This window comes from Planktothricoides sp. SR001, assembly GCF_001276715.1.
In the GTDB taxonomy this organism is placed as follows: domain Bacteria; phylum Cyanobacteriota; class Cyanobacteriia; order Cyanobacteriales; family Laspinemataceae; genus Planktothricoides; species Planktothricoides raciborskii.
On the sequence record NZ_LIUQ01000001.1, the window covers coordinates 172,172 to 229,842 of the forward strand.

At 43.6% G+C, this 57,671-nt stretch carries 56 protein-coding genes, 1 other RNA gene, 2 pseudogenes and 1 riboswitch (2 of these 60 running past the window's edge); of the genes and pseudogenes, 39 read left to right on the forward strand and 20 right to left on the reverse strand.

Features of this window, described 5'->3' with window-relative positions; all coding sequences use genetic code 11:
* The 3 genes from mgtE to AM228_RS00645 all read right to left on the reverse strand — a co-directional run.
* Nucleotides 1-455 carry the 5' portion of a magnesium transporter gene (gene mgtE, locus AM228_RS00635; RefSeq protein ID WP_054464274.1) on the reverse strand. It extends 946 nt beyond the left edge of the window, so the window shows 455 of its 1,401 coding nt (coding positions 1-455); its start codon is at nt 453-455; its stop codon lies beyond the left edge, outside the window.
* A gap of 288 nt (nt 456-743) precedes the next feature.
* On the reverse strand, nt 744-2,102 hold the full coding sequence (locus tag AM228_RS00640) for a hypothetical protein (RefSeq protein WP_054464146.1): 1,359 nt from the start codon (nt 2,100-2,102) through the stop codon (nt 744-746).
* Nucleotides 2,103-2,266: 164 nt separating this feature from the next.
* Nucleotides 2,267-3,706 carry a WGR domain-containing protein gene (locus tag AM228_RS00645; RefSeq protein ID WP_054464148.1) on the reverse strand — a complete coding sequence of 480 codons (1,440 nt, stop codon included), beginning with the start codon at nt 3,704-3,706 and terminating at the stop codon, nt 2,267-2,269.
* A 434-nt stretch (nt 3,707-4,140) separates the two neighbouring features.
* Here AM228_RS00645 and AM228_RS00650 point away from each other — a divergent pair, with 434 nt between their 5' ends.
* Nucleotides 4,141-4,581, forward strand: a complete 441-nt coding sequence (locus tag AM228_RS00650) for a CAAD domain-containing protein (RefSeq protein WP_197285182.1) — start codon at nt 4,141-4,143, stop codon at nt 4,579-4,581.
* 103 nt (nt 4,582-4,684) lie between these two features.
* Here the strand turns inward: AM228_RS00650 and aroA are convergent, their stop codons facing one another.
* Nucleotides 4,685-6,013: a 3-phosphoshikimate 1-carboxyvinyltransferase gene (gene aroA, locus AM228_RS00655; protein WP_054464150.1), complete on the reverse strand. Its 1,329-nt coding sequence runs from the start codon at nt 6,011-6,013 to the stop codon at nt 4,685-4,687.
* Between the two features lie 255 nt (nt 6,014-6,268).
* On the opposite strand from aroA, the gene AM228_RS00660 reads away from it, so the two are divergent.
* A complete protein-coding gene (locus tag AM228_RS00660; protein WP_054464152.1) occupies nt 6,269-6,760 on the forward strand; it encodes a hypothetical protein in 492 nt (163 codons plus the stop codon).
* Between the two features lie 145 nt (nt 6,761-6,905).
* On the opposite strand, the gene AM228_RS00665 is transcribed toward AM228_RS00660, so the two are convergent.
* The 3 genes from AM228_RS00665 to AM228_RS00675 form a co-directional block, all read right to left on the reverse strand.
* On the reverse strand, nt 6,906-7,382 hold the full coding sequence (locus AM228_RS00665; protein WP_054464153.1) for a hypothetical protein: 477 nt from the start codon (nt 7,380-7,382) through the stop codon (nt 6,906-6,908).
* A 358-nt stretch (nt 7,383-7,740) separates the two neighbouring features.
* The gene (locus AM228_RS00670; protein ID WP_054464155.1) at nt 7,741-8,823 is read right to left on the reverse strand and encodes a M23 family metallopeptidase; all 1,083 of its coding nucleotides are present in this window, start codon (nt 8,821-8,823) and stop codon (nt 7,741-7,743) included.
* A gap of 914 nt (nt 8,824-9,737) precedes the next feature.
* Nucleotides 9,738-10,688: an alpha/beta fold hydrolase gene (locus AM228_RS00675; RefSeq protein WP_054464157.1), complete on the reverse strand. Its 951-nt coding sequence runs from the start codon at nt 10,686-10,688 to the stop codon at nt 9,738-9,740.
* 414 nt (nt 10,689-11,102) lie between these two features.
* Here AM228_RS00675 and AM228_RS00680 point away from each other — a divergent pair, with 414 nt between their 5' ends.
* Nucleotides 11,103-12,521 carry a hypothetical protein gene (locus AM228_RS00680; protein WP_054464159.1) on the forward strand — a complete coding sequence of 473 codons (1,419 nt, stop codon included), beginning with the start codon at nt 11,103-11,105 and terminating at the stop codon, nt 12,519-12,521.
* 162 nt (nt 12,522-12,683) lie between these two features.
* Here AM228_RS00680 and AM228_RS34765 read toward each other — a convergent pair whose 3' ends face one another.
* Both AM228_RS34765 and AM228_RS34770 read right to left on the reverse strand, forming a co-directional pair.
* Entirely contained in the window at nt 12,684-13,151 is a 468-nt protein-coding gene (locus AM228_RS34765) for a hypothetical protein (RefSeq protein ID WP_231636516.1), read from the reverse strand.
* 202 nt (nt 13,152-13,353) lie between these two features.
* Nucleotides 13,354-13,908 (reverse strand): NB-ARC domain-containing protein, encoded by a 555-nt coding sequence (locus AM228_RS34770; RefSeq protein ID WP_231636517.1) that lies wholly within the window; start codon nt 13,906-13,908, stop codon nt 13,354-13,356.
* Between the two features lie 975 nt (nt 13,909-14,883).
* Here AM228_RS34770 and AM228_RS00690 point away from each other — a divergent pair.
* The 13 genes from AM228_RS00690 to AM228_RS00745 all read left to right on the forward strand — a co-directional run bounded on the left by AM228_RS00690 (nt 14,884) and on the right by AM228_RS00745 (nt 26,250).
* Nucleotides 14,884-15,654: a hypothetical protein gene (locus AM228_RS00690; protein WP_054464161.1), complete on the forward strand. Its 771-nt coding sequence runs from the start codon at nt 14,884-14,886 to the stop codon at nt 15,652-15,654.
* A gap of 216 nt (nt 15,655-15,870) precedes the next feature.
* Nucleotides 15,871-16,359, forward strand: coding sequence for a hypothetical protein (locus tag AM228_RS31520; RefSeq protein WP_054464162.1), 489 nt, complete (start codon nt 15,871-15,873; stop codon nt 16,357-16,359).
* A 265-nt stretch (nt 16,360-16,624) separates the two neighbouring features.
* Nucleotides 16,625-16,804 carry a hypothetical protein gene (locus AM228_RS00700; protein WP_054464163.1) on the forward strand — a complete coding sequence of 60 codons (180 nt, stop codon included), beginning with the start codon at nt 16,625-16,627 and terminating at the stop codon, nt 16,802-16,804.
* 75 nt (nt 16,805-16,879) lie between these two features.
* The gene (locus tag AM228_RS31525) at nt 16,880-17,998 is read left to right on the forward strand and encodes a hypothetical protein (RefSeq protein ID WP_156331439.1); all 1,119 of its coding nucleotides are present in this window, start codon (nt 16,880-16,882) and stop codon (nt 17,996-17,998) included.
* Nucleotides 17,983-18,942, forward strand: coding sequence for a MoxR family ATPase (locus AM228_RS00705; RefSeq protein WP_054464166.1), 960 nt, complete (start codon nt 17,983-17,985; stop codon nt 18,940-18,942). The genes AM228_RS31525 and AM228_RS00705 overlap by 16 nt, the downstream gene beginning before the upstream one ends.
* Nucleotides 18,943-20,202 (forward strand): hypothetical protein, encoded by a 1,260-nt coding sequence (locus AM228_RS00710; RefSeq protein ID WP_054464167.1) that lies wholly within the window; start codon nt 18,943-18,945, stop codon nt 20,200-20,202.
* An 82-nt stretch (nt 20,203-20,284) separates the two neighbouring features.
* Nucleotides 20,285-20,494, forward strand: coding sequence for a hypothetical protein (locus AM228_RS00715; protein WP_054464276.1), 210 nt, complete (start codon nt 20,285-20,287; stop codon nt 20,492-20,494).
* Entirely contained in the window at nt 20,491-20,733 is a 243-nt protein-coding gene (locus tag AM228_RS00720) for a type II toxin-antitoxin system HicA family toxin (RefSeq protein WP_054464170.1), read from the forward strand. The genes AM228_RS00715 and AM228_RS00720 overlap by 4 nt, the downstream gene beginning before the upstream one ends.
* Before the next feature lie 101 nt (nt 20,734-20,834).
* Nucleotides 20,835-21,260 carry a hypothetical protein gene (locus AM228_RS00725; RefSeq protein WP_199317400.1) on the forward strand — a complete coding sequence of 142 codons (426 nt, stop codon included), beginning with the start codon at nt 20,835-20,837 and terminating at the stop codon, nt 21,258-21,260.
* 31 nt (nt 21,261-21,291) lie between these two features.
* Entirely contained in the window at nt 21,292-21,786 is a 495-nt protein-coding gene (locus AM228_RS00730) for a hypothetical protein (protein ID WP_054464171.1), read from the forward strand.
* A gap of 298 nt (nt 21,787-22,084) precedes the next feature.
* Nucleotides 22,085-24,163: a HEAT repeat domain-containing protein gene (locus AM228_RS00735; protein WP_054464173.1), complete on the forward strand. Its 2,079-nt coding sequence runs from the start codon at nt 22,085-22,087 to the stop codon at nt 24,161-24,163.
* 494 nt (nt 24,164-24,657) lie between these two features.
* Complete coding sequence (locus AM228_RS31530; RefSeq protein WP_156331440.1) at nt 24,658-24,969, forward strand: hypothetical protein; 312 nt, start codon at nt 24,658-24,660, stop codon at nt 24,967-24,969.
* Nucleotides 24,970-25,014: 45 nt separating this feature from the next.
* Nucleotides 25,015-26,250 (forward strand): DUF58 domain-containing protein, encoded by a 1,236-nt coding sequence (locus AM228_RS00745; RefSeq protein WP_054464278.1) that lies wholly within the window; start codon nt 25,015-25,017, stop codon nt 26,248-26,250.
* Between the two features lie 344 nt (nt 26,251-26,594).
* Here the strand turns inward: AM228_RS00745 and AM228_RS31535 are convergent, their stop codons facing one another.
* Nucleotides 26,595-26,789, reverse strand: a complete 195-nt coding sequence (locus AM228_RS31535) for a hypothetical protein (protein WP_156331441.1) — start codon at nt 26,787-26,789, stop codon at nt 26,595-26,597.
* Between the two features lie 91 nt (nt 26,790-26,880).
* On the opposite strand from AM228_RS31535, the gene AM228_RS35885 reads away from it, so the two are divergent.
* The 6 genes and pseudogenes from AM228_RS35885 to AM228_RS36620 all read left to right on the forward strand — a co-directional run bounded on the left by AM228_RS35885 (nt 26,881) and on the right by AM228_RS36620 (nt 29,449).
* Complete coding sequence (locus tag AM228_RS35885) at nt 26,881-27,015, forward strand: hypothetical protein (protein WP_255353123.1); 135 nt, start codon at nt 26,881-26,883, stop codon at nt 27,013-27,015.
* Nucleotides 27,016-27,400: 385 nt separating this feature from the next.
* Complete coding sequence (locus AM228_RS00755; protein WP_197285183.1) at nt 27,401-27,577, forward strand: PIN domain-containing protein; 177 nt, start codon at nt 27,401-27,403, stop codon at nt 27,575-27,577.
* A gap of 199 nt (nt 27,578-27,776) precedes the next feature.
* Nucleotides 27,777-28,073, forward strand: coding sequence for a hypothetical protein (locus AM228_RS00760; RefSeq protein ID WP_054464178.1), 297 nt, complete (start codon nt 27,777-27,779; stop codon nt 28,071-28,073).
* 2 nt (nt 28,074-28,075) lie between these two features.
* On the forward strand, nt 28,076-28,480 hold the full coding sequence (locus tag AM228_RS00765) for a type II toxin-antitoxin system VapC family toxin (RefSeq protein WP_054464179.1): 405 nt from the start codon (nt 28,076-28,078) through the stop codon (nt 28,478-28,480).
* Between the two features lie 216 nt (nt 28,481-28,696).
* Nucleotides 28,697-28,993 (forward strand): hypothetical protein, encoded by a 297-nt coding sequence (locus AM228_RS00770; protein ID WP_054464180.1) that lies wholly within the window; start codon nt 28,697-28,699, stop codon nt 28,991-28,993.
* A 6-nt stretch (nt 28,994-28,999) separates the two neighbouring features.
* Nucleotides 29,000-29,449: pseudogene (locus AM228_RS36620) on the forward strand (type II toxin-antitoxin system VapC family toxin).
* Between the two features lie 286 nt (nt 29,450-29,735).
* Here the strand turns inward: AM228_RS36620 and AM228_RS00780 are convergent.
* From AM228_RS00780 to AM228_RS00790, 3 genes are all read right to left on the reverse strand, one after another.
* On the reverse strand, nt 29,736-30,716 hold the full coding sequence (locus AM228_RS00780; protein WP_054464181.1) for an MvdC/MvdD family ATP grasp protein: 981 nt from the start codon (nt 30,714-30,716) through the stop codon (nt 29,736-29,738).
* A gap of 8 nt (nt 30,717-30,724) precedes the next feature.
* Nucleotides 30,725-31,291, reverse strand: coding sequence for a GNAT family N-acetyltransferase (locus tag AM228_RS00785; RefSeq protein WP_054464182.1), 567 nt, complete (start codon nt 31,289-31,291; stop codon nt 30,725-30,727).
* A 78-nt stretch (nt 31,292-31,369) separates the two neighbouring features.
* Nucleotides 31,370-31,600 carry a hypothetical protein gene (locus AM228_RS00790; RefSeq protein ID WP_156331442.1) on the reverse strand — a complete coding sequence of 77 codons (231 nt, stop codon included), beginning with the start codon at nt 31,598-31,600 and terminating at the stop codon, nt 31,370-31,372.
* Nucleotides 31,601-31,805: 205 nt separating this feature from the next.
* Between AM228_RS00790 and AM228_RS00795 the strand changes: the two genes are divergently transcribed.
* Entirely contained in the window at nt 31,806-33,176 is a 1,371-nt protein-coding gene (locus AM228_RS00795) for an ATP-binding protein (RefSeq protein ID WP_054464279.1), read from the forward strand.
* 115 nt (nt 33,177-33,291) lie between these two features.
* Here AM228_RS00795 and AM228_RS00800 read toward each other — a convergent pair whose 3' ends face one another.
* The 3 genes from AM228_RS00800 to AM228_RS00810 form a co-directional block, all read right to left on the reverse strand.
* A complete protein-coding gene (locus tag AM228_RS00800; protein ID WP_054464184.1) occupies nt 33,292-33,531 on the reverse strand; it encodes a type II toxin-antitoxin system HicA family toxin in 240 nt (79 codons plus the stop codon).
* Nucleotides 33,524-33,790, reverse strand: coding sequence for a type II toxin-antitoxin system HicB family antitoxin (locus AM228_RS00805; protein WP_054464185.1), 267 nt, complete (start codon nt 33,788-33,790; stop codon nt 33,524-33,526). The genes AM228_RS00800 and AM228_RS00805 overlap by 8 nt, the downstream gene beginning before the upstream one ends.
* Nucleotides 33,791-33,983: 193 nt before the next feature.
* The gene (locus AM228_RS00810; protein WP_054464186.1) at nt 33,984-35,135 is read right to left on the reverse strand and encodes a putative sulfate/molybdate transporter; all 1,152 of its coding nucleotides are present in this window, start codon (nt 35,133-35,135) and stop codon (nt 33,984-33,986) included.
* A gap of 313 nt (nt 35,136-35,448) precedes the next feature.
* Here AM228_RS00810 and AM228_RS00815 point away from each other — a divergent pair, with 313 nt between their 5' ends.
* A complete protein-coding gene (locus AM228_RS00815; RefSeq protein WP_054464187.1) occupies nt 35,449-37,881 on the forward strand; it encodes a GH116 family glycosyl hydrolase in 2,433 nt (810 codons plus the stop codon).
* A gap of 258 nt (nt 37,882-38,139) precedes the next feature.
* Here the strand turns inward: AM228_RS00815 and AM228_RS00820 are convergent, their stop codons facing one another.
* A complete protein-coding gene (locus AM228_RS00820; protein WP_054464280.1) occupies nt 38,140-38,937 on the reverse strand; it encodes an MlaE family lipid ABC transporter permease subunit in 798 nt (265 codons plus the stop codon).
* Between the two features lie 189 nt (nt 38,938-39,126).
* Between AM228_RS00820 and AM228_RS00825 the strand changes: the two genes are divergently transcribed.
* From AM228_RS00825 to AM228_RS36625, 5 genes and pseudogenes are all read left to right on the forward strand, one after another.
* Nucleotides 39,127-39,423, forward strand: a complete 297-nt coding sequence (locus AM228_RS00825; protein ID WP_054464188.1) for a hypothetical protein — start codon at nt 39,127-39,129, stop codon at nt 39,421-39,423.
* A 358-nt stretch (nt 39,424-39,781) separates the two neighbouring features.
* An RNA gene (ffs, locus tag AM228_RS28995) (signal recognition particle sRNA small type) lies at nt 39,782-39,878 on the forward strand.
* A gap of 117 nt (nt 39,879-39,995) precedes the next feature.
* Complete coding sequence (locus tag AM228_RS00830) at nt 39,996-40,373, forward strand: phasin family protein (protein ID WP_054464189.1); 378 nt, start codon at nt 39,996-39,998, stop codon at nt 40,371-40,373.
* Between the two features lie 57 nt (nt 40,374-40,430).
* Complete coding sequence (locus AM228_RS00835; protein WP_054464190.1) at nt 40,431-40,871, forward strand: hypothetical protein; 441 nt, start codon at nt 40,431-40,433, stop codon at nt 40,869-40,871.
* Nucleotides 40,872-41,558: 687 nt separating this feature from the next.
* Nucleotides 41,559-41,639 (forward strand): annotated as a pseudogene (locus AM228_RS36625) (transposase); the annotation flags it as partial.
* A 232-nt stretch (nt 41,640-41,871) separates the two neighbouring features.
* Here AM228_RS36625 and AM228_RS35890 read toward each other — a convergent pair.
* Entirely contained in the window at nt 41,872-42,003 is a 132-nt protein-coding gene (locus tag AM228_RS35890) for a hypothetical protein (protein ID WP_255353124.1), read from the reverse strand.
* A gap of 765 nt (nt 42,004-42,768) precedes the next feature.
* Between AM228_RS35890 and AM228_RS00845 the strand changes: the two genes are divergently transcribed.
* From AM228_RS00845 to AM228_RS00865, 5 genes are all read left to right on the forward strand, one after another.
* On the forward strand, nt 42,769-44,097 hold the full coding sequence (locus AM228_RS00845; protein WP_054464192.1) for an ABC transporter substrate-binding protein: 1,329 nt from the start codon (nt 42,769-42,771) through the stop codon (nt 44,095-44,097).
* Between the two features lie 99 nt (nt 44,098-44,196).
* A complete protein-coding gene (gene ntrB / locus AM228_RS00850; protein WP_082348687.1) occupies nt 44,197-45,048 on the forward strand; it encodes a nitrate ABC transporter permease in 852 nt (283 codons plus the stop codon).
* Between the two features lie 119 nt (nt 45,049-45,167).
* On the forward strand, nt 45,168-47,261 hold the full coding sequence (locus AM228_RS00855) for a nitrate ABC transporter ATP-binding protein (protein ID WP_054464194.1): 2,094 nt from the start codon (nt 45,168-45,170) through the stop codon (nt 47,259-47,261).
* A 134-nt stretch (nt 47,262-47,395) separates the two neighbouring features.
* Nucleotides 47,396-48,949: an ABC transporter ATP-binding protein gene (locus tag AM228_RS00860; RefSeq protein WP_054464195.1), complete on the forward strand. Its 1,554-nt coding sequence runs from the start codon at nt 47,396-47,398 to the stop codon at nt 48,947-48,949.
* 160 nt (nt 48,950-49,109) lie between these two features.
* Nucleotides 49,110-49,943, forward strand: a complete 834-nt coding sequence (locus tag AM228_RS00865; protein ID WP_231636519.1) for a cobalt-precorrin-6A reductase — start codon at nt 49,110-49,112, stop codon at nt 49,941-49,943.
* 33 nt (nt 49,944-49,976) lie between these two features.
* Here the strand turns inward: AM228_RS00865 and AM228_RS00870 are convergent, their stop codons facing one another.
* Nucleotides 49,977-51,212 carry a bifunctional cobalt-precorrin-7 (C(5))-methyltransferase/cobalt-precorrin-6B (C(15))-methyltransferase gene (locus AM228_RS00870; protein WP_054464196.1) on the reverse strand — a complete coding sequence of 412 codons (1,236 nt, stop codon included), beginning with the start codon at nt 51,210-51,212 and terminating at the stop codon, nt 49,977-49,979.
* Nucleotides 51,213-51,251: 39 nt separating this feature from the next.
* A riboswitch (cobalamin riboswitch) is annotated at nt 51,252-51,469 on the forward strand.
* Nucleotides 51,470-51,525: 56 nt separating this feature from the next.
* On the opposite strand from AM228_RS00870, the gene cobG reads away from it, so the two are divergent.
* The 5 genes from cobG (at nt 51,526) to cobJ (ending at nt 56,804) form a co-directional block, all read left to right on the forward strand.
* A complete protein-coding gene (gene cobG, locus AM228_RS00875; protein ID WP_054464282.1) occupies nt 51,526-53,013 on the forward strand; it encodes a precorrin-3B synthase in 1,488 nt (495 codons plus the stop codon).
* A 162-nt stretch (nt 53,014-53,175) separates the two neighbouring features.
* Entirely contained in the window at nt 53,176-53,805 is a 630-nt protein-coding gene (locus tag AM228_RS00880) for a precorrin-8X methylmutase (RefSeq protein ID WP_054464197.1), read from the forward strand.
* Nucleotides 53,802-54,515, forward strand: coding sequence for a precorrin-2 C(20)-methyltransferase (cobI, locus tag AM228_RS00885; RefSeq protein WP_054464198.1), 714 nt, complete (start codon nt 53,802-53,804; stop codon nt 54,513-54,515). Before AM228_RS00880 ends, cobI begins: the two co-directional genes overlap by 4 nt.
* Nucleotides 54,516-54,603: 88 nt before the next feature.
* Nucleotides 54,604-55,362, forward strand: a complete 759-nt coding sequence (locus AM228_RS00890; RefSeq protein ID WP_054464199.1) for a Uma2 family endonuclease — start codon at nt 54,604-54,606, stop codon at nt 55,360-55,362.
* A gap of 2 nt (nt 55,363-55,364) precedes the next feature.
* Nucleotides 55,365-56,804: a precorrin-3B C(17)-methyltransferase gene (gene cobJ, locus AM228_RS00895; RefSeq protein ID WP_054464200.1), complete on the forward strand. Its 1,440-nt coding sequence runs from the start codon at nt 55,365-55,367 to the stop codon at nt 56,802-56,804.
* Between the two features lie 8 nt (nt 56,805-56,812).
* Here cobJ and cbiD read toward each other — a convergent pair whose 3' ends face one another.
* Nucleotides 56,813-57,671 carry the 3' portion of a cobalt-precorrin-5B (C(1))-methyltransferase CbiD gene (cbiD, locus tag AM228_RS00900; protein WP_054464201.1) on the reverse strand. It continues 233 nt past the right edge of the window, so 859 of the gene's 1,092 nt are visible here — the last part of the coding sequence; its start codon lies beyond the right edge, outside the window — the gene reads right to left on this strand; it ends in the stop codon at nt 56,813-56,815.

Here is a 57,671-nt window from a genome sequence, read left to right on the forward strand (position 1 = left end):
CGCCCTGCTCTCCCCGCTTCATAACCTAATAGCAGGGCAGTGACTTGCCATTCCGCTGGGGACAGTTGGGCTCGCAGACGCCGAACGACTTTGGCGGGTAACTCATCAAATAGACGAGCGCGGTCATCCGGGGACATATTTTCTACAATGTCGAGGACTTCCTGGCGCCGGAAATCTTCGAGCAGATTTTGCTGCACGGTTGAGTCAAGATGTTCATAGACTTCCGTGGCTTCATTTTTGGATAGCAAGCGAAAGGCGATCGCCTGCATTGCTTCTGGTAATCCTTCGATCGCTTCCGCCACATCAGCGGGCTGTACTGGCACCAAAATCGCTTTAGCACCTTTGAGGTCATTGACATCTAAAAGCGCCTTTAGCTGCGATCGCACTAAATCCCGTATTTCTCTCCGCGAAATGGTTGTCGGAAGGGGAGAGATTACATTGTTATTATCAGTCAAAGCTGGCCTCCCTGGTTCCATTCCGATTAAATGGGGTGGTTAGTTTTATCTAGCAGATAATTTCTTTAGAATAGCAATGATGAGATATTTCTTAAATCCCTTGTCTGGGATTTTGATTGGGCAAGGGAGGAGTGATGGGTGAAAATTTTACCCGGTAATTTTCACCCCACTTCAGACAGATAACACAGAGGGTAATCTATCCTTGTATTTTCGGTCTGAAGTGGTGAATTAGCAACAGCAAAAACCCTTGAATTACCTCAGATATTACCGAAAAAATTAGGGTTTTTTCTAGGGTTTTTTCTGAAGCCAAACTTTCATGCCTTCAATTCTTAATCCTTGCCCCCTTGTCCCACAGTAATCACCGTTGAAACAGACTGAAGAATCACCAATATTCTGAATATGGGCGACATAATAGACATTATATTGATGGGCTTTTTCTCCAGTTAGTCGGATGGCAAAACCTTCCATGCGTTTTCCGCTGCCACGAGTCCCTAAAAATTGACCTTGGGGCGTCCAAGGAGTATCCCCAATCCCTTCCAGGTGCCCCATGTATTCCAAACTTAAACCAGGAATGGGCGGTTCAATATTAATGGCAAACCCTTCGATCCGCAGTGCTTTGCCCCGGGTTCCGGCAAATTCATCGTGACCAAATAGGCGATCGCCCAACCGTTCTATGTAAACCAGGACTTTTAATCCTTGAGACTCGCCGACAGTGGGTGGGCTAGGGTTCTTTTGCTCGGATAAAGGCATCGACCCAAAGACCAAAGGTTCTGCCACTTTTGCCGGTTGGCTTGTCCCCGGTTGCTTTGGCGGTTCTTCATAACTGGGCAAAATAATCACATCCGGGGAATTGATCTGTGTTATGGGTGGTTTTAACACGGACTCTTCCGGCTGAGGCGCATTGCCCACGGTTCCCGCTTCGGAAAGAATCAGCACTTCGGGAAAGTTTTGCTTTGATGGCGCCGGGGGTGCAGGAGTGGCAGTGGTTGACTGATTCGCCACCGTTGACACCGAGGGAATGGTCATGTCTATAGTTAATTTTCCTCGTGCCGCTGCCACTGTCAGGGATTTGCTGAATGCACGAGTCACGATTTCCACTAAAATTCCCCAGCGATCGTCGCTTAAACCTGACGGTGGGTTAATTAAGGTTAGCAACCCAGCAAACGGATGATCTCCTGAGTTCAAAGTCTGTACGGGTTGCGGTAAAGCATCAGCGGGCGCTTGGGCAATTAGCCGCCGCAGTTCTCTGGCTTTGGCTTTGGCGTCTTCCAAGGGGGGAAACTTAGGATCGTCACTATGAGCGATCGCTAATACTTGGTCAAGAATTTTTAACGCCGTTTCCCGCTCGCCCACCGATGGCGCCCCTGAAGCCTCCAACGCTTCTAAGATATTCTCAATATCTTTCAGGGAGGTGATTTGCGGTGGCATCGGTGGTTTCGGCAAAGATTTAGCCAATTCCCTGGCTTGATCTCGCAAAGCCGCAAACTCTTGGCGATAGGCGCTTAACTGTTCTAATAGCAGTTCTGCCGGAGGGACTCCAGCATCTTTGAGTTCAATGGCAGCTTGAGCCATTCTTGCCCCTAATCCGGGCTTTCGTTCGGTTAGCTGTGTGAGTTTTTCGCGCAAGGCTTTATATTGTTGGTTCATCAATCATTTCTCGCAGACGTTCCCATCTTTAATTCTGCCTTGCTCGGTACACAGTTGAAACAGTTGAGGCAATTATAACCAATTACCAACCAGTACATAAGCAGCCCAAACCGCACCATCAAAGCCGCAGAAGAGCGATCGTCGTTTACTACGAACCCCATCGGTTAATCTACTAATTTTTTAATTTCACCATAGGCACGATAAAATTGACCTCTATCCGATTCGCGAAGTTCGGCCACAAGATACCGCGCTCCTTCTTCGCGGATATTACGAGGAAACTGAACGTTCCAGTCAGGATTGTAACCGGAAGAAATGGCGCGAACTCGCAATTTTTCGCCCTCACGAATACAGCGAACCACAACTCCTTCGGTTGCCTCGGAGATATGTTCAAGAGCAATAGTTTCAAGAGCATTGGAAACCGTCGTTCCCGGCTGTTTTGGCGCTTGCAGTTTCGCGGTTTGGGGTAAGTTTCCTTCTCGTGCCGATTGAATGGCGGTTTCACTAACATCAATACAGGCGAGATAGCCGCTAGTTGTCACCAGGTAGAGTCGCTGATTTCGCCATTGCATTGATAGGGCAGAACCGCATCCCGTCGCCAGTTTCCACAGTCGTTTTCCGGAGCGATCAAAACAATAGATAGACGAACAGTTGTCTCCGGCAAAAATATAGTTGCCCTGGAAATCTGTCGCACAAGAATATACTGCTGCATCGCATTTACATTGGGCGCGATTCTCTCCTTGTTTGCTAAATTCGTAAACAAAATGTCTTGCCGTTCCCCCATAGACGCTTTCGGCTTCTTGCCAGCCAAATAATACGCTACCTTCGGTATTTTGATGCCATTGCACTCGTCCGGCTTCTAAGTCATAGCAAGTGACACCTTGGCTATGTCCGTGATAAACACCATTGCGATCGCAGCGCACCATCCAACCATATTTTCCTTGGGATAATCGCGTCCAGTGAAACTCATCTTCAGGATGGAACAATGCCACTTGTCCTTGTGCGTCGGAAACCGCTAACAACCCATCGTAAATATCCAGCCAGAAAATATCGACATTTTCCTCAATTTCATAAGCCAAACGGGGAATTTTGCCCGACAAATCGTAAACGTTCCCATCATCGCATCCAGCGTAAAACCAGACATCATCAGCGACGAGACATTTCACCCCGTCCGGTAGTTGAAACTGATTGATCACCTGCCCTTGGAAATCGAGGGCAAAGACTCGTCCTTCTTGGTTTCCTACCCAACAGGCAAATTCACTAATAAAAATGCCGAAGGCTACTGCCCCTGAATCGAACTTCCATAATACGGGGGCAGAACGGGCGGTAGACTGGCTGCTGGTGGTTTCGCGCCGCGTGACGGAGCGTTTCTGGCGAACTCCCTTCACCGCACGTTCGTAGCCTTTGCTTAGTTTTTCTTTGATTTTCTTATCGGCAGCGGCTTTGGCTTTTTCTGGGGTGGGATAATCGCTAGTTTGGATGCGTCCCTGATCGCCGATCCGTCCGTAGCGAATAATGACTTGGGTTTCTTTGATTGTTATTTCATAAAACTTGTGCGAAACCCCTTGTTCTTCGGACAATTCCAGGTAAGTGATCTCTTCGGTCATAATTTTTTTCTCCGGTAGTTAATCGGGCGATCGACACACTAAGGTCTAAAATTCCAGGATACTCCGTTATTTATTCTCTCGTTACCCTCGTGACTTAGCAGACACCGGACGCATTAATGGATTGTGTTCGCACCTAGACCGTCTCTTGAGTCGCGCTGCCCTATCCAAACGGGGCACAAGTATTAGAGTAGTAACATTACTAAATCCCCTGCCCAGTAAGGTTTCAGGGCTCGGCAAAAATTCCCCTTGAGGAGGCGATCGCTTTTTCCCCAAAAAACCAAATTATCTGTTAAAAATCTTCAGAATTCGCCAATTTTTGAGAAACTAAGTCAGAACAATCCTGTCTGACAGCTTCTCTGCTTAGTGCTATGGTTCAAAGGCAGGGGAAGAGACCCCTGGAGGATTGTACAAATCATCATTGGTGAGGTGTGATTATGGATCCTGAAATGAAGCCAACATCAGAAATGGCCGATGTGGAAACGATGGATATGGATGTGAATACGGACGACTCCGGTTCACTCAGTACCGTTGCCTCTAAAGAAGAATCGGGGCAACAATGGGACAATATCAAGAATACGGTGGTCGATATCTTATCTGAACTGCCGGATTATGTGGGTGGTTTTTTCAACCAATACCAGAAACCCATTGTCACTGTGACCCTTTTGATCGCCGTTTTAGTCACCATTAAAGTGACCTTTGCGGTGGTGGATGCAGTGAACGAGATTCCCCTGTTGTCGCCAATTTTTGAGTTAGTTGGGATGGGCTACTCGATCTGGTTTATTTACCGTTATATGCTGCGGGCTTCTACTCGTCAGGAGTTGTGGCAAGAAATTAATGGGATTAAAAGCCAGTATCTCGGAGCAAAAGACGAGTAGTCTTTGCCGAACTTGACTTAATTTCTGCCCCCAAATCAGTAAAGGGCGGATGATTAGATCCGCCCTTGTTGAATTGAAAGAAAACGGCGATCGCCCTTGTTGGTTATCCGCCGATCGCCTCTTGTAAGGTGCTGGTAAATTCCGGGTAAGAAATGGCAGCGGCTTCGGCCCGATGAATGGTGGTGGTGTCTTTGGCGCATAAAGCCGCGATCGCCAAACTCATGGCCACCCGATGATCGTCGTGACTATCCACCTCGGTGCCAGTTAACGGGGTGCCGCCGGTAATTTCTAAGCCATCGGGCAATTCGGTGACGCGGGCACCCAGGCGGTTTAACTGGGTGGCCATCACTTGCAGGCGATCGCTTTCTTTCACCCGTAACTCCGCAGCATCGCGAATCACCGTTGTCCCCCGCGCAAAAATAGCGGCTACGGCCAAAATCGGAATTTCATCAATTAAACGGGGAATAATATCACCCGCGATCGTACAAGCTTTAAGCTGACTGTGGCGCACTCGTAAGTCCGCCACCGGCTCACCAGCCACCACTCGCTGATTAATCAATTCAATGTCTGCATCCATCATCGCCAAGGCTTCCAGGATGCCGGTGCGCGTGGGATTTACGCCCACATTTTCCACGATTAATTCTGACCCAGGCGCGATCGCCGCCCCCACCAGCCAAAATGCTGCCGAACTGATATCCCCAGGAACGACCACCGGCTGACCCTGTAACTGTGCTTGACCTGTCACCGTGACACTATGGGTTTCCGGATCCACCTGAATCTCCGCGCCAAACGCTTTGAGCATTCGTTCACTGTGATCCCGAGACAGGGCTGGTTCTGTCACCGTAGTTTGACCTTCGGCCATTAACCCAGCTAACAGGATGCAGGATTTAACTTGGGCTGAGGCAATGGGCGAATGATAATGAATCCCTTGGAGTCGCTGACCTTGGATTGCCAGAGGCGCCAAAGCATTACCCTGCCGTCCCCAAATTTGCGCCCCCATTTGTTGCAACGGCTTGACCACACGAGACATAGGGCGCGATCGCAACGAATGATCCCCCGTCATGGTAAAAAACTTATCAGGATGGCTGGCAAGAATCCCCAACATTAAACGCATAGTTGTGCCAGAGTTGCCACAGTCTAAAATATCCGTGGGTTCTTGCAAATTCCCTAAGCCTACCCCGCGTACCCGCACCAGTTGGGTATTCAGTTCAGAAATTTCCGCGCCGAGGCGGCGAAAACATTGGGCGGTACTGCGGGGATCTTCTCCCAGGAGAAGTCCTTCAATGGTGGTTTCTCCAGTGGCGATCGCTCCTAACATCAAAGCGCGATGAGAGATCGATTTATCTCCCGGCACTCTGATATTTCCGTGCAAGCAGCGATCGGCACTCGGTCGAATACTCAAATCTTTTTGATTGGCTGTGATGTCCGTCATAACGATAAAAAGCGGGATTGGGCTAAACTGATCAATAAGAGCCCTAGACATCGTACCACTGCAACTCCCCGGATCGCCTGACTAATTAATTGTTTATAAATTATGGTGATTTCCACAAATCACCCTGGGAAAATCAAAACTGAAATCAAAACTAATTATGTCCAACTCTGAATAAATTAATCCCCAAATCCTGTTAACAACTTGATATTAAAGCTTCCCTCATCTCTGTCACCTAAAAACCAAACCATGAATTTTATGCTCACTCATCGTCGCAAACCTGTCTCCCTATCGCTGATTTCTACCGACCTGCCCGTTTGGTCTGCGGTAGACACTGCCGCCACCCTCTATCAAAAAGATCAAGATCGCTTTCATCTGCTCTTGACAGAACCGGCAATTTATGATAAAATATATAGCCTAAATTCTACCGAAGTGGCCACCCTCCCCGCTCCACCGAAATCTCGTCTCCTGTGGTTAGAATTTTCCCCTTATCGAGCGACGATGACCATGCAAGGCAACGGAGAATATAGTTACCGTCATCTTTGGGAACGAGGAATGTACGGGATTAGCCGCTACTGGATCCAAAATAAAACCGACGGGGCTACAGACCAGATGCGCTTGCGAAACTATACTCGCAGCCTGACCCTGACCGGACGCCCCATCCCGGACTATCTCCGTTTAGAATATGAACTCTGGTCAGGTAAAGTCCAGTTAGGTCGCTATATTCTTAACTTGGAAATTCATCATTAACCGCCGCGATCGCCTATTTTTTCTGTTACTGGTTATTGGTTATTAGTTATTGGTTACTCGTTAGGTGATTCTCCTAAAGAGTAACCGCCCCCAGTCGATGGCGGGTTCTCCCCGCGATCGCGGCATCTCCGCACCCCCGCATTCCCTACGGTGATGGCACCTTACAATAGCGATTGATTTGCTTAGAGAGTGACTCAGCTTCTTGGGAGGCTTGACTAATGGACAACCGAGCTTGAGTCACCTTGAGTCTTGCTTGTTTGACTTGCGGCAAGGTGACTTCTAGGGTCGATTTATTCACTATGGCGATCGCCGCACTGGTCTGAGCAAAGGCATCGCCATAGATTTGATAAATCTGCACAAATTGGGAGCGAAACTCTTGCAGTTTTTCGTCTGTCACCGCCAACTTTTCTAATTCTTGCCTAAGAAGCTTTAAACTATTCGCTTTTTGGGAAATCGCCTTGCCATCATTGAGAGCAACATTCGTCAACAGGTCGTTCCCTTGGTTGAGCATCGTCATCAGTGGACGACATTCGGCCAAAGGTCTGTGAGTACAACTGGACAAGACCACAGTCAGCAAAACGCTAACGGGAATAATTTTTTCAAGTGGGGCAAGAAGCGGCATGGAAGATTTACCAAAAATTAAGAAGTAATTAATTTACCTAGTATTCTGATGGAATCTATGAAGCCGAGGGACAGAATAATCTGTCTCTCGGCTTCTTTATTTTCTTTAATGTTCGGTCAAGGTTACAGCGGTTTTTAGATTAATAAACCACAGCCGGCGGGGATAGAAATCCCCGCCTAATGTCGCGCAAGTCGGATAAATCCGACTAGGAAGTTTATATTAAAAGAATTTCAGTCGGTTTTAACCGCCTGTAGGGGTCAACGGCCGTTGACCCCTACAGGCGGGAATTCATTCCCCGGCGGTTAATGTGGTTTACTCAGTAGAAAACCGCTGTAAGGGCTTATTGGCGATCGCATCATTACCAATGCTGGTGAGCAACGGAATTACTCGAAGGCAAATAAACCATCGGGTTGACAGTGCCTTGTCCAGGCAGATGTAACTCGAAATGTAAATGAGGCCCGGTACTGTATCCGGTAGAACCCATAAATGCAATCAGTTCGCCTTGTTTCACCACCTGGCCAACCTCAACTCGATTCTCAGAATTATGAGCATAGAGGGTTATACTGCCATCGGGATGTTCTATTTCCACCAAATTGCCATAGCCGCCACTATGCCATTCAGAGGTAATCACCACCCCATCGGCAGCGGCCACAATTGGTGTCCCAATGAGGCCGGCAATATCGATGCCATGATGCATTCTGCCCCATCGCCAACCATAGCCTGATGTCATAATTCCTTGGGCTGGCCAATTATAGCCATTAAAAACTGGGCGTTCTGGTTGCAATTCTGGCAAGTAAGCCGTAGCGGACGCAAGGGGGGGAATTGCTGGGGTATGAACGGAGTCAGGGAATAAGAGTGCTACCTCTAGGGCTGTGGTGGACGTACTCAAAGGGTAGTTGGAGTCGTAGTTGGGGTCTAGGTTTCTTTGGGGATGGGCGACTGATTCTTGACGGTTGCGATCGGAATAATTTCTGGTAGCAGTACGGGAACGATTTTCTTGTCCCACGGAAGCAGTTGGCGGCTTGCCTGTAGGGGTAGCGGTGCGAGGCGGTACATGGGGGCGGAATTGGTTCGACCGATTCAGAAAATTCTTTGGGTCCAGACTATTTTCGGTTGGTTTGGTGCGAAAATCTGTCAACATCAGATTTGATGCTTCGGTGACAGGGGATAGGGGTTCGAGATCCTCTGTGGCTGTGATTGTAGAGGCGATCGCGGCTGATGGGAAGTCAAAGCCGGTTTGCCAAGCTAATTGCCCAGCTAAATTTACCGATGCATCGTTGTTCCCTGCGACCATTGTGGGGATAAAAGCATCCGCAGACGGCTCGGCAAATTCGGTTACATCAGACTCAAAGTCTTCATCGGTGTTAACTTGAGCTTGCACCTGCTCCACAGCACCAAGGATGACCAAGAGAGTGGTAGTAGCTAAAATTCCTGATTTCATGTTTTTTACCTCAGAGGTATCCTCAAGACAATCAACTGTCTTGATTAATAAAGATTGAATTGGTTGGCGACTATCCTTCCAATCAAAATGCACTCAAACCCTGAATTTGAATCTGTGGGAGATCAAATGAATGATTCAACCCACGGGAAATCGATGATAGTCGCAGCTTTTCGGTGATCTATCTTGGTTAATCAAAGTCTAATCCTGCTTGATTCGTTGTCATATACAAGAGATCAGGCAGATTTACCAAAAAGATCGCCAGATTTTCAGTAGATTCCTCTGATTGCCAGCAACATAGAATGAAGTTGCTATCTTTAACAGCGATAAAAATCCGTATTTTTACGGAGTGGTTAATCGATGTAGCCCTTAGATTGGCAGTTTTCTAGTAAATTCCCTGATATTTTTTAAGCTAATATTCTACTATACGTTTAATTATTCTCATCTTAAGCGATGAATATTCCTTTTGACAAGATATTTTTGTGAAGTTTTGACAAAGTTTGTTTAAAAGTATTGTAAATTACTGCCAGTAATTCCTGGGAGATTGACAAAACCGAAAAATTAGGTTAAGCCAGCGAGCTATTTTTGTCAAAAGGGACTCAGGGATCTGCGGTTCCACAAAAGCGGGTTGGCAACGCACCTTGATGTTGGATTTAAGTGGTAGCCAACAATCTTTTGATATTCTACCAGTTTGCTTATAGCATTGGCGATGAAGGCGACGACAAGTATTAAAAAGTTTGATGTAATTATGGGGATTTTCCAACAAGACTGACTGGTGCGATCGCTTTTCCGGCGATTCCGGATTCTTGCTACCGTCTTACCTCTTGATCCCCATTAATGACCCGGAAAAAGCCCACGGGTTAAAACCCGTGGGGAAATAAATAAATCAAGTCTGCATGGATGAAGGGAATAATCAATCAGGATCCGGTGTTGCTACGTCTAATCCAATCTAAGATTTCTTGATTGATTTGTTCGGGATACTCATCATAAGCACAATGACCCGCTTGGGCAATTTCCACTAAGTTTAACTGGGGATTTAAGCTGAGATAGCGCCGAAACCCTTGGAGGGGAACAATTTGATCTTGTTGACCCCAAATTGCCAAAATTGGGATGGCTACTTTTGAGAGTAAATCTTGGAGTGATTTGCTGCCATAGTCCGGGTCATTGCGCGATCGCGCCAAGCGACAAAATACGTCTAAAGCGCCGCGATCTTGGGGGGGAGTGGCAAACAAATCCACTAATTCTCGATCCACTAATTCGGGACGGCGATAAATTTTTTTCAGCACCGATCGCAGCACTGCCGGACGACGGATCAACCGAAATAACGGGGATAATAGCAAGGGATTTGCAAAGAGTTTTTCCAAATATCTCGCAAACGCGGGGGGTTGATTACTCTGGGTATCCGGGAGAGTCAGCAATACGAGATCCGAGGCCATTTCTGGATGATTGGCGACAGTATTTAAAGCCACAGATGCCCCCAAGGAATGCCCGATTGTCACCGCAGGCACTCCAATCATACAACGCCAGAAATCATAGACTAACTCACTCCAAAGGCTGACATTATAATGAGCCGGTGCTTTTTGCGATGCGCCAAAACCCAGAAAATCCAGGGCATAGACACAATGGTGTTGACTCAAAGGTTGCAGGTTATAGCGCCATTGCCCCAAGGCGGAACCAAATCCATGTAACAATAAGAGGGGCTTGGCGGTCAGACTGGTTTCGCCATTGGTCTGAAGGGAATTTCCCGCCGTGGCATTTGCCGACGCTGGTCTGATATAGGTGTAGCGGATTTGCCAACCACGCCAAATCCAATTTCTTTGTGAACCCAGATGGGTGGGAAATTTCGGGGTCAGGGTTGGGGATTGCATGGTCAATTTTATTTAATGTAATGTGATCTGAGGACACTGCATATATCTTGCCTGAAAAGGATCGGTGATTTTGCCTGGATTTTGCCTGAGCGTCGCATTTTCTGCCGTGTCCCCGACGGAGCAAATTACAGCTTAATAATTAAAGTTGCTTTCTGCTGTTGGCTGAATTTTCGCCCAATTTCCAAGAATCTAAAACATTTTCGCTGATTGATATTGAATCTTGGGAATATTTTGGCTTAAATCATCCTTAGATATAGTAGGGGCAAGATGATTTGCTATAAAACCGGCCTATGCTCTGATGGGGTTATGGGGACTCCGTGGGGCGAATCGCGATTTTCCAGATCGCCATAGGATTTTCTCTCTTGTTGGTATGATAAAGTATGATCCGGCTAAATTAAAGGTGCAGAGGTCGTGATGAATTTTGAACAGGAGTATCAAAAATGCCTGGATAAGCTAGTCTGGGCGACTAATCATCTACAATTTGAAGTCTCTGAAACGAAACTTGAGCAGATCGCTGAACTCATCGTCCAACCGATGACTGGTCCTTGGCGCTATTTCCATACTCCCGATCATATTTTTGAAGTCGGTGGTTCTACAGATCCGATAGAAGTTTTAGCCGCACTATTTCACGATCTCGTCTATGTCCAGGTAGATCAAAGTGTAAATTTTAATCTGGCTTACTATATTAGTGGGTTGATCAAAGAGGTCAAACCTTTGAAAGGTGGCGGCAAGGAACATTTAAAAATCCGCGATCGCTCAGAAATTGGTAAAGATGATATTTTTGATATTGTCCTGTCAGTATTTGGGTTTACTCCCGGTCAACAGTTGTCTCCCTTCGGGGGACAAAATGAGTTTTTAAGTGCTCTGGTAGCGGCAAAAGCGCTCCAAGAATTTGTCTCTAAAAAAATCTTAGTTCAAATTAGCGCTTGTATCGAGGCAACCATTCCTTTTCAGATGCCAAGTGCAGACGGCTTAACCGCAAGCGATCGCCTCTACAAACGGATACAAGAAACTAACAATCAGTTTAACCTCCAGTTTACGGACGAAGAAATCTTAAGCACGGTGAAAAGAGCAGTTCGGATGGCTAACCGAGACGTGGAAGGGTTTGCCACCCCCAGTGCCGCCAGTTTTCTAGATAATACCTGGAATCTGCTGCCAGAAACTAATCATAATTTAATCAATTCCAGCACTTATACGGTTCAGGAATATCGGGTTTCCTTACAAAAGATGGAAGGATTTATGAATTTCCTGAAACCGGAATCAGTCTTTCGTCAATTTGCCGGAGAACCGGACGAGGAAACCTACAATAATTTAGTCAATGGCTCCCGCAAAAATATTGAAGTAGCTCGACTGTATCTGGGCACCAAAGTGGTGACGATTGCTTTTATAGAAGCGATATCTTTACGGGTTGGCTTAGATATTCCTCTCTCCACCATGATGGGAGAACTACCGGAAAAGGGCACCACCAGCGCCAAAAAGTTAGAAGACTTTTTGCCGAATTTAAACGATCAAGCTTATCACCCGAAAGATGAGTTAGAAACCACGGTTTTGAACTTATTGGAAAAAGGACGGACGAAAAGTTCCGCCTACGATATCAAGCATTCGCCTTTAGCCACATTTTTTGTCAAAACAATGGGCTTTGATGAAATTAATCATCAATTAAACCATGCTAAAGAGTTTTTTAAACAACTAGATTCTGCTGGAGACTTACCCTCTAAGATTTCGGCGGCTAAAGTATTTATTGCTGGGTTTAATTCTACGGTGACGAATCAGGTGACGGATGGGATTTTAAAAGTCTTTGATAGTCGCCGAGAAGCCTTAAGCCGCTCTTAATTAGGCAATTCTGGCAAAATTCGTGCAAAGCCCCCGGATCCTCGGGGGGTTGGGGGGATCGAAACAGGTATTTTGCAAGAGATATATTAAAGAGGGATTTTGCTGAAATTTTTTCTCTAGCGCCATCATACCCCTAGGGACACGGCATTGCCGTGTCCTTATTTATGAGTAATTTTTCACATAATTTTTCACCAAAGCGGGAATATCGAAAAGGGACGATTCGTTATCTGTGGCTTTTTCGATTAAACCCCGTTTTCTTAAAGATTTGATGGCTTTGATGAAGTCAGCATCCGATAAAGGTAGGGGCGATTCGTGAATCGCCCCTACTCCTGGTTTTTGGGAAATATCTACTGCTTTTTGGTTGGCTAACCATTGGATGACTATTTTTTCAGGTTCAGATAACCGTTGATAATATTCTTCTAAGATGGGTTCTAAGTCTCCGAGAAATAAGGTAGGATAAGATAAGAAGCGATCGACGCTGCGGTTAAATAAGTCTTCGATGGTAGCGGCAACGATATTTAACCAGGACGGGTTGCCGCTATAAATTTGGATTAGTTTCCCCCATTTATCCTCATCCTTTAACCCTTTGTTGGTCAATATTTCGGTTGCTGCTGCTGCCAAACCACCCATTTGTAAGTTGCGGCAATGGCGGTTTTCTCCTTCTAAGGTGGCAATTTCTGTGGGCTTTTCCCAAGTCAGAATTAGGAAGAAACTTTTGTGAGGCGATTCGCTAAAGCGATAGCTACGCTTTACGCGCCATTTCTTTTAATAACTTACCATAACTTTCGGCTTCTGGGAGATAAGTGCCTGCGAATTTTTCAGGGGCAAAGAGTTATTGGAAGTCGTCGAGAATGATGAGACAACGATTTAAACGCAAATAGTCGATCGGGGATGATGATTTCGTTTCCTGATTTTGGGAAAAAAACTCGATTAAATTGGTTTGGAAAGATTTTAGGCTGAGAGTTTCGCTACAGTTGCGCCAAAGAATATAGTCAAAGTTATCTTTAATTTGTTCTACCAGTTCTCTAGGGAGGGTGGTTTTGCCCATTCCCGGCAAGCCAAAGATAGTGATAATGCGGATTTTTTCATCCAAAATCCACTTTTTTAGGGTGGTTATTTCTGCACGGCGGTTATTATGATGCTCCCATTCCGGGGCTTCGGTTAAATTGTGACTTTGTTCTGGTTGTTTGCTAGGGTAATTTGTGGAGGAATTGGCAGAGGGCGATCGCAATTTTCCTACTTTCTTTACTTTGGGATAAGGGCAATGTTCCTTACAGAAGTTAAAATTAGCAATTTGTACGCTGTCACCGAAACGAAAATTTAATATATTGGAATATTCTACCTGTTCTATAGAACGAAAATTAGATTGCCTAACATCTTCTCTCAATTATTTTGAGATTAATTGCCATAATTTCCTGGCCACTTTTTTGATGCGATCGTGGCCGCGATTACAGTTTTGAGCAATTTCGGGGTACTTCTTGCCTGCCCAAGTCTCTTCAAGCACGATTTTTTGCAGAAAGTCTGCTTTCCCGTTTTCTCGAATACCAGCCGGTCTGTCTAGTCTAAGACTTCTTGAACGTGCATAGATCAAAGTGGTTTTCTGTCTAAGATTACACTAACACTATCTTAGACCATTTTACTCTTTTTGCCACTAAATTAGCATTTTTTACCCACAATTAACTTGGTAAATAATTGTTATTTTACACTAAATTACTCCTAAGTATTACTCCTAAGTATAGTTGTCAACAGTAAGATTGCGTGCAAGCATAAAAAGAGGAAATCTTTCAGATTGTTATTCCCGGGCAGGGGGGAATCCATAGAGACTTTGTATTTCACAAAGATGCTCTCCGCCTATAGCCAATGTAATAGTAATCAAAGCCGAGGCATCTTAGGGCGATCGCGAATATTTTAGGGCGCAAGCCGAAGCGCCCCTACCGTCGCCAAAATTTTATGTAGGGGCGCTTCGGCTTGCGCCGATTAACTTTTGTTTGTCGTTCCCATTTGACTATTAACAGATTATGCCGCAATTGTCCAGTTCAGTTTTAGGGCGAAGCATTCGGATATGTTTTAGGGCGAAGCATTCGGAGATAAAATCTATGGTTTTATCTGAGAAATTGTCGCCCGGTAAGCGAAGCCATGCCCGCAGGGCTATATGCTTCGCCCCTACATTTGATCTAATTGCAGCAAAAAATGAGCGAAAGCTGACACAAAACCGAGAGAAAAATGAACTGAAAATATTCTGGTAAATTAGCGATATTGCAATTAAGAAAATTTTATTACTCGTTTCTATCCAGCAGCCCAGAAATGCCAAATTACACCGGGCTGCATATCAGGTCGGTTTCATGTTGATGAGGATTAAATTATGAGTGGGATAAAAGCATACGAGATCGTGGCTGGCGCTGCCGCAGCCCCTGCCAGCACTGGTGTTGCTGCACCCAGTATCTTCGGTGCGGCTTTGGCAACGGTTGCCCCCGCAGCAAGAGTGATACTGGCTACTGGGGCGGTTTTGGCGGCTGGAGTCGCGATCGCCAATTTGGGTTCTCAGGCTGTTCATGCTTACCAGGAAAGAGTGCGACGCCAAGAGGAAGCGGCCCGTCAACGGGAGCAAGCGGTTCAGCAGCGCATTGCTGACCTGCGATCGCGTGTTCGCGCTAATGCCAGTAAGTCTAAAGTTACGGTTAAGTCACCACCATCCCGTCCTACGGTAGAGCCAGAGGACAGGGATGCTCAACGCAAAATTCAAGATTTAAAATCGCGACTCCCCAATATTGAGTCTGAATATCAGGCTTTGGTAAATCAAGGACTTTTGGACGCTCAAACTGCCAACCAAGCGCTGCAAAAGACTCGACAGGCTGTGAATGATGGGAATTGGGCTGCGGCTAATGCTCATTTGCAGGCTTTGGACGATGCCAGAATGCAGGTGATTGAACAACTGCGCTCTCAGTGGGAAGTCCAAATTAATTATGTGCAAGAACGGCTCGATGGGTTGCGCGATCGCCTCCCAGCCGCAGTTACAGAGAACCTGAACTACGCTGCCCTAGCGCGGGCGAATTGGCAGCGTCTTTCTGACCAGGATTTACAAATTTTGCACCAGCAAAAATGTAACAATTCCGTAGAAATACGGAAAGCTTAACTTTCAGGAAATGAGGTTTGCATTTTCACGTGGCTGGTTCGATTGGGGAAACCCCCCTCACCCCTGGTTGACGGTTCAACAATGGCTAACCGAAATTTTGCCAGAATTGTCTAATGGACTGTCCAATAGACGGTTTCACCAATTGGAGAGTAGGGACATAGGCTTTCGCCGTGTGCTGATTCTGTGTATTAAACCGAACACCAGAAACCGGGTTTCTTGGAAAGCTATCAACAGTTATCTTTATTATTTATCAAAGAAACCCGGTTTCTCATCCCCACAGTTAACCCCAATTATCAGAAACCGGGTTTCTTGGAAAGCTCCCAAAAGTTATCTTTATTATGCACCAAAGAAACCCGGTTTCTCATCCCCACAGTCAACCCCAATTCTCAGAAACCGGGTTTCTTCTTTGCGATCGACAGTTATTTTTATTATGCACGAAAGAAACCCGGTTTCTCATCTCGGCAGAAACCGGGTTTCTTATTTGCTAACAACAGTTATCTTTATTATCCACCAAAGAAACCCGGTTTCTTTTTTAGCTTGAGGCGCGATCGCCGGGTTCTTGGTGGGGGTTATTTCCTTTGCCAACGCATCATCCGCACACAACACAAAAGCGTCAGCAGTAGCCATCCTGATGTAAAGCATAATCCAGAATATGATGTCACCGGAACATCCGGTAAAGACTGTGTATTCACTTCAATAAATTGATTAACGTAAGGTTCAACAAAATTGCTATAGCAATTTTCCAGGGCTTGCCGTTGTTTCCATTTGCTTTGTTGGCTATCCATAATTCACCTCTGGCTTTGATTTGTGCCTTTTAGGTGAATTGTTTCTTTGGGCTTTGCCCAATCCAAACTGCCCAAACAAATCGCGAACCTTATGGTAGGATTAGCTTTGAGGCTTGAATCAACCCAGTGCCTTTGGGCTGACTCACCCAGCCCCAGCAACCGCAAATTTTACTGAAAACGTCAGAATGTCACGAAAATACGGCAATCACGAAATTACCAGGGGCAATGTTTTAAAATTTGTTGAGGCAATACTTGCCCTGGCTTATGGGGAGATTAGTATTGCAGAAGATCGGCTGGAGAATACATTTAAAATTGAATGGCTACGAAAAGACGCAAATCAGTTGTTCATATCCGGTGAGACTTGAGTTGTCACCAGCAAAAGAACCGGACGTAAAGAAAAGCAAGAACCAGGCACCACCAAAAAGGATTTATGGATTTTAATGAAAGCGTATTGGCAGGATGAGAAAGCTTTAAGGCTACCGGAAAATCAAGATAATACTCCCATCAATTATCAAAAGTGGGATAATAATAAGCACGCACAAGCTTTTCAGGATATTTTTAGTTGCTTGACAGATTTAGGAATATTTACAGATAAAAGAAAACCTAAAGATATCGAGGGTCGGACTGGTTATTGGCGATTTTCTATAAAACTTAAGTATAATCAGGAGGCAGCTAATAAAAATCAACAATTAGCAGTGATTAAGGATTTAGTGGATCGAGAATTTGGTTTAACTGAGGAATCTTCGCTAATATATGGAAACAGTCAACCGGAACAAACCAGCGAACCCCCTGACCTAAAGTTATATAAAGCCTTACTAAAACTTGACTATACTAAACAACAATCGCTGTTTGAAGAATTTGTCACCCACCACCAAATTGGGGCTTGTTTAATTCATGGGTCGGCAGAGTGTGGCCCACGATGGCTGATGAATCGATTGATTCATCAGGTGCCCAATGGCGGCCCTGATAAGTATGTGAGAAAAATTAGCTTTTCTCGCACTACTCAAAACGGTTCTCTAGACAGTATTTGTAAAGAGATTAGCCGGAAAATTGGCATTTCATCAACGGCTATTTTAGATATTGCTCAAAAAATCTGTGAGTTATGGCGATCGCAAACGGTAATTTTAATTTTTGACAATACCCATAATCTTGACGAAGCTTATTTGGAAAAATTTCTAAAAGAAATTTGGCAACCCATAGCGGATTTAGCCTACAACAAAAAAAATAATCCAACCTGTTACAATTATCGGTTACTGTTATTTTTGCTGGACTTCGACGGATGTACGAATGACTGGAACATCCCCTGTACCCAAGAAATTACCGCAAAATGGCATCCTCGAACGCTGATTAAATTTAAGGAAATAGAACCGATTCCCCCGATGGAATTATCTTGTTGGCTAGAAAAACATCTCCGTGATGAAAATTTGCCCGCGCAACAAACGGTTGTAGATGAAATTTTAGCACAAAGTGAGGGAAATCATCAATATATTATCGAAGAAATTTGTCAACGTTGTAATATTACTTGGGAGGAACAAGAATCAAAATGGCTGAAATATTAGAACCAACCCTAACGCTAAACTATACCGGAAAAGTCCAACCCCCCCCAGGGCATGAGGATGAAAAAGGGCTGATTATTTATCCCTATTTACCCAGTGATGAACTGGTGGAAGCGGTTAATTTAGCTATTACCCTCCAGCGTCCTTTGTTATTGCAAGGTGAACCCGGTTCGGGCAAAACTAAATTAGCGCAAGCGGTAGCATTTGAGTTAAAGTTACCGTATCTTTCCTGGAATATTAAATCCACCAGCAAAGCCCAAGATGGACTCTATACTTATAATAATTTAGGCCGATTGCGGGATGCTCAATTACTAGCCCTAAATCGCGTCACCGACCCAGAAGAAATTCAGCGTCTAGATGACCCTAAAAGTTATCGATATTGGGGGCTGCTGGGTCAGGCATTTATGAATCAACAGCGAACCGTTTTATTAATTGATGAAATTGATAAAGCGGATATTGATTTTCCCAATGATTTGCTGTTGGAGTTAGACGAAAAGCGATTTACCATTCCCGAAACTAAGGAGGAAATCATCGCCAAGCATCCGCTAATTATTTTTATTACCAGTAATGCGGAACGGGATTTGCCGGATGCTTTTTTGCGTCGTTGCTTGTTTCATTATATTGAGTTTCCTCAGCGAGAACGTTTGATTGAGATTGTTCTGGCACATTTTAATATTTCTAAGGATAATCCTGTAATAGACTTAATAGAAACGGCGGTAGATAAGTTTTCCGATTTGCGGGAATTTTTGCAGGAAGAAAAAGGTCAAGGGGCTAAAAAGGTGAGTACCAGCGAGTTAATTGATTGGGTTGATATTCTGCGACGCTATCCCCAAGATGAGGTGAGGGGTAAATTAAATGGTCGGCTTCCTTATTTGGGAGTTTTGTTGAAACGCTGGGATGAGTATCGCCGTTATGTAAAGGGAGTTGAGGAGGGAAATAGCAAATAAATGATGATAATTAACCCGACGCAAGTTAATGATTTGCCTTTGCGAGATTTGTTCGATCGCCTCCGGGAGGTTGGCTTTGTTTTGGGCATTGATGACTATCAACTTTTGTTACAATCTTTGATGGCGGGTTTTGGTTTAGGTGACAAACAGGCTTTAGGGAGATTGTGCAAAAGTCTATGGGTTAAGTCTCAGAAAGAAAGCGAGATTTTTGACTATTATTTTGAGGCTTACTTTAAGAGTTATTTTATGGAGGGAATAGGAGAACCAATTCTTAAGGAAACGGTGACATTAGCCCCAATTGTCCCCCCAGATTTTCCGCAAAAAACTGAGGATAATTTAACTTCAGATACTTCAGATACTTCAAAGCCAGAACTACAACCAATAACCGATTCTAGTCCATTACCGAGTCCATCACCGAGTCCATCACCCAGTCCATCACCGAGTCCATTACCCAGTCCGTCATTGAAAAAAGATGAGCAATCTGTTACAGGATTGACTCAGGATTTTGTCGTAAATCACGATACGGATTTTGCGCCTGAAATTTCTTTAAAATTTCAGAATGAGGTACAGGTTGCCAAAAGCAAACAAAGGGAATTTAGTTATCTGTTGTTGGCGGATTATTTGCCGGTGACGGGTCGGGAAATGAAACAAAATTGGCGTTATTTACGCCGCACAATCCGCGAAAGCCCAAAGGTTGAAGTGGATGTGGCAGCGACGATCAAACAGATTTCTCAAGAGGGATTTTTCTTGAATCCCGTGTTAGTTCCCCGACGAGTTAATCGAGTGGAATTGGTTTTGTTGTTGGATATTGATGGTTCAATGGTGGCGTTTCATCGGTTGGGAGATAGAATTAAGGAAACGGCAATGCGAGGGGGACGGTTGGGTCGATCGCAGGTGTATTATTTCCACAATTGTCCGGTAAATTTTCTTTATCGCGATCGCGCCCGATTAGATTATTTAACGATTGATCAAGTCTTGGATAGATTATCGCCTATATATTCCTCTGTATTGATTTTTAGTGATGCCGGGGCAGCCCGGGGAGGTTATAGTGAAGAAAGAATAGAATTCACGGAAAAATTTATCCGGCAGTTGCGACAAAAGTTACGCTATATGGCGTGGTTGAACCCGGTTCCCCAAGACCGTTGGGCTGGGACAAGTGCGGGAGTAATTGCTCAGTTTATGCCTATGTTTGAGTGCGATAAAGTTGGTTTAAAAAATGCCATTAAAGTGTTACGGGGTAATTTGGTAATTACTGGTTAATTACTGGTGACTAGGTTTTTCCTGGGAACATGGATTAAGACGATCGATATATTGGAGGTTAATATTGGAGGTTATGTCAGCGATGAATGAAATTATTTTTTTGGTAGAACTTGATCTCGAATTTGGATATATTGCCAAAGCCCTAGGGGAATCGATTATTACCCAAGCTGATGATTTGGAAACTCTCAAGACAGAAATTAAAGATGCCGTTCGCTGTCATTTTCCTGATGAAGCATTACGACCTAAAATAATTAGGCTGCATATTGTCCAAGAGGAGGTGATTGCATCGTGAAATTACCTAGGGATCTATCCGGTCAAGATTTAGTCAAATATCTCAAAATATTTGGTTATGAGGTTAGCCATCAAACCGGGAGCCATATTCGATTAACTACACAGCAACAGGGAGAACATCACATTACTATTCCGGCTCATAATCCTTTAAAAATTGGTACATTAAATGCCATTTTAAAAGATGTAGCGAATCACTTGGGTTTAGATCGAGAAGAGTTACGAAATCAATTATTTAGTTAATCTAGATTTACTCCTGGTTCCCAGGCAGAGCCTAGGAACGAGGGATTCTTGATATAAACTTGATATAAAATTGAACAGTTAATCAAAGCGAGAAAACATCAGTGGCGATCGATAATAATATCAATGGTCAACCCATAGAACCTAAAGAGTCTGTTAATGGACTTAAGCAAGTTGTACTATCTACAACACTATACACATTTGGCAACAAACAGAGTCCTCGTACACCACGTCAGGGTAAAGATATTGCGGTTGAAAATAATCAGGTTCAACCAACCCAACCCCCAACAGGTGCATCAACTTTTGCAGATATTGACTCTGCACCTTTGACCGGACACTATCATAGACTAGAGAAAAATACTCTGTTGCCTGAAGGTCTTGACGTAATCGCTGATGGCCGAGATGTTGGCGGTCCTCATTCACCAACTCATCATACTATCTATCCTAACCGAAAAATGCTATTCACAGAATTTGTGGATAAATTTCTAAACAGTGGGTGGGTTTACGTTGGGAAGAAAGAACTAAAATAACTTAAAACCTAAAAAGTAAAAAAGGAGAATTATGCTAAGTCAACAATTAACTACTCAAAATATTGACTTGTGGCAATCCGTTGTCACCAGAGAATTAGGCTATATTCAGAGTCGTCAAGAATTTCTGAACAGTTGTACAGACCGAGTAGCCATGCTTCAACAAGGATTACAAAATCCCAGAGAAAGAGGTACGGCATTACGATTATTTTTTTCCCTAAATTTATCAGAACGTCAGCGTTTATTCAATGATTTAGTCTCTTTAGCCACTGTTGCTCATGCCGATATTGAACTATGCCGAGAAGCGATTCTTTCTCTGCCGAAAAATTGGTTATTAGCCAATATTGAAAACAGTGCAGAGGAGTGGTTGACTGATGGGACGGATGAAGAGTATCGGCGGTTATTAGAACTGTATATTAAGATTGACCATTGCCTGACTGAAAGGTTAGCGCAACGAGCGTTACAACATGAAGATCCAGATGTTAGAGAAGCCGGAGAAGATTTCCAAAACTATCTGAAAAAGAGATAATTTAGCATCAGCTTTATAACGTAGATTGGGCATTGGGTTCCTACATGAAATAAAGCAATGCTTAACAGAAAAATGTTGGGTTTCGTTCCTCAACCCAACCTACGAAGAGTTTACTCACAGATCAATGTTGGGTTTCGTTCCTCAACCCAACCTACGAGGAGTTTACTCACAGATCATATCAGAAGAAAAACTGTCATTCCCGCGAAGGCGGGAATCCAAGGATTTACGGCGCGGAACGAAAAGTGCAATTAATTATGTTCACCTACTTAAATAATCAGAATAATATTATTAATTAACTATGAAAATTGATGCTGCCCAACGGCGAATTGCTGCTTTTGAAAAAAGGTTTGGTTCTGCCCATCTTGATTTAGCTTGCCATGCGGCTTTACCCTTGGCTTTAACCCCAGATTTACTCTATTGTATCTGGGGAAATTTTCAAAGGGATATTGAACAAAAATTTCTGGGGATTCCTTGGATTGCGGTGTCGGATTTAATCCTTTCTAGTCTTTGTGATGAGGTGGGGGATGAACTTTATGAAATGGATCAAACCGTGCGCCAAGAGTTGCTGGAAAGGTTGAAGCAGAATCGCCGATTTGGGGAAGAACGCTTGCAAGAAGTGGCGGGGTTGTTGCTGGCTTATGTACGACGGGATTTAAATCATCCTGATTTTTATTATAAAGATTTTGCGGAGTCTCAAACTTGGGCGGCTTTAGCTTATATTAATCCACAAGAGTCGGTGAGAATGTTGGTGGCAGCTTTTGAATGGGCGCTTGGAGAGAATCAAGCGGATTTAATGCGCTTGGTTACTCTGACGGAAATGCTGCATCAACCGATTCCAGAGTTTGAAAAGTTACTGATTTTTGCCCGCGCAATGGGGCATTATCGCCGCAAGAAATATGAGGAGGCAAAAGGTGAAATTATTCAGTTAACGATTAAAGGCGATCGAGTTGATTTGGGGAATAATATCACTATCTCTATTCCTCCAGAGTTGTTAGAACTGATTGCCAGTCCCCCGGATACTCCCCAGGATGAAGAAACTCAGAATCAAATCACTGAGTTGCTTAAAGTTATCGAAACTACTAAGAGTGAAAATACCCGTAGGCAGGCAATTCGGAGTTTAGGGAAAATCGGACAAGGTAATCTTATTGCGATCGCGGGTTTGCTTAAAGTTATCGAAACTACTCAGTATGAATATACCCTTTTGCTGGCAATTCGGAGTTTAGAGAAAATCGGACAAAGTAATCCTATTGCGATCGCGGGTTTGCTTAAAGTTATTCAAACTACTCAGGATGAATATACCTGTATTCAGGCAGCAGTGGGTTTAGAGAAAATTGATCCAGGGAATTCAGCGGCGATCGCGGGTTTGCTTAAAGTTATCGAAACCACTCGAAATGAAAATACCCGTAGGGAGGCAATTGAGAGTTTAGGGAACATCGGACAAGGCAATCCGGAGGCGATCGCGGGTTTGGTTAAAGTTATCCAAACTACTCAGGATAAATATACCCGTTGGCAGGCAATTCGGAGTTTAGAGAAAATCGATCCAGCCAATCGAGAGGCGATCCCGGGTTTGGTTAAACTTATCGAAACTACTCGGAATGAATATACCCGTAGGGAGGCAGCAGAGAGTTTATGGAAAATCGATCCAGGCAATCCAGCGGCGATCGCGGGTTTGCTTAAAGTTATTCAAACTACTCAGGATGAATATACCTGTATTCAGGCAGCAGTGGGTTTAGAGAAAATTGATCCAGGGAATTCAGCGGCGATCGCGGGTTTGGTTAAAGTTATCGAAACCACTCGAAATGAAAATACCCGTAGGGAGGCAATTGAGAGTTTAGGGAACATCGGACAAGGCAATCCGGAGGCGATCGCGGGTTTGCTTAAAGTTATTCAAACTACTCAGGATGAATATACCTGTATTCAGGCAGCAGTGGGTTTAGAGAAAATTGATCCAGGGAATTCAGCGGCGATCGCGGGTTTGCTTAAAGTTATCGAAACCACTCGAAATGAAAATACCCGTAGGGAGGCAATTGAGAGTTTAGGGAACATCGGACAAGGCAATCCGGAGGCGATCGCGGGTTTGGTTAAAGTTATCGAAACTACTCAGGATGGATATACCCGTTGGTGGGCAGCAGAGAGTTTAGGGAAAATCGATTCAGGCAATCTAGAGGCGATCGCGGGTTTGGTTAAAGTTATCGAAACTACTCAGGATGAATTTACCCGTTGGCAGGCAATTGAGAGTTTAGGGAAAATCGGACAAGGCAATTCTGAGGCGATCGCGGGTTTGGTTAAAGTTATCCAAACTACTCGGAATGAAGATATCCGTAGGCAAGCGATTGCGAGTTTAAGGAAAATAGACCCTGGGAATCCTTATTTATAAACAATATCTTCAGCAACTTATAAGTAGGTGAACATAATTAATTGCACTTTTCGTTCTCCGCCGATAGGCTGTGGATTCCCGCCTTCGCGGGAATGACAGTTTTTCTTTTGATATGGTCTGTGGTGCATTTATTTCTGCCCACCTACTTAACAGGGTATTCCTGTGTCCGGTGGTTTATATGTCAATAAAATGGCCAAGCTATTGATAAATGAATGGGTTTTAATTGCGATCTGAATTTGGTGGGGCGACCCAAGTCGGACAGATAGGCGAATAGAAACCCATCCCCGGTTTGATTTTTTATTTTATTTATTTTATATATTTTATATAATTGTAGGGGCGAAGCATGACCGCAAATAATTTATCGGTTAAAACCAGAAATTTATTCCGGTCATGCTTCGCCCTGAACCCAATGTTTTTATACCCAGAAACCGGGTTTCTTCTGGGCTACCAACAGTTATCTTTGTCACCGAAAAAAGAAACCCGGTTTCTTAGACTTGAAAAGCGGAGATTTTCTGCGGGAATGCGATCGCCCCTACAGGCAGATATATTATTATGATTATCCCGGAGGGCGAAGCATTCCCGTATATAGGTTATTGGTGAAAAGCGGAGACTTTTTGCGGGAATGCTTCGCCCCTACTTGGCAGAAAAGCGATCGCATATACCCAGAAACCGGGTTTCTTCTGGGCTACCAACAGTTATCTTTATCACCCAAAAAAGAAACCCGGTTTCTTAGAGTTGGCAGAAAAGCGATCGCCCCTACAGGCAGATGGGAGTTTTCCGACCGCATAAAGTTAAGATTGTCCTAGAAAATCCCTTTATAGACGTAGCAACAAGGCCGAATAAACATGGATATGAATCACAGCGATCGCATCTCTACCAAAAAAGCCCGTGAGAAAATCCGCCACAAAATTGCCAACTGGCTGGAAACTCGGTGGGCCACACCCGCTTATGCCGGTTGGTTACTGTTGGCTTTGGCGATTTTCTTCTTTGGGGCGGCTACTAATACTATGTCCGGTTGGTTGTATGTGATTAGTGGGGTGACGATCGCACTTTTATCGATCGCTGCGGTGTTGCCCGTGCGATCGCTGCGTTCTTTGCAACTTCACCGTATTTCTACTCAACCCATTAGCGCGGGGGATGACCTCAGAATTGAAATAGAAATTACCAATCCTACGTCCCAACCGAAAACTCTATTACAAATCCAAGATATTTTACCTTGGGTCTTGGGCGAACCCGTAACCACCGCGATCGAAGAAATTCCCGCAAATCAGGTTTATCGCTGGGTTTATTATCAACCAACCCAACGACGGGGAGTTTACCATTGGCATGAAGTCCAACTGAGAACCGGAACTCCTTTGGGCTTATTTTGGTGTCGGCGATCGCGCCAAGTCCCGGCAACGGCGATCGTTTATCCCAAAGTTTTACCCTTAAACACCTGTCCCCTGATCGAAAATATCGGCGATCAAGAAACCAACCAAAATCAAAGCGATCGCCGATTCCATAACGCCAACGAAGGAATCACCCGGAACCTGAGACCCTACCGCTATGGCGATCCGATCCGCATGGTTCACTGGCGTAGTAGTGCGCGTTACGGAGAACTCCGCGTCCGAGAATTAGAAACTTCCACCGGGGGACAAGAAGTAGCGATCGCCCTTGATAGTGGCAGTCCGTGGAATTTTGACTACTTTGAACAAGCGGTCATTGCCGCTGCCTCGCTATATTTTTACGCCAGTCGAAATCAAATGAATGTCCGACTTTGGACTGCCACCACAGGTTTAGTTCATGGCAACCGCCGAGTTTTGGAAACTTTAGCCGCCACCAATGCCCAAGAACCGACCTCAGCAGAATTACCCAGTATTCCTGTAATTTGGCTCACCCAAAATCCAGAAAGTCTTAATAATTTACCTCCGGGCAGTCGTTGGGTATTCTGGCCGAACTTAGAGGCAAAGAAACCGGGTTTCTATAAGAATGTTGGTGGGGTGGCAGAGATTATACAAAGAAACCCGGTTTCTCATCAGACTTTCCCCGGCATCCAAATTGACCCAGAGCGATCGCTGCAACTGCAACTGCAATCGAGGAGCAAATAATTCCCGCTTACCAGCAGAAGGATCAAATAAAATTTCCCGCAAAAATTTCCCGCAAAAATTTCCCGCAAAAATTTCCCGCAAAAATTTCCCGCAAAATCTGTAATTTCTCCGATGATAGGTGAAACCCCTTATGTACTATGTTATAGTATGTATAATTGATACTCCCTCTTAGGAAAATTTTCCCTCGACTGCATCCACTAACGGAACCATTGAGTAATCCTTTGTCAGTGCCAGTCGAGAGATTGTTCAGTGTAGTTTAATATGATCTTTGTTTTCTGCACCCTCGTCCACCCTCGCCCACCCTCGCCCACCCAAGACCTGCGCCTCGTCCACTCAAATTCTAATCATTTTTGTGATTCAGGCATCAGTTTTGATGACTTCCAGTGGCGTAGACTGAGATTAATCTTATGACTTACCTCCTTTTTGCGAGAATGGCGATCGCTAGAGATGGTCTGAACGGGCAATAAAAAAAGAATATTTTCCCCGGTAGCCCGGTTTGAGGGAGTGTCATTACCGTTAGCCACTTGAAACAGTGGCACATAACGGGGTCTGAAACTTATGAGTATTTTCTACATTCTATTTATATAGAGTTTCTGGCTGATACTGCTCTGATATGGGAGACACCCAATTATGTTACAAAAATTTATTCAAGCGGCGATTATTACCGGCTTACTTCAGTTAGTCCTCAACCTGAGTCCGCCGAAAGCTTCGACCAGCGTTAATATGAACTTATCTCAAGTTTTATCCATGCTTGCGGTTGATTAGCTCCTTTAATTTTCGCTATTAAACAAATGGCAACTTTTATTTTTCAAAATTATGCAAAAGGGTTCAGAGTAATCTGAGCCCTTTTGTTATTGGTTATTGATTATTGATTATTGGGTAGGGATTCTTTGGGTAGGGATTCTTTGGTTGCTCTCCCCCGCACCAGAAGCACCAGAAGCACCAGAAGCACCAGAAGATCCTCTGCCCCTCTGCTCCACACCCCGTTGCCCCTTCCCTAGGAGATGATTTGGCAATTTTAGAAAAAGCCGCCGAAGTTCATAAGCCACTGCGGTCTTGGGGTCTCCCCAAGTAGAGAAGCCAGTGCGATCTTGGGGTCTCCCCAAGTAGAGAAGCCACTGCGGTCTTGGGGTCTCCCCAAGTAGAGCAAGTGGCGTCAACTGGCGCCAAGTGGCGTGCTAATCTAAGATTAAGAGGTTTACCGATTCAAGCTGAAGATATTTTAATTGCGGCGACTGCGATAGTCAAAGATTTAATTGTGGTTTCTAATGATACTGATTTAGCTAGGGTTGAGGGTTTGAATTTAGAGAATTGGTCAGAGTTATAAAGCGATCGCACTTTTCCCACAAACAAGCGATCGCACCCCTAACCCTAAAAATTATCTTACCAATAATGGTAATTAGTGATAATTGTAAGCGGATATTTGGAGATGTCTATGTTAGGATAGATGAGCGATCGCATTATCGCATTATATGGCCGAAAATTCAAAAACCTGATATAATAGTCATCAAAGCGAGGTAATAATTATGTTATCAACAGATATTAGACAAGAATCAATGGTTAAAAGAATTGAAAATATCGTTTCCATTTTGATGGAGGAATATCCTTTATTCAAAGAGGATCTGAATTATTCAGAAATCGTGGCACACTTAGCTGAAGTGTTTGAAAAATGCTTATCTTTTGAAGAATTTAATAGTATATCAGAGGAAAGCTTAAAAAATCGTTGTGATAAAATGATGGCGGTACAACTTTTGGCTAAAATAGGTGAAGATTTTACCCCGGAGCAAATGGCTATTTTTGAAGACGCAATTAAACGGAAATAATTATGAATTATTTATTAGATAGTAATATCGTGTCTTTGGCAATTAAGCAAAATATTCAAATTTTGCAAAAAATTTTAGCTGTTGATGCTAAAGAAGAAAATATTTTTATTAGCTGTATAACTTACTTTGAAATTAGGAGAGGATTTTTAGCTGTTAATGCTCCTAAACAACGGGCAAGATTTGAGGATTTTTGTCAAAAATATCCGATTATTCTTTTAGATGATTTGGCAATTTTAGAAAAAGCCGCCGAGATCCATGCTAATTTAAGATTAAGGGGTTTACCGATTCAAACTGAAGATATCTTAATTGCGGCGACTGCGATAGTCAAAGATTTAATTGTGGTTTCTAATGATACTGATTTAGCTAGGGTTGAGGGTTTGAATTTAGAGAATTGGTCAGAGTTATAAAGCGATCGCATATCTTCCTACCAGAAAAGCGATCGCATATCGCACCCCTAACCCTAAAAATTATCTTACCAATAATGGTAATTAATGATAAGTGTAACCGCAAGGATATTTGGAGATGTCTATGTTAGGATAGATGAGCGATCGCATTATCGCATGATATGGCCGAAAATTCAAAAACCTGATATAATAGTCATCAACGGTAGAGAGGTAATAATTATGTTATCAACAGATATTAGACAAGAATCAATGGTTAAAAGAATTGAAAATATCGTTTCCCTTTTGATGGAAGAGGATCCTTTATTCAAGGAGGATCTGAATTATTCAGAAATGGTAAAGCTTTTAGTTAAGTTATTTGAAGATAATTTACCTTTTGATGAGTTTAATAGTATGTCAGATGAAGAATTGAAACAACATTCAAGTGGCATATTAGCCATAGAACTTTTATCAAAGATTGGAGAAAATTTTACTCCCGAACAAATGGCAATTTTTGAAGACGCGATTAAACGAAAATAGGCGATTATGGATTACTTATTTGATACTAATATTTTTTCTTTAGCTATTAAGAATAATATCTCAATTAATCAAAAAATTAGAGAACTTAAAGCTCAAAGAAAAAGCATCTTTATGAGTTGCATAACTTATTTTGAAATTAGGAGAGGATTTTTAGCTGTTGATGCTCCTAAACAACGGGCAAGATTTGAGGATTTTTGTCAAAGATATCCGATTATTCTTTTAGATGATTTGGCAATTTTAGAAAAAGCCGCAGAAGTTCATGAGCCACTGCGGTCTTGGGGTCTCCCCAAGTAGAGCAAGTGGCGTGCCAATCTGAGATTAAGGGGTTTACCGATTCAAACTGAGGATATTTTAATTGCGGCTACTGCGATGGTCAAAGATTTAATTGTGGTTTCTAATGATACTGACTTAGCTAGGGTTGAGGGTTTGAATTTAGAGAATTGGGTGGATTTATAAAATTTTATTAATCAACTGATTTTTAACAAATGTAGCAGCATGGCATCGTTAATTTATTCTTATTTTACTAATAAATAACCTAAAAAATGCGATGCCCAAACCCATCAATAATTGATAATTAAATTAATGATTTAAATCACAAAATTGGGGCATGATATTTTAAAATTTAACTGTATGTATCATATTTGATGTTGTCATGCCCCTACAATGTAAATTTAAGGTGGGCAGTGTATCTAAATTGTTAGTGATAATAAAACATTAAAAAAGCATTGCCCACCCTACAAACTTATTTGACTTTTGATATTAACAATAAATCAATCATTGCTTCACTTAGTTTTCCGTTAGCAACTTCATCCACCCATTGCCATTGACCATTACAATTATTTTCTAGGAAAATATATTCATTATTAGGAGTAACAATAAAATCCATTGCTGAAAAAACTAAGCCTTGATGGTTAACAAATTGAAAAATTTGTTTTTTTAAAATATCAGGAATTTCTACTAATTCTTGTTTCATGTTTGCTGGTGATAACCCCCTAAAGTCAATCCGAGAAAGCTCATTATCTTGAGAATATATTGCTAAAGCAAAAATGCGATCGCCAATAACATTAATTCTTAACTCATAAGTTTTTTCTATATATTCTTGAAATAAAGTAGGACAAATTTTTATTCCTTCTATATTGTCTTTAACTTCATTAATATCAATAAGACGAGTATAAAAAGGAAAAATATGTCCATCAATTTCAAAACTAGGCTCATCTAAACTTTTTGTGCAAACTTTTGGATTTTTTTCAAAAAAATTAAGCACTTCTTGAGGATTATTTGTCACTAAAGTTTTCGGTATTTTCATACCTAATTTTTTAGCTAATTGTAGTTGCTGTAATTTAATTCTAGCTCGATGGAGAGAAGGTAAAGGATTAACCCACATTGCTGTATCATGAGTACAAAAATAAAGTCCTCTTAAAAGAGCATTACATTGAGATTTAATAAAGGCTTGACTTCCTTCTTCCAAATGAGAAACTTCTATATCTTTTGGTCTTCTAAACCAGACACTTAAAACATCTTGACTGTTAAAAATACGTTGAGAATCAACAATTTTAACATCAAAATCAGAACCATTACTTGTTATTTCTGTGTTTGACCACAAATCTTCTGTATTTAATCTGATGACTCTATCTTGTAAATTACGGTGATTAAGTTTATAAATCACTAAATCCGCATGAGAATCTTCTTTAGAAGTTACAATTAAAATTATTTGTTTTGACATAATATTCTTTAGTAATTTAATTTGGCGAATGTTTGACAAATACGGCTATCAAGAAATTCATTTTTTAGCAAAGAATAAATTTTGACATCTACAAATTCTTGTGTAATATAATTAAAAGCGTGTTGTCTTAAAATTCCTTCTAATTGAAACCCAGAATTTGCTAATAGTTGAAAACTCGGAAAGTTAAAACTATAAACTTGACAAGTAACTTTATTCATTTTCATTTCTAAAAAAATATATTTTAGAAAAAAGTAAAGTCCAACCGACCCATAACCTTTAGCTAGTAAATCTGGATCGACTCCTCCAACTAAAGAACATCTTTTTGTTTGACGATCTTCTATTAAAATATTACCAAAAACAATTTGGCTAAGAGTTTTCAAATCATAAACCATCAGGCGAATGACATCTGGATATTGACCATCAATTTTTTGATTTATATATTGTTCTTTATCAAGATTAGAATTATGTAAATTTAAGTCAAATGGTAATGACCACTTATCAGATAAAAAACACTTTAGATAAAATTCCCGATCTATTTCAGCTACAGCGTTTCTAAGTTGTAGATTTTGAAACATATTTAATGCTAAAATTGTATTTTATTAAGGTGGTTTTAACAATAAATAGAACCACCCTATAAGAATTAAAATCTCATTTTAATCAGTACCTTTATCATCATTAGACTCATCGCTATCGCGATTAATTGTGCCAGTTGTCTTCGCTACTAAACTTGTTGTAGTAGGTTCACTTGGTCCTCCCATTTCTATTAATGATGAAACTTGAGTTTTGGGATTATAATCCCATTGATCGGGTATAGGTTCATATCCTCTTTTTTCCAGATCAAATTCATCACGGGTAAGCATTGCGATTGGTGTTGCTGTTTTCATATTTGATTATCCTTTCGTCCTTTGTTTCTAGCTTAAACCTAGTTTTTATCAAGATAATCTACTCATTCCTCTGATTTCAATACCAAAAATTCGGATTTTTACGGGAGTTTTGTTACAAAGTGTTAAGCAAAAATACGGAAAAGCACGGAAAAATCGGGATCAAGGTAAGCTATAATAGCTGTAACCTTTACCCTATATGGCTTTTATGGATGTAACGGAAATTTTACAATTTGTGGATGGCCTAGTTTATCAACACACCGGAAAACACCTCGATGATGTGCAGAGGGCTGTGGTTAAAGGATCTTATGAAGGAGACACCTATAATGAGATTGGCGAAAAGAATCGTTTTAATAAAAGTCATGTTGGTGAAGTGGGGGGTGACTTATGGAAACTTTTGTCTGAAGCTTTAGGTGAGGATATAAAAAAAACTAATTTTCGTTCTACATTAGAAAGAGTATATATTAAATCATGTGACAATTCTTTAAATGTTTATAATATTAATGGAAATAATAATGTATATCCTCCACAGATATTAGACAATAATTTTCAAAAAAATAATACTCAAAAAAGTGAGCCTCATAAGAAGTTAATATCATCTTATCGCGATTTAACCTTTGCGCCTAAAGTAATCAAATTTTATAACAGAGAAACTGAATTACAAACCCTTTATAACTGGATATTTAATCAAAATACTCCTTTAATCTCGGTTCTAGGATTATCAGGAATTGGCAAAACTGCTTTAGTTAGAAGATTTATTGATTTAAACTTAGATAGCTTTGAAGTCATTATTTGGAAAAATCTTGAACTAACTCCCTCCTTAAATCAAATTATCACCGAAATATTAACCACAGTTGAAACTCCAGAAATTTTAAAAAATTCGCCGGTTAGCCAGTTATTAAATTTATTTAAAAAAAAGCGATGTTTAATAATTATTGATGATGTGCAGCATATCTTTACTCCGGGACAATTTGCTGGACAATATCAAGCTGAATCTAAAGATTATCAAAAGTTTTTCACAGCGATCGCTGAAACAGAACATCAAAGTAATATTATCTTAATCAGTCAAGAAAAATGTGCTGATATGCAATGTTTAGACGATCGCCTATATCCCGTTAAAGCTTTAGAATTATTAGGTTTAGATGACATTAATATTTTAGACAATACAGGTTTAAATAATCAAGATAGTTGGTTAAAATTAATTCAGCTTTATGAAGGTAATCCCACTTACTTAAAAGATATTGCCAGTTTAATTCAAGATGTTTATGATGGTGATGCAGCAGATTTTTTGGCAGAAACTAGCTTGGTTATTACTCAAAATATGCAATTTTGTTTTAATAATTTATTTAACAGATTATCACCAATAGAACAGCAAATAATTTTAGAGTTCAGTAAATTAGATCGCCCTATGTCGAGAGAAGAGTTAAAAGAAAATTTAGCTTTGTCTTCAGTGGATTTTGTTAAGGGTTTACAATCTTTAAAATACAGATATATAGTCACAAAGATTAAGTCGGATAAAATTGTGTTTAAATTGTCTCCAGTATTTAGGGAATATGTGAGAAATTATTGCCAAGATTGAGTGACGATCGCGTAAATAACGGCAAAGAAACCAAGAAACCGGGTAACTGCCTCCAATTTTTGCCACAATACCGAGATTTAAAATAAGAAACCCGGTTTCTGAGACTCCACGCTGATTATTTAATGAAAATTTCAATTTCCTCATCGGTGAAACCAAATTGTCTAAAAATTCTTAAAACATAAGCAGGAGACATTTCTTTTGCCCCCATATCAATCGGCACAATTCTTTTTAGGTCTTGAAACTCTCGAATGTATAAAGAATGGTCTCCTTTTCCTTCTCGATAAAATTCACAACCGGCTTTTTCCAAAATTTTAATCAGTTGTTTGGGTTTGAGGGCAGGTATATTTTTAGGCATACACTTTCCTCAATTCATAAACATCTGTTTTTTCCTCTTGGTCTTCTATGGTTAAAAATTCATGGAGTTCTTGAATTGATATAGATCCAGAATAAACATCACTGTCTGATTGATATATCTCTTCCATAGAGGCGATCGCTTCTTGAAGTCGATCAATCGCCTCTTCTGGACTATTGCCTTGCCCAACTAAGCCATTCTCTAAACATAATGAAACCCAATATTCTTGGCTTTTTCTTAAAATAACCGTATAAAAATTCATAGTCGTTGATTTCGTCTGTTGAAATTTTCCCTATTATAACTTACAGTCAGCGCGGTCAAACCAAGAAACCGGGTTCTCCGTTGCTTTTACCACAATAGCGAGATTTAAAATAATCCCAAATCCGGTTCCCGCGAAGGCGCGAAACCTGCGCGGAGGTAAAGCCCTGGGGCGGAAATTACAGATTCCTTAACACCTACATTTGCGTAAAAAAAGTTAATCGGTTGGATAAATAATAAAGTCCTGTACCAATAATCATTCCCAGGATATAACCTTGAGGCACTAACAAAGCAAAAAGCCCCACAATTAAGGCAATAATAAACTTATTTTTTTCCGCAGCTTGGTCAGCAATCAATAACAGCAAAGTTAAAGATTCAAATAAAAGAATTACTCCCAAAATTGGCTGGGGAAAAACTTGCACAACTTCGCCAAAAACCGGGCTAAAAAATAAGCCAATAATCAAATACATTGAACCATATAAAATAACGGAACCCCCCGTGCGGGCACCGAGGGCATAATGACCCGCTAAACCGCCACACCCATGACACACCGGAATTCCGCCAAAAAAAGGTGCAATTACATTTGCGATCGCATAAGTCAGACCAATTCGTCTAATGGAAACCCTTTGCTCTGGAAACAAATCTTTTACCGTCTGCTCCGTGGCAATCAAAGAATTGGAAATTGACAAAGGAATTTGTGGTAACGCTAAAATCACAAAACCAGTCAAAATATCTGACCATTTCGGCTGATAAAATTCTGGAATTGCCAACCCAATATTTGACCCAATCTCCTGAAAGTTTAAACTAAACAATCCCGCATATAGTAATCCCAATAAAATCACCGCAATTCCGGCAGGAATCCGACTATATTTTGGGGTAGTAATCAGAATTAAAAATCCTAAAGCGGCGATTATATAGCCGGGAATTCCTGCTGAGGGAATATAAGTTTTGAGAGCTAGGGATGCTAAGGAAAGTCCTAAGCCAAATTGAAGCCCCCGCACCACACATAACGGAATCAACCGAGCCAGTAAATTCAGACCCCCACTGAGGGTAAGTATCAGCATAAAAATGCCAATAGCTAAACCGGCACCAAACAAAATTTCCCCAGGTACTTTTTGGGTAATCACTAATACTGCCATCGCTTTCAGGGGCTGCATGGGCATGGGTAAGCCATAGAAAAACCCGGCGAACATCTGAGAAATACCAAAGATAATAAAGACACTGGCACTGTTTAAATTAACGGCTTGAATCATGCCGACAATTAAGGGTAAGTCAGTCCCGATATCCCCGAAACTGCCCGCGATTTCATGGCGATTAAATTTAACTTTTTTACCAAATTTACCAAACATGAATTATTTTTACTCTATAATTGTAGTAGTGATTATTAGCGATTATTAGCGATTATTAGCGATTATTAGCGATTATTAGCGATCGCATTTACACCTAAAATTTAGGCTTTTGTCAATCCCCGGATGATCTTAGTTATTGGTTATTCGTTATTCGTTATTGGATGGTGGCTGCTGAACAAACAACCAACAACCAACAACAAATAACCAACAACAAATAACCAATAACGAATAACAAAGAACCAAGGACTAAGGTCAACTAATTGATATCTTGGTTTTATCCATCATCGAATCACATCAAAAAGCCAAAATATCTATGACGCGCCCAGATATCCCTGCTTATACTTGGAATCGTCCCATTGGTCTTGGTTGGGACAACCCCTACACTGTCCGCTATGCCAGCAATTTAGACGATGGCCCTTGGCATGGTATGCCCTTGGGAGGATTTGGGGCTGGTTGCATTGGCCGATCGCCTCGCGGTGACTTTAATCTCTGGCACCTAGACGGGGGCGAACATACTTATAAAACCTTGCCCGCTTGTCAATTTAGCGTCTTTGAAGAAGCCAACGGACGGCGGCAAGCTTACGCCATGTCCACGCAACCGCCAGAAGATGGCAGCCTTTCCGCCTGGAAATGGTATCCCCCATCAACCCCAGAGAAAACCACCGGGACTTATCACGCTTTATATCCCCGCAGTTGGTTTGTCTATGAAAATGTGTTTCAAGCGGAACTAACTTGCGAGCAGTTTTCCCCTATCTTGCCGGGAAATTACCAGCAAACCAGTTATCCCGTAGCAATTTTTGAATGGACAGCCCATAACCCCACGGACCAACCCATCACCGTGAGTATTATGCTCACTTGGGAAAATATTGTCGGTTGGTTTACCAATGTGTTGAAAAATCCCGAAGTGAAAGTGCGGGATGATGGATCGCCGGTTTATGAATATCAACCCCGCTGGGGAGAAAGTAGCGGCAATATCAATACTTTAGTAGAAGATTTCCATCGGCTTGGCTGTTCCATGACCGGAACCATCAGCAGTCCCGAACCCCAAGAAGGAGAAGGAAGTTTAGCGATCGCCACCATGACCAATGCAGCGGTCGAAGTTTACTACCACACCCGATGGAATCCTACCAGCAACGGTGCCGATATTTGGAACTACTTCGCCAAAGACGGCTTTCTCCTCGACCAAGAAGACGAAAGACCCGCTGCACCGGGAGAACGGACAGCCGTAGCTTTGGCGGTCAAATTTACCCTCAGACCGGGCAAAACCCGGAAAATTCCCTTTATTCTGGCTTGGGACTTGCCCGTGACGGAATTTGCCGCTGGGGTTTGCCAATACCGCCGTTATACCGACTTTTTTGGTCGCAACGGGCAAGGAGTCTGGTCAATGATTCGGGCGACCCTGAAAGACTATGACTTATGGCGCAATCAAATTGAAACCTGGCAGCAGTCGGTATTAGATCGACAAGATTTGCCCAGTTGGTTGAAAATGGCCTTATTTAACGAGCTCTACATTCTCACCCAAGGGGGCACCCTCTGGTCGCCAGCGGATGAAGAAAACCCCCAGGGACGGTTTGCGGTGCTGGAATGTCTTGATTATCGCTGGTATGAAAGCCTGGATGTCCGACTGTATGGGTCTTTTGCCCTACTGATGCTATGGCCGGAATTGGATAAATCGGTGTTGCGGGCTTTTGCCCATGCCATCCCCACCAGTGATGATACGGTGCGGATTATTGGCTATAACCAAGCCCAAGCAGTACGCGGCATTACCGGGGCGACGCCTCACGATTTGGGGGCACCGAATGAGCATCCTTGGCAAAAAAGCAATTACACCAGTTATCAAGACTGTAATTTATGGAAAGATTTGCCCTGTGATTTTGTGTTGCAGGTTTATCGGGATTTTCTGCTGACTGGGGCCGATGATTATGAGTTTTTATGCGAATGTTGGCCTTCCATTGTGCAAACCTTGGCTTATCTGAAAACTTTCGATCGCGATGATGATGGAATTCCCGAAAATAGTGGGGCACCTGACCAGACTTTTGATGATTGGCGGATGCAAGGGGTCAGCGCTTATTGTGGGGGCTTATGGCTGGCAGCTTTGGAAGCAGCGATCGCGATCGGTAAAACCCTAATCGATCACCCACCGATTGACGGCATTTATGATTGGTCAATTCCCGATCCAGAAGCAGTTACATCCACCATAGAAACTTATTATAATTGGTTAGAAAAAGCCCAACCAATCTATCAAGAAAAACTCTGGAATGGGCAATATTATCGCCTGGATAGTGAAAGCGGTTCTGAGGTGGTGATGGCTGACCAATTATGCGGTCAATTTTATGCCCGTTTATTGGGATTACCAGATATTGTGCCGTGCGATCGCGCCGAATCTGCCTTAAAAACCGTCTATGATGCTTGCTTCCGAAAATTCCAAAACGGTGAATTTGGTATGGCCAATGGGGTAATGCTAGATGGTTACCCGGAAAACCCCAAAGCCACTCATCCCCTAGAAGTTTGGACAGGAATTAACTTTGGATTAGCCGCATTCATGTTACAAATGGGCATGAAAAATGAGGCTTTTGAGATTACCAAAGCGGTGGTAAATCAAATCTATGAAAATGGCCTGCAATTCCGCACTCCCGAAGCGGTGACGGCGAATCAAACATTCCGGGCAAGTCATTATCTTCGGGCGATGGCAATTTGGGGAATCTATGGTATTTTAACAGACTTTAAACCATCGGCAAAGAATTGAAATGGATAATTATTAATAATTATCCATGATTCACTATCCACGCTCGATTGTGCAAATGAGGTGGTGCGTTACGTCGCGGAATTTAAATTTTTTGTTCGGGGTCAAATATTTAGTGCTGCGACTAACGCACCCTACCGTTGTGTCCATTTTTAAAATGAGGTGGTGCATTACGTCGCGGAATTTAAATTTTTTGTTCGGGGTCAAATATTTAGTGCTGCGACTAACGCACCCTACCGTTCGACCTTTCCCCACCCCAGATCACAGGGCTTGATTCATTCCCGCACCGATGCCCTGAAACATCAACCAGGATAAAAAGAAATTAAAAATAAAAATTGCCAACAGAGAGGTGACAACTGCTGTGGTCGTTGATTGTCCCACCCCTTTAGCGCCACCCGTGGTGGTTAAACCCCAGCTACAGCCAATCACCCCAATCAATCCACCAAACACAAAGGCTTTCACCATCGCGCTAATCAAATCCCAAGGGGCAAGGAAGTTTTGCACCGATGACATAAAGACACTGGGCGGAATGCTGTACATAATCTCAGCCACCCCCATGCCCCCAAGTAGTCCCATCACCAAACAGAAAATGGTCAACAAGGGCAACATCAAACAACAGGCGATTACCCTGGGAATTACCAGATAATCAATCGGATCGGTTTTCAGAATATAGAGGGCATCTATCTGCTCGGTGACGCGCATGGTGCCAAGTTCTGCCGCAAATGCTGAACCGACACGCCCAGCTAAAATTACAGCGGTCAGCACTGGGGAGAGTTCTCTGGATAAAGAGAGGGCTAAAACACCGCCAACGACACTGCCTGCCCCAAAGTTGAGAAACTCTCTGGCTACTTGAATGGTAAACACCATGCCCACGGTTGCCGCTGTGAGTAGGGCGATTAAAAGAGAATCCGGGCCAACGCTGACCATTTGCTCTAAGGTGTTGCGGCGGTGAATTTTGGCAAAGAGCAAATGGGTGATTACTTGGCCTCCGAGTAAGATGGCGGCCAGTAAGCGTTTTGACCATAATCCAAGGGGGGAATTAGAATTTGTTTGACTCAAGACGATGACAATAAAAGTAAGGACTAAATCAACTTTAAAAAATTTACGAATCTTCAACAAGTTTTTTGATCAAAACTGAATATTTATAACATTTTGATCGCCCGTCGGGAAATTAGGCTTATTCTAGAAATCAGAACGAGCCTAAACCTCGTCCGCTTAATGTAATTTAGGGAGTCTGATAGACGATTGATGAGTATCTTACCAAGTTTTCTGCGTTCATTGTTCCTCACGACCCTGGTTAGTTTTATGGCGCCGAGTTTATTGCTCGGGCTACTGTTTCTTTGTATCTATTTGTTAAGTTATTTGCCCGGACTGCAAGGTTTTACTCAATTTAGTGGCGATCGCTTGTTACAATTCTTAATTGTCTTTGGCAGTGGGGATCCCTGGCAAGGCGTGTTAGCAATTGCCCTCTCTTGTGGACTGGTTGGAGGTTTATTTGACACCTATGCATTTTATCAGTACCACAATATTCATCCTAATAATTAAGAATTTGTACCCGGACAGTGTTTTATCGCCATTTTTATTAGATTTTATATGTTCAAAAAGGTGCGGATCCCGAAGCGGGAATCGCACCTTTTAGTCCCCGAACCTAGCAGCAGTCTCCCCATACCCCTTCAATTCTGCGAAGAAGTCACGCATCAGTTCTTGTAGCATAGGAGTTGCAACTTGTGGCTAGATCAACCCAGTCAGCCCCGGGGCGGGACTCTGGGTAAAAATCAAATCAGCATCCACCTGCGGATTTTGTTCCTGTAGCCAGGGGTTCAACCCCTTGGCTGACGATAGTGCAAATAAATTTTTTTCCGAGATGGTTCAATTTTACAAAAACCATGATATATTCATAAGTGACTCGGACCCATGCGGTGCCAACGCCCAAATCTTGTCAGGACCGGAAGGTAGCAGCAACACGGGATGCTTGGAACAGGCGTGGTATCCGGGTCACTTTTTTTGGCCAATTCTTCCAGGTTGTCAGTGGGCAGTTGGCGAAATTCTGGCATAAGCTGGAATAAGTCCACAAGATAATCTGATTGATCAAATAAGTCAAAGGAGCTCGATTGGCAATGGCTGGTTTTGGAGATATGGTTCAAAAAGCCTTTTACCTAGGTGTGGGGTTAGCTTCATTAGCTGGGGAAAAAGCCGGAGGAACGTTAGGGGAATTACGGGATCAAGCCCAAAAACTGGCGGCGGAATTAGTCCAACGGGGTGAAATGAGTACGGAAGAAGCCCGCCGGTTTGTGGAAGATGTGATGCAGCAGGGGCAAAAAACGGCCTCTGAGTCCCCGACGGCAGCCACAAATCAAAATAAAGAACCGCGACGGATTGAAATTATCGAAGATGACGAGGAACAACCAGCCTCGAAACAGCCGGATAATGTAGATCGGTTGCGGCAACAAGTAGACGCCTTAAAAGACGAACTACGTCGGCTACAGAATCAATAGAATCAATAGAATCAGTAACGGATTAAGGGCGATCGCAAAAAAACATTTTTCTTGCTCATGGAATATTGGCCAAATTATGATTGGTTAAAAATGCTGGAAACACTGACTACCAAAGTTTCGGCTGAGGTGGATCAGTATTTCCAAGCCCTCACTGAAGAGGTGACAGAAATTGTTGATGAATTACGGGAATTTCCCGAAGATATTTTCCGGGAAGCGGAGGAATTTGGGGCAGAATTCAACCAGCTAATTCTGACTGAAATTGAAGACTTTTTTCAGCAATTTATTGACCCGATTTTTGAGTTTGAAATCGAAGTAGATGAAGTCAACCCGGAAGCGGAAATCTTTATCAACTATGTGGAACCCAGTCCCGAACAATATCCCGCTTGTGTGGGCTGCCAAAATTATCACGGCTACGTTTACGCAGGCAATGTGTTAGTGTGTGGGATGCATCCTTATGGCTGGGAGGAAAAAGAATGCCCGGACTGGGAACCCAAATAATTTATGATGGATGATTCATCGTTAATTGCTAATTTTTAATTGTTAATTGTTATTGGTTATTTGTCCATGAAAACCAATAACAATTAACAATTTTTTTATTTTTTTAGCTTTTATAGTTATTTATAGCAGTAGCCAAGGCAGTTATAACATATAATAATACGAAAGAGAAAAACAGAAAACACGCTCGAAATAGAGGCACAAAATGGCCAAGCCTTATAGTGAAGATTTACTTCAAAAAGTTATGCGATTCTCAACGATAGTCTGTCTAAAACCGAAGCCATTCGGGTGTTTAACATCAGTCGCAATACCACTTACTTGTGGCTGAAGCGTCACGCCCTTTCCGGTAGTTACAAGGCTTTGCCCAATCGCAGGGAAATAACCACAAAATTATCTGCTGGGAGACATTTCGTGAGGAAGGTTCAGCTTCATGGTGACAAGACACAAGCCGTACAGGACTCAATTGTGGCCGGAAGATATCAGGCAACGTACAATTTCGAGAGCTTTAGGCAAAATAGGATTTACCCGAAAAAAACATTCGGCTACAAAGACACATATGAGCAAAAATGGGCTGAATTTCTAGAAGAAATATCAGGTATATATCCAGAAGATATTGTCTATTGGTGGTGATTGACAATGCCACTTTTCATAAAGGAGGACGGATTCAAGAGTTGATTCTAGGCGCTGGCTGGGTGTCGATTACTATATCTGCCGCCCTATTCGCCGGATCTCAACAAAATTGAGCGCTGTTGGTCTTGGCTAAAAGCCCGGAAGAGTAAATGTCTTGACCAATTTGATTCTTTGCATAAAGCGATGGATCATCTTCTAGCTCTCGTGTCCTAATCGCGTTGGCTACTGCTATAAAAGCGGTGGTATCATTTATTTTAGTTACTAATCTGTAATTGTATCAATACAGAAAACATAGAAACTACAGAATATTTAGAAACATTTAGGAACCGGGGTTTTTCTCTGAAGTATTAGCAACCCAGTTTCTGCTATTTTATTAGGCTGTCACTAAACTCGGTTGACTAAATAAGTTTGCCAACCGACGCACCGAGCGATCGCGCCAGTTACCTTGGCCATAAGCATAGCCAGCCATCAAGGGAAACGCCAAAGTTACTTCAGAAAATACCATAAGTTCTACATTTTTGTTTAGATTGCCGCTTTTCTTGCCACGAATTTATAAACTGTGATTGGGGCAAGCCATCGCGTTACACTTGGTTAACCAATAAAATTGTGAATATTATTAATTCCATTATTAGCGCGATCGCCGTGATTTTATTCACCTGATTTTTACCCATTTAGTATTGAATTTAATTGCCAAAAAACAAATTATTTTAAACCACACATACACAGAGAGAGAAGATTCACAAAGCTTTTTGTATTTTTTGTGTCTCTGTGGGCTACATCTATTGATTTTATGGTCACAAAATATCGCATCTAAAAACGACCAACCTAGAGATTAAACCCATCTCCATGTAAAAGCTGCATAGACAAAATGCAGTAAATTCATAATTTGCAATATATTGTCACAAAAGATACGAATTTGCCTGATTTATCCCCTTAAGTTATCAACAATTCACGTTCAACAAACCAAGGAGACAGCCAAATCCATCAACCTATCCAAATATATTCCGTGCGCTCGTCTTGCGGAGGGCGAGGGAATCGCTCGGAATTCTGACGAGAATTAAAATTCTGGTTTTGCTGCCCTCTATACAAATAAATATTTGTCATTGTTCCTATAAGCAAAGCCCATAAGCCGTTCGCGAAACGTTGCGGATGCAATATCGAAACCTAAAGCAACAAACTTTCATTAAGTGAGGGCAAAACCCCCCTTTTTACCCCCCTTTGTACCTTTTTAGTCCGCCCAAACCTCCAGAAATCTGATACTTGGAAGAAAATGACGAAATTTTCCCGACGCCAATTCATTCTCACCGCCGGAGCAGCGACAGCAGCCAGCCTACTGGCTCACGGCTGTAGTTCCGCTCCGACCAACACCAGCACGAGCACATCTACCACCGTGCCAGCAGTCAACGTCAACCCTGCTGATGCCCCAGAAGTCACCGCAGCCAAGTTAGGATTTATCGCTCTGACCGATTCTGCACCCCTGATTATTGCCAAAGAAAAAGGCTTATTTGACAAATACGGCATGAAAGATGTCGAAGTAGTCAAACAAGCTTCATGGCCAGTGACACGAGATAACTTAGAAATCGGTTCCCAAGGTGGCGGTATTGATGGGGCGCATATTCTCACCCCGATGCCGTACTTCATGTCTTTGGGCCAAACCAAGAACAAGCAACCCGTGCCGATGTACATTTTAGCGCGGTTGAATACCAACGGGCAGGGGATTTCTGTTGCCAATGCCTATAAAGACTTAAAAATTAGTCTGGATAGCAAGGGGCTGAAAAATGCTTTCGCCCAAGCCAAGTCAGGGGGCAAAACTGATTTTAACGTAGCCATGACCTTTCCCGGCGGCACTCACGACCTGTGGATGCGCTATTGGCTGGCAGCGGGCGGCATTGTTCCCGAACAAGATGTTTCCGTTGTTCCTATCCCTCCGCCCCAGATGGTTGCCAATATGAGAACCGGCAATATGGAAGCCTTCTGTGTGGGCGAACCCTGGAACGCCCAACTGGTCAATCAAGGCATCGGCTATACCGCTTTAGTAACCGGAGAACTTTGGCAAGACCACCCAGAAAAAGCTTTGGCGATGCGATCGGATTGGGTTGACAAACATCCCAAAGCAGCCAAAGCAATCTTAATGGCGGTTCAAGAAGCCCAACAGTGGTGTGAAAAGCCGGAAAATAAAGAGGAAATGTGCCAAATCGTTTCTCAGGCGAAGTGGTTCAAAGTACCAGCCACAGATATTATCGAGCGCTCCAAAGGCAATATCGACTACGGCGACGGGCGTCCCCTTGTCACCAACAGCCCTCTGCGGATGAAATTTTGGGCTGATAATGCTTCCTATCCCTACAAGAGCCACGATTTGTGGTTCTTAACTGAAAATATTCGCTGGGGCAACATTCCTGCGGACACGAATATTAAGGAAATCGTTGACAAAGTAAATCGCGAAGATTTGTGGCGAGAAGCGGCCAAAACTCTCGGTGTTGCCGCCGCCGAAATTCCCACCAGCACATCTCGCGGCATTGAAACTTTCTTTGATGGGGTCAAATTTGACCCTGACAAACCAGAGGAATACTTAAAGAGCCTAGCGATTAAGAAAGTTTAGTCGCACTCCAGGTGAGGCATCCCGCCCCATACCCCATACTCATCTTTTTTAATTACGACTGTACCCATATACCCACTTGCCCACGAGTCCATAAAAACTATGACTGCTATCAACAGAAACAGACGTTCCAGGCTGCCCCTATTTTTGCCCAAGCCAATCCGCAATTTTCTCCAAAACACTTCCCCAAAGCTGGTTAGACCCCTAATCGCTCTTGCGATCGTAATGGTGGTATGGCAAATTCTCTGTCCTCCTGGCTCAAAAGGATTGCCTGGACCGATGCAAGTGCTGGCTGACACTTGGAATCCTTATTTGATTAATCCCTTTTTTGACAACGGCGGCACCGATAAAGGTCTAGCTTTGCAAATTTTTGCCAGCTTACAGCGGGTGGCGATCGGTTTTTCCCTGTCTGCGGTGGTTGGCATCACCCTAGGCATTGTCATCGGTATTAATAAACTAATCTACGAAGCCGTAGACCCGATTTTTCAAGTGTTGCGAACCATTCCTCCCTTGGCTTGGCTGCCTATTGCCCTCGCTGCTTTTCAGCAAAGCAATCCCTCAGCTATTTTTGTCATATTTATTACTTCGATTTGGCCGATCATTATCAATACAACGGCGGGAGTTCAACAACTACCACAAGACTACCGAAATGTGGCTAGAGTTCTCCAATTATCTGGTTTTGAATATTTCTTGAATATCGTATTTCCGGCGACAGTTCCCTATATTTTTACCGGGTTGAGAATTGGCATCGGCTTGTCTTGGTTAGCAATTGTGGCAGCGGAAATGCTGGTCGGTGGCGTTGGTATCGGTTTCTTTATTTGGGATGCCTACAATAATTCTCTGATTAGTCAGATTATATTGGCGTTGGTTTATGTAGGAGTTGTCGGTTTGTTGTTGGACAGATTTGTGGCCTATATCGGTTCTATTGTGGTGCCGAAAGAACAACAAAAATAGCAAATGTTTAATGGGTAATAAATCGTAAGAAATAAAAAATGATTAATTACTCATTAGCATTAGGCAAGTAATCAATAGGCAAATTATCAATTCACTATTACTAATTATTTGGGTTAGCAATGTCAGTATTTGTTGAAGTCGATCACATTGATAAGATTTTTCGTTTGGACAACGGCGGTAGCTATATCGCACTGAAGAATATTCAATTAAAAATTAATCAAGGAGAATTTATCTCCTTAATCGGGCATTCTGGTTGTGGCAAGTCTACTCTGCTAAATATGATTGCCGGTTTGGATCAACCTTCTACCGGAGGAGTGATTCTGGAAGGGCGACAAGTAAAAGGCCCAGGTCCCGATCGCATGGTGGTGTTTCAAAATTATTCCCTGTTGCCTTGGTTGACGGTACGCCAAAATATTGGTCTGGCGGTGAATCGAGTTTTGCGACATCAGCCGAAAGGGGAAAGGCGGGGAATTGTCGAACACCATATCGATTTGGTGGGATTGCGACACGCTGCGGACAAGCGACCGGGAGAATTGTCCGGGGGGATGAAACAACGGGTGGCGATCGCCCGTGCCCTGGCAATTCGTCCGAAATTGCTGCTGCTTGATGAACCCTTCGGCGCCTTAGACGCTTTGACAAGAGGCGGTTTGCAGGAAAAATTAATGCAAATTTGCCAAGAAAGTAATGTCACTGCGATTATGGTGACGCACGATGTAGACGAAGCCTTATTGCTATCCGATCGCATCGTGATGTTGACAAATGGCCCGGAATCTCACATCGGTCGGATTTTAGAAGTTCCCATTCCTCGCCCCCGCGAACGGATGGAAGTAGTTAAGCATCCCAGCTATTACGGCTTGCGAAGTGAAATAATTGATTTCCTCAATCAGCAAAAGCGCGATAAACAACGCAAGGCAAAACAATCCAAATCGATCGCGATCGAGACCAAGAAACCCGGTTTCTTGAAGCAACCGGGTTTCTCCCAGCAGGCACAAGTCCTGGAAAAAGTTAGCCTCGATATCGGCTTTTTGCCGGTGACTGACTGCGCCCCTTTAATCGTGGCCAAAGAAAAAGGCTTTTTCCAAAAACACGGCTTAGAAAACGTCAATCTGGTTCGGGAAAAAAGCTGGCCGGCGATCGCTTCTGGGATTTCCTCTGGCAGCTTGGATGCGGCGATGATGGCGGCAGCGATGCCCCTCGCCTTGACTATCGGCATGGGCAAGCAATCTTCCAATCGACTGCCTGTTCCTGTCGTCACCGCAATGGTTCTCTCCCGCAATGGCAATGCGATTACTTTGAGCAAGCGGTTTTACCAGCAAGGGGTGCGAACTCTGGCAGATTTCAAAGCAGCGATCGCGGCAAATCCCGATCGCGTCAGTACCCTGGGTGTTCCTAACCAAGCCTCAATTCATAACTTGATCCTGCGCTACTGGCTGGCATCTGGGGGCATCGACCCGGATTTAGATGTGAATTTAACAGTGGTGCCGCCGCAGGAAATGATCGCCAATCTGAAACAAGGCAATCTTGACGGCTATTGTGCTGGGGAACCCTGGAACACCGGCGCTATCCAACAAGAATTGGGATTTGCGATCGCCACCGATCTGGATATTTGGCCCGGTCATCCAGAAAAAGTCTTGGGAGTGCGCGAGGAATGGGCAAATAAATATCCCGAAACCCATATCGCCCTTCTCAAAGCCTTAATGGAAGCTTGCGAATATTGCGACGATTTCCGGCACCGTTCGGAAATCGCCACAATGCTGTCTCAGCCCCAATATATCGGCGGCGATACCGGCTGCGATATCGCCTGGGTAGCGCCCGGATTCGCCGAACCCTACCACTTGGGAACCGATGCAGAACCCCAGATCCTACGGCAATACCACCAATTTCATGTGGATCATAGCAACTGTCCCGGTCGGGTCGAGGGATTATGGATTCTCACCCAACTCGCTCGCTGGGGAATTACTCCATTTCCGAAAAACTGGATTTCTGTTCTGGAACGATTGCGCCGGGTGGACTTGTACGGCGAAGCCGCCCGTCAATTAGGTTGGCCAGATACCGAACCCAATCGCCAATCATTTCAACTCTTCGATCGCATGGTGTTCAACCCTGACGATCCGATTGGCTACCTCCAGCGCCTCACCATCAAACGCGACATTCGCATCGAAGAAGTTTTCCTCGATGCTGAAACCACTTCTGAAACCACTAAAGCTTTGTAGGGCGGTCGTCCGTTCGCTCTCGCAGTGCGGAGCACTTTAGCCTTGGCCGATGCGCCCTAACAGTCCTGCCTCCTGCCTCAACAGTTGTGCCGCCAAATGCCCCATCCCTCATCAGTCATCAATAGCCATCAATTATGCAAATCCAAACCTTACCGACAACTAACCCGACAACTAACCCTCTGGCAAGTCGCGAAGCATTTCTGGCGATCGATAACGTTTCCAAGGTTTATGACACCGCCAAAGGATCTTATCCTGTCCTGGAAAATGTCAATCTCACCGTGTCTGAAGGCGAGTTTATCTGCTTGATCGGACATTCTGGCTGTGGCAAATCCACCCTACTGAATATGGTGGCGGGTTTTCTCCACCCCAGCGAGGGAGAGGTGCGCCTACGCAACCAGCGCATCGCCAAACCTGGCCTCGATCGCATGATGGTGTTTCAAAACTATTGCCTTTTGCCTTGGAAAACGGCGTTTGAAAATGTTTACCTGGCAGTCAAGTCGGCCTATCCCAAAAAATCCCACGCTGAAAGAGTGGCGATCGCCGACGAACACTTGGCAATGGTCGGACTCACCGAAGCCGGACACAAGCGTCCCGGACAAATGTCTGGGGGGATGAAACAGCGAGTGGCGATCGCTCGGGCTTTGGCCATTCGCCCCGAAGTCCTAATTCTCGACGAACCCTTCGGCGCCCTCGACGCCATCACCAAAGAAGAATTACAAGAAGAACTGCTGCAAATTTGGCAAGACCATCCCTGTACCGTTTTGATGATTACCCATGACATTGACGAGGCATTGTTTCTCGCGGATAAATTGGTAATGATGACTAACGGGCCTGCGGCTAAAATTGGCGAAGTGCTGGAAATCCCTTTTCCCCGTCCTCGCGTCAGAACTCAGGTCATGGACGATCCCCGTTACAAGGAACTGCGTAACAGTGCTTTGGACTTCTTGTTCCACAGGTTTGCTCACAGTGAAGAACCCGCCCCCACGATAGCGGTAAATTCCGTCAGTCCCAGTTCAGAATATGCTTCCAATGCTTCCAATGCTTCCAATGCTTCCAATGCTTCCAATGCTTCCAATGCTTTAAGAGCGTTTTCTCTCCGCAATGGCTCGATTGCTTTAGCCGCCACCGCTTCGATTTGTTTGTTGGGTTCTGTGCTTTATGCCCAGTTACAAAATAACCAGTTACAACGAGGCAATGCTGACAAGATTACCCCGGCACCGCAGGTTTCCGCACCGAGTGCGATCTCTCAAAGCGAATCGCTGCCGCCAATCGCTTCTGACCCCGCGACGCAGCCATCAGAAATAACAACTAATCAGCCAGAAACCACAGCCACACCCAGCATCTCCTCACCATCGGTGACATCTGTAACCCCAGAAATTACCGATCCGACTCAAATTTCTGAATTGAACTGGAAACTGTACGATCTCATCGACCAAAATTGGCAGCAATTCCCCACTTTCACCGAGGATTTGATTTACTTGGTCAAAGTTAACTCATCTGGGGATATCTTTAGCTACCAGCCCAGCAATCAAGCCGCATCAGACTATCTCCAAGAAACGCCTTTCCCGGATTTGGTCGATACCGCCAACCCCGCAGCCACTTCAGATTCACAAGCACCTTTGGCTTCTTTCCAAGTGGTACTCACCCCTACAGGTGAGTTGGAAGTCACGCCCGTTGTTCAACCTTGACTTATCCCCTGCATCCAGCGGGTTGTGATGTAATTCCTGTTCAGAGTCCTCCGGTTTCTCCTGAGAAACTGGAGGATATCTTTTTGATGCTTATGATTCGATTTCGACAGATTTTTTGAGAAAATGAAATGGATCTAAAGAACAATCTGAAGAAGAATAAATGATGGGCAATTTTCCCTTGACCAGTCAGAAAAAGACCAATCAGAAAAGAGTGTTGATTTTAGGGGGTACTGGAGAAGCCGCAGAATTAACGACTAAAATTGAGCAAATTCCCGGTGTAGAAGCGATCGCATCTTTTGCCGGTCGCACAGAAAAAACTAGGGCTGAAATAAACCCGGTTTCTTCAACCAACCAAAGAAACCCGGTTTCTTCAAGAAACCGGGTTTCTACTCGCACCGGGGGATTTGGCGGTGTAAATGGGTTAGTCGATTATCTGCGGCAAGAACGAATTGATATTTTAATTGATGTTACTCATCCTTTTGCTGCCCAAATTTCTTTTAATGCCGCTCAAGCAGCCGATGAATGTGGCATTCCTCGCTTAATGTTAGTCCGTCCCGCTTGGGAAAAACAGCCGGGAGACAATTGGATTTCGGTGGCAAATAATCAAGCCGCAGCAGAGGCTTTACCTGGGTTAGCCGAACGGATATTTCTCACTATTGGTCGGCAAGAACTTTCCGCTTATGCCCATTTAAAAACTATCTGGTTTTTGATGCGAATGATCGATCCACCGGCAGCAGATGTTCCCGTACCACCGGGTAAGTTACTGTTAGAAAGAGGGCCTTTTTCTTTGACACAAGAGCGATCGCTTTTGCAAGAATATCAAATCGGCGCGATCGTCAGTAAAAATAGTGGCGGGGATGCCACTTATGCCAAAATCGTCGCCGCACGAGAGTTAGGAATTCCGGTGGTAATGGTGCAACGGCCATCGGTTCCCGAAGGGGAAAAAGTGGCGGATGTAGAAAGGGTTTTAGAGTGGTTGAAGAACCGATGCTAAATGAAGAAACCGGGTTTCTCCCCCGGTTTCTGACTATGGTTTTTGTACAGTCCACTGGGTTATGGGAGCCATCGCTTTCCAGCCTAAAAACTTGCCCACAGGTTCGGCTCTTTGAATGCCAATTCTGGTTAGTTCTCCCCCTAATTGACTATGCCATTGAAATAAGATTAATTCGCTTTCTACTGTAACCGCATTGGCGACAAGACGACCGCCAGATCGCAGTGCCGACCAGCAGGTTTCAAACAATTCTGGGACGGTGATGCCACCGCCAATAAAAATCGCATCTGGTTGAGGTAAATCTTTCAGGGCAGCGGGTGCAATTCCTGCGACAATTTGCAAATCGGGAGTACCCAAGGCGCTGGCATTATCGGCAATGTATTGCAATCGGCTGGGGTGATGTTCGATCGCAATACTCCGGCAACGGCGATCGCAGCGCATCCACTCAATGCCAATAGAACCACAACCGGCACCTACGTCCCACAACAGTTGTCCCGGTAAAGGGGCTAAAGCTGTCAGGGTAATCGCCCGCACTTCTCTTTTTGTTAACTGTCCATCATGGTGATAGGCTGTGTCCGGCAGTCCGGGCAAGCGCCCAATTAGAGAAACCCGGTTTCTTGAAGAAACCGGGTTTCTTCTACAGTTAATCGCGATCGCATTCAAGTCGGCAATATCTTTGGCAATATCTTTGGCATTCCAAGATGCAGCGGTGCCTTCAATTAACCTTTCGCGCTTCCCTCCTAGATGCTCTAAAACCACCATAAGACTATCGCCAAAGCCCTGCTGAGTAAGAATTTCCGCCACAATAGCCGGAGTTTGGCCGCTCTCACTCAGGACTAAAAGTTTTGCCCCTGGATAAACCCAGGCATTCAATAAAGCCGGAGGACGACCGCATAAACTCACGGTTTCCACCTCGGTCAGGGACCACCCCAAGCGACTACAGGCCAGACTTAAGGTAGAAACCGATGGAATAATCGTGATTTCTGTCATAGGAATGTGCCGAGTCAGGGTGACGCCAATGCCATACCACATAGGATCGCCACTAGCTAAAACACAGACCCTTTGACCGCGACGGCGAATAATCTCATTCACGGAGTCTTGGATCGGCGTTCTCCAGACCAACTTTTCTCGACAATCCTCTGGGGGCAACATGGCTAAATGACGTTCACCGCCAACAATTACCGATGCCTGGGAAAGAAGACTTCGCCCCACCTGGTTTAATCCCTCTAAGCCATCTTCACCAATGCCGACAATCGATAGCCATTTCTCCATGAGATTCTCATCCTTTGTCTCTAAATGTCTCTAAATGTCTCTAAAAAAAATTTAACTTGTGCTATAGTGCTTTCACTTGTCGTTGGGAAAGTCCGGTGGGATTCCGGTACTGTGCCGCAACTGTAATCAAGAGAAAAGCCGGTTATTAGAAACCCGGTTTCTTGAAGAAACCGGGTTTCTTGGAATGCTACTTAGGCAGGCATTCTATTTTTTCCGCAAGTGAAGTCAGAACGCCAACGACAAGTTTTTTCACTCTCTGCTAGAAACTTAGTTTCTGACTACTTCTCTGCGTCGCATGGAGAAAAAAACAACTGTGAATTGGTTAGTTAAACCGAATGTTTGTCCAGGGTTATTTTACGGCACTCCTGCCCAAGATGGCTTTTTAATTCGCATCCGCACCCCTGGGGGTTGGCTGAATGCGGAACAGGTTCACGCGATCGCTAATTTGCTCGCCCGGTGGCATACTACAATACAAGTGACTAATCGGGCAAATCTGCAAATTCGTGCCGTGCAAACATCGCCCACCTTAGAAGATTTTCAAACTTTACAAAAGTTAGGATTAGCTGCCCAGAATCCGCAGATCGATCATCTGCGGAATATTATGTGTAGTCCTACCGCTGGTATTGACCCTCAAGAATTAATCGATCCTCGGCCTTTAGTCCAAGAATTAGATCATTTTATTCAGAATCATCCGGCAATTACCGCCCTGAGTCCTAAATTTAGTATTGGCATTGATAGCGGAGGTTCCGTAGGCATTGGGATGCGATCGCCCCGCCCCTGGGAACACCGCTATAACGAAATTCAGCTATCAGCAATTGCCTTAGAAAATCAACCGGAAAATCAACCGGATTTAACCCCAGGGGTTTACTATCGATTGTCCCTGGGAGGCGATCGGCAATTGGATGATACCAATGTAGTGATTAAACCAGAAAATTGTATATCCTTAGTCGCTGCCCTAGTCCAAGTTTATCTGGATTATGTACAGAAAAATCCAGAAACGACAGCTAAAAAAGGCAAAAAAAGTCGGATGAAACACTTGTTAAAAGATTGGGGCATTGCCAAATATATTGAAAAAGTTCAGGGGCATTTAGTTTCTCATTTAGGGGGGCATCCCTTACCTCAAATTGTTACTGAATCAGTATTACCAAGTCAGCCCTATAATCATCTGGGGATTCACCACCAAAAGCAGGCCGGATTATCCTATATTGGCTTAGGTTTAAGATTAGGAAAACTAACGGCGGAGCAACTGTGGGCATTAGTAGAAATTTCAGAAACTTTTGGCAGCGGTCAGTTGCGATTAACGCCTTGGCAGACTATTTTAATTCCGAATATCCCGAATGAAAAAGTGTCAGAATTGTTGCCCAAATTGACATCATTAGGATTGTCCCCAGACCGGGGATGGGATCATGGGATTGTTGCTTGTGCGGGAAAACCTGGTTGTGCAGCAGCGGCAACTCAAACCCAAGTTCATGCTTTAATCTTGGCAGATTATTTGCGCGCTCGCTTCTCCATCAGCCCCCCCTTTGAAGGGGGGGATCAAGGGGGGGTGAATATTCATGTTACAGGTTGTCCTAAATCCTGTGCTCAACCGAGTCCAGCCGAAATTACCCTTTTAGGCACGACCATTGAGCAAAATGGCGAAATACTTGAAGGCTATGAAGTCTATGTGGGGGATGAGAAAGACTCGTTCAAGACTCAAATTTTCCAGGGCAATTTTGCGGAAATTCTTCCCAGGCTAGAAGATTTTTTGCGCCAAAATCAATTAAACTTAAAAAAATCACAGAAAAATTGGCTCGTGTAGTTGTAGGGTGCGTTAGGCGAGCGCCGTAACGCACCGAAAAAAACCTCACAAAAATTTGGCTGGTTTATTTGTAGTAGTTGTAGGGTGCGTTAGGCGATCGCCTAACGCACCAAAACATCACAAAAATATCAATAATTTAGTATAATAAAAAATGCAGTTAATATGATTGATTACATTAAAAATGGCGAAGAAATTTATCGTAAATCTTTTGCGATAATTCGCGCTGAAGCTAAATTAGAAAAGTTATCTGAAGATTTAGCTCATGTAGCGGTTCGGCTAATTCACTCCTGTGGCATGACCGATATTGTAGAAGATTTAGCCGCGTCACCAGATGCGGTACAAGTGGGACGAAATGCCCTATCTCAGGGGGCGTCGATTCTTTGTGATTCTCAGATGGTAGCTAATGGGATTACTAAGGCTCGTTTGCCGAAAAATAATCCGATTATTTGCACTTTGAATCATCCAGAAGTTCCGGCGATCGCCAAGAAAATTAATAATACCCGGTCAGCGGCAGCTTTAGAATTTTGGCAACCTTATTTAGCCGGATCTGTGGTGGCGATTGGCAATGCACCAACGGCGCTATTTAGATTATTAGAATTGCTAGATGAAGGAGTCGCAAAACCGGCATTGATTTTAGGTTTTCCCGTGGGATTTGTAGGCGCGGCAGAATCCAAAGTCGAATTAGCCGCTAATAGTCGCGGTGTGCCATTTATTACTCTGCACGGACGCAGAGGTGGAAGTGCGATCGCGGCAGCGGCAGTCAATGCGTTAGCAAAAGAGAATGAATTATGACTGAATTAGGCAAATTAGGCAAACTTTACGGATTGGGAATTGGCCCAGGGGATCCAGAATTGCTCACCCTTAAAGCCCACCGGATTTTGACAACGGTTCCGGTGATTGCTTATCCGACTTTAGAGAATGGCAAAGTTTTCGCCCGGGGGATCGTGGCTGAATTTATTCGCCCTGACCAAATAGAAATTCCTATGCCATTGCCCTTTAGTGTGAAACGCAGTTCTCAGCCCCATTATGATATGGCTGCGGCAAATATTGCCGAACATCTCAGTGCCGGGCGAGATGTGGCCGTCTTATGTCTAGGCGATCCCATGTTATATGGCACGTTTATGTATATTTTTAATCGCTTATCGGGGGGGTTTTCCGTGGAAGTTGTACCGGGAATTTCTTCGGTAATGGCTAGTGCGGCGATGCTGGGCGTTCCTATTACTTATCGCAATGATGTATTTGCCATTATGCCTGCCACATTAGAGGCGGAAATTTTGCGTGATCGCCTATCCGTGGTCGATGCTGCTGCCATTATTAAATTAGGCAGACATTTTGCCAAAGTTCGGCAAATTCTCGATGAGTTAGGCTTGTTGGATCGCGCCCTTTATATTGAACGAGCTACCTTGCCCAATCAAAAAATTATTCCCATTCGGGAAGTCGATCCAGCAGCGGCTACCTACTGGGCTTTAATTCTGATTCCTAGCCAAACTAAACCCCAATAAAACCACATATAATGGCTCATATAATGGCTCATATAATAGCTCATATAATGGCTCGTATAATAGCTCATAGTTGGGAGAGTCTGCCAGTATGACTTATTCACCGCTGAAATCCTTAAATTCTCAGTCTACCTTCGGCAAAAATTTGCCACCTTTAGAAAATGGCGATCGCTTAATTCGTCCTGAATTTGAGCGTCGTTATCAGGCGATGCCGGGAGTCAAAAAAGCCGAATTAATCGAAGGAGTCGTTTACATGGCATCCCCATTACGTTTTAAATCCCATGCCGAACCCCACGGACGAATTATCACTTGGCTGGGAGCCTATCAAGCGGCTACACCTCAAGTAGAGATGGGCATTGAGCCAACGATTCGGTTAGATATCGACAATGAACCACAACCAGATGGGGTATTAAGAATTAGCCAAGAAAGTGGCGGCAAATCAAGTTTAACTGCCGATGGATATCTAGAGGGATCTCCAGAGTTGGTGGTAGAAATTGCCGCCAGTAGTGCCGCGATCGATTTAGCGGATAAAAAACGAGCCTATCGGCGCAGTGGTATTCAAGAATATATAGTTTGGCAAGTATTTGAGCAAAAAATTGATTGGTTTGGTTTAGAACAAGGGGATTATGTGACGTTGCCACCAAATCAACAAGGGATAATTTGCTCTAGTAAGATGTTTCCCGGATTGTGGTTAGATGTTACTGCCATTTTGTCAGGAAATATGCTGCAAGTTTTGACGACGTTACAAACAGGTATCAATTCGGCGGCGCATCAAGAATTTCTCCAGCAATTAATCGCACTCAAACCAGAATCATCAACCAGAATCATCAACCAGAATCAACCAGAATAATTATGAAATCTCCGGCTATTATCATTTTAGGAGAAACCAGTATTCCTGTGGCGCGACAAATTCAAATTTCCCTGCCAGAAGCTCAGGTTTATGGCTTAGAAAGTCGCACCCAATCCGCTGATTTTACCTATACTAAATTTGGCGAAACGGTGCGAGAGTTTTTCCAGACCGGAACCCCGATTATTGGGGTTTGTGCGGCAGGAATTTTGATTCGCACTTTAGCACCTGTTTTAAATAATAAATGGCAGGAACCGCCGGTATTAGCGATCGCCGAAGATGGCAGTGCAGTGGTGCCTTTATTGGGAGGGTTACAAGGGGTGAACGATTTGGCTCGTCAGATTGCCGAAACATTGCAAGTTTCCCCAGGGATTACTACCACAGGATATCTTAGATTTAGAACTACTTTATTATCGCCGCCATCGGGTTATGAGTTAGTTAATCCCGATGATGCTAAGACTTTTATTTCTAATTTGTTGGCCGGGGCAACGGTGAAATTAAATGACGTAAATGGCACCGATAACTGGTTACAGGCTAACTGGCTACAAAATAGTCAGTTACCCATTTCTTCAGAAGGAACCTTAACTATTGACATTATTCCTAAAAATAACCGGGAATTGGCCAAACCGAGTCCAAATTGTTTGGTTTATTTGTGTGATGAGCAAAATCAAACTGGGGAACAGAATAAGATTCAGGGGAATTTAGCTATTGTGGGAACTGGCCCTGGGGCAATTCATTGGATGTCCCCGGAAGTGAGATTAGTGCTAGAAAAAGCTACGGACTGGGTGGGTTATAAAACTTATTTAGATTTAGTAGAACCCTTGAGAAAACCGAATATTGTTCGCCATGAGTCGGATAATCGGGTGGAACTCGATCGCGCTGAAATAGCTTTAGATTTAGCTGCCCAGGGGCGATCTGTGGTGGTGGTTTCTTCGGGAGATCCGGGAATTTATGCAATGGCTTCGGCAGTGTTTGAAGTGTTAGAAAAAAAAGCGAAACCAGAGTGGGAGGCGATCGCGATTCAAGTATGTCCAGGAATTTCCGCCATGCAAGCTGCCGCTGCGACGGTCGGTGCCCCGTTAGGCCATGATTTTTGTGCGATTTCTCTCTCGGATATTCTTAAATCTTGGGAAATTATTTCCCAAAGGATTTCCTTAGCCGCTCAAGCAGATTTGGCGATCGCCTTTTATAACCCGGTGTCTAAACAACGCACTTGGCAACTAGAAAAGGCCAAAGAGATTTTATTACAATGGCGATCGCCTAAAACTCCGGTGGTCTTAGCCCGCAATTTGGGCAGAAAAGGGCAAACTGTCACTGTGAAATTTTTAGAAGAATTAGCCGTTACCGATGCGGATATGCGAACAGTAATTTTAATTGGATCTAGTAAAACTAGGCTGATTCAGCAAGGGGATAAAAAGTGGATTTATACCCCCCGGCATTATTAACCCTGGGACTATTTTATTTTGGGCAATATTTGGGCAATTAACTCAGGGGCAATCGCACTTTGGGCAATAATTTTACCTTGGCGATTAAACAACACTGTGCCAATTTTTAGGGCAACATTGCCATATTTATGTACATATCCTTGGGCTTTTTCACAAATGGCTTCAGCTAAAGCAGAAAACACCGGCGACTCTAATCCCTGTTCCGCTAAAATTTTATTCGCGGCATCAGCAGTTTTTGCCCCTAAAACCGCTGCTACTGCGGCCAAATTGCCCCCAGATTTCACCACCGCCGCACTAATAATTTCTAACTTGGCATCTGCCAAATGACTGGATGTGTTGAAAATCCCTCCAGCTAACTTAATTAACTTGCCTTGATAGCCGAGTAACAACACGGAATTAGCCCCCCGCAACCCCGCTTCTACTAACAATGGGCCAATCCAGTTTCCCGTCTGGGCGATCGCGCTTTCGGGAATTCCTAACTGTTGAGCGATATTCATCCCATGACTGCCAATACAAAACACTAAATCCTGATGTTTCTGGACTACAATTTGCAATTTTTCCCGCAATTCTGCCAAATGTTCTTCGGTAGAAAGAGGCTGAGAAATCCCACTGGTTCCCAACAAAGATAGCCCGGCTAAAATACCAAATGCTTCATTAGAAGTGCGTTGAGCTAACTGACGACCTTCCGGTAAAATAATTGATACCGTGACTGTTTTATTTTCAGGAATTAAAGGCAACAAATTCGCATCAAATAAGCGTCGAGCATATTGATAAATAGCCGCTTCTCCAGCGGCGGTTTTGCCTAAGCCTTCCCCAGCGGCTAAAATCAGTGGTTCTGATTCACGGGCTTGGCATTTCACATAAGCC

Bases quoted from the DNA above. Each gene is read 5' to 3' on its own strand.
- AM228_RS00670 (WP_054464155.1), bottom strand. From the start codon at position 8,823: ATGAAATCAGGAATTTTAGCTACTACCACTCTCTTGGTCATCCTTGGT.
- AM228_RS00780 (WP_054464181.1), bottom strand. From the start codon at position 30,716: ATGTCAAAACAAATAATTTTAATTGTAACTTCTAAAGAAGATTCTCAT.
- AM228_RS00855 (WP_054464194.1), top strand. From the start codon at position 45,168: ATGTCAGTATTTGTTGAAGTCGATCACATTGATAAGATTTTTCGTTTG.
- AM228_RS00890 (WP_054464199.1), top strand. From the start codon at position 54,604: ATGACTTATTCACCGCTGAAATCCTTAAATTCTCAGTCTACCTTCGGC.
- AM228_RS00715 (WP_054464276.1), top strand. From the start codon at position 20,285: ATGAATGAAATTATTTTTTTGGTAGAACTTGATCTCGAATTTGGATAT.
- AM228_RS00825 (WP_054464188.1), top strand. From the start codon at position 39,127: ATGAGTATCTTACCAAGTTTTCTGCGTTCATTGTTCCTCACGACCCTG.
- AM228_RS00790 (WP_156331442.1), bottom strand. From the start codon at position 31,600: ATGAAAACAGCAACACCAATCGCAATGCTTACCCGTGATGAATTTGAT.
- cobJ (WP_054464200.1), top strand. From the start codon at position 55,365: ATGAAATCTCCGGCTATTATCATTTTAGGAGAAACCAGTATTCCTGTG.
- AM228_RS00870 (WP_054464196.1), bottom strand. From the start codon at position 51,212: ATGGAGAAATGGCTATCGATTGTCGGCATTGGTGAAGATGGCTTAGAG.
- AM228_RS35890 (WP_255353124.1), bottom strand. From the start codon at position 42,003: ATGGTATTTTCTGAAGTAACTTTGGCGTTTCCCTTGATGGCTGGCTAT.
- AM228_RS00865 (WP_231636519.1), top strand. From the start codon at position 49,110: ATGATGGGCAATTTTCCCTTGACCAGTCAGAAAAAGACCAATCAGAAA.
- AM228_RS00810 (WP_054464186.1), bottom strand. From the start codon at position 35,135: ATGTTTGGTAAATTTGGTAAAAAAGTTAAATTTAATCGCCATGAAATC.
- AM228_RS00745 (WP_054464278.1), top strand. From the start codon at position 25,015: ATGAATCACAGCGATCGCATCTCTACCAAAAAAGCCCGTGAGAAAATC.
- AM228_RS00710 (WP_054464167.1), top strand. From the start codon at position 18,943: ATGATGATAATTAACCCGACGCAAGTTAATGATTTGCCTTTGCGAGAT.
- AM228_RS00650 (WP_197285182.1), top strand. From the start codon at position 4,141: ATGGATCCTGAAATGAAGCCAACATCAGAAATGGCCGATGTGGAAACG.
- AM228_RS00860 (WP_054464195.1), top strand. From the start codon at position 47,396: ATGCAAATCCAAACCTTACCGACAACTAACCCGACAACTAACCCTCTG.
- AM228_RS00645 (WP_054464148.1), bottom strand. From the start codon at position 3,706: ATGACCGAAGAGATCACTTACCTGGAATTGTCCGAAGAACAAGGGGTT.
- AM228_RS00660 (WP_054464152.1), top strand. From the start codon at position 6,269: ATGCTCACTCATCGTCGCAAACCTGTCTCCCTATCGCTGATTTCTACC.
- AM228_RS31525 (WP_156331439.1), top strand. From the start codon at position 16,880: ATGAAAGCGTATTGGCAGGATGAGAAAGCTTTAAGGCTACCGGAAAAT.
- AM228_RS00845 (WP_054464192.1), top strand. From the start codon at position 42,769: ATGACGAAATTTTCCCGACGCCAATTCATTCTCACCGCCGGAGCAGCG.
- cobI (WP_054464198.1), top strand. From the start codon at position 53,802: ATGACTGAATTAGGCAAATTAGGCAAACTTTACGGATTGGGAATTGGC.
- AM228_RS00680 (WP_054464159.1), top strand. From the start codon at position 11,103: ATGAATTTTGAACAGGAGTATCAAAAATGCCTGGATAAGCTAGTCTGG.
- AM228_RS00700 (WP_054464163.1), top strand. From the start codon at position 16,625: ATGTCACGAAAATACGGCAATCACGAAATTACCAGGGGCAATGTTTTA.
- AM228_RS00785 (WP_054464182.1), bottom strand. From the start codon at position 31,291: ATGTTTCAAAATCTACAACTTAGAAACGCTGTAGCTGAAATAGATCGG.
- AM228_RS00805 (WP_054464185.1), bottom strand. From the start codon at position 33,790: ATGAATTTTTATACGGTTATTTTAAGAAAAAGCCAAGAATATTGGGTT.
- AM228_RS00795 (WP_054464279.1), top strand. From the start codon at position 31,806: ATGGATGTAACGGAAATTTTACAATTTGTGGATGGCCTAGTTTATCAA.
- AM228_RS00880 (WP_054464197.1), top strand. From the start codon at position 53,176: ATGATTGATTACATTAAAAATGGCGAAGAAATTTATCGTAAATCTTTT.
- AM228_RS34765 (WP_231636516.1), bottom strand. From the start codon at position 13,151: ATGGGTGGTTTGGCAGCAGCAGCAACCGAAATATTGACCAACAAAGGG.
- AM228_RS00665 (WP_054464153.1), bottom strand. From the start codon at position 7,382: ATGCCGCTTCTTGCCCCACTTGAAAAAATTATTCCCGTTAGCGTTTTG.
- AM228_RS00770 (WP_054464180.1), top strand. From the start codon at position 28,697: ATGTTATCAACAGATATTAGACAAGAATCAATGGTTAAAAGAATTGAA.
- ntrB (WP_082348687.1), top strand. From the start codon at position 44,197: ATGACTGCTATCAACAGAAACAGACGTTCCAGGCTGCCCCTATTTTTG.
- AM228_RS35885 (WP_255353123.1), top strand. From the start codon at position 26,881: ATGTTACAAAAATTTATTCAAGCGGCGATTATTACCGGCTTACTTCAG.
- AM228_RS00735 (WP_054464173.1), top strand. From the start codon at position 22,085: ATGAAAATTGATGCTGCCCAACGGCGAATTGCTGCTTTTGAAAAAAGG.
- AM228_RS00730 (WP_054464171.1), top strand. From the start codon at position 21,292: ATGCTAAGTCAACAATTAACTACTCAAAATATTGACTTGTGGCAATCC.
- AM228_RS00705 (WP_054464166.1), top strand. From the start codon at position 17,983: ATGGCTGAAATATTAGAACCAACCCTAACGCTAAACTATACCGGAAAA.
- AM228_RS00690 (WP_054464161.1), top strand. From the start codon at position 14,884: ATGAGTGGGATAAAAGCATACGAGATCGTGGCTGGCGCTGCCGCAGCC.
- AM228_RS00765 (WP_054464179.1), top strand. From the start codon at position 28,076: ATGAATTATTTATTAGATAGTAATATCGTGTCTTTGGCAATTAAGCAA.
- AM228_RS00830 (WP_054464189.1), top strand. From the start codon at position 39,996: ATGGCTGGTTTTGGAGATATGGTTCAAAAAGCCTTTTACCTAGGTGTG.
- AM228_RS00835 (WP_054464190.1), top strand. From the start codon at position 40,431: ATGGAATATTGGCCAAATTATGATTGGTTAAAAATGCTGGAAACACTG.
- AM228_RS00640 (WP_054464146.1), bottom strand. From the start codon at position 2,102: ATGAACCAACAATATAAAGCCTTGCGCGAAAAACTCACACAGCTAACC.
- AM228_RS00815 (WP_054464187.1), top strand. From the start codon at position 35,449: ATGACGCGCCCAGATATCCCTGCTTATACTTGGAATCGTCCCATTGGT.
- AM228_RS00800 (WP_054464184.1), bottom strand. From the start codon at position 33,531: ATGCCTAAAAATATACCTGCCCTCAAACCCAAACAACTGATTAAAATT.
- AM228_RS00675 (WP_054464157.1), bottom strand. From the start codon at position 10,688: ATGCAATCCCCAACCCTGACCCCGAAATTTCCCACCCATCTGGGTTCA.
- AM228_RS00760 (WP_054464178.1), top strand. From the start codon at position 27,777: ATGTTATCAACAGATATTAGACAAGAATCAATGGTTAAAAGAATTGAA.
- aroA (WP_054464150.1), bottom strand. From the start codon at position 6,013: ATGACGGACATCACAGCCAATCAAAAAGATTTGAGTATTCGACCGAGT.